Source organism: Methylobacterium sp. D53M (assembly GCF_053345625.1).
The window spans coordinates 438,937-492,145 of record NZ_JBKFAL010000002.1; the positions used below are offsets into that span (position 1 = coordinate 438,937).

59 protein-coding genes (2 of these 59 running past the window's edge) are annotated in these 53,209 nt (G+C 72.0%); 25 read left to right on the forward strand and 34 right to left on the reverse strand.

The window, feature by feature from the left end; all coding sequences use genetic code 11:
* On the reverse strand, window positions 1-311 hold the 5' portion of the coding sequence (locus tag ACLBYG_RS06370) for a hypothetical protein (protein ID WP_447680921.1). It extends 67 nt beyond the left edge of the window; only the first 311 of its 378 coding nucleotides appear in the window; its start codon is at window positions 309-311; the stop codon falls past the left edge of the window.
* Between the two features lie 229 nt (window positions 312-540).
* Between ACLBYG_RS06370 and ACLBYG_RS06375 the strand changes: the two genes are divergently transcribed.
* On the forward strand, window positions 541-1,839 hold the full coding sequence (locus ACLBYG_RS06375; RefSeq protein WP_020090677.1) for a L,D-transpeptidase family protein: 1,299 nt from the start codon (window positions 541-543) through the stop codon (window positions 1,837-1,839).
* 215 nt (window positions 1,840-2,054) lie between these two features.
* Window positions 2,055-3,719, forward strand: coding sequence for a calcineurin-like phosphoesterase C-terminal domain-containing protein (locus tag ACLBYG_RS06380; RefSeq protein ID WP_447680922.1), 1,665 nt, complete (start codon window positions 2,055-2,057; stop codon window positions 3,717-3,719).
* Window positions 3,720-3,752: 33 nt separating this feature from the next.
* Here ACLBYG_RS06380 and ACLBYG_RS06385 read toward each other — a convergent pair whose 3' ends face one another.
* Window positions 3,753-4,331 (reverse strand): type 1 glutamine amidotransferase domain-containing protein, encoded by a 579-nt coding sequence (locus ACLBYG_RS06385; protein WP_447680923.1) that lies wholly within the window; start codon window positions 4,329-4,331, stop codon window positions 3,753-3,755.
* A gap of 166 nt (window positions 4,332-4,497) precedes the next feature.
* Between ACLBYG_RS06385 and ACLBYG_RS06390 the strand changes: the two genes are divergently transcribed.
* Window positions 4,498-4,701 (forward strand): hypothetical protein, encoded by a 204-nt coding sequence (locus ACLBYG_RS06390; protein ID WP_012322267.1) that lies wholly within the window; start codon window positions 4,498-4,500, stop codon window positions 4,699-4,701.
* 30 nt (window positions 4,702-4,731) lie between these two features.
* Here the strand turns inward: ACLBYG_RS06390 and ACLBYG_RS06395 are convergent, their stop codons facing one another.
* Window positions 4,732-5,121, reverse strand: coding sequence for a hypothetical protein (locus tag ACLBYG_RS06395; protein WP_020090673.1), 390 nt, complete (start codon window positions 5,119-5,121; stop codon window positions 4,732-4,734).
* 317 nt (window positions 5,122-5,438) lie between these two features.
* On the opposite strand from ACLBYG_RS06395, the gene ACLBYG_RS06400 reads away from it, so the two are divergent.
* Window positions 5,439-5,648: a cold-shock protein gene (locus ACLBYG_RS06400; protein ID WP_012322269.1), complete on the forward strand. Its 210-nt coding sequence runs from the start codon at window positions 5,439-5,441 to the stop codon at window positions 5,646-5,648.
* Window positions 5,649-5,864: 216 nt separating this feature from the next.
* Window positions 5,865-6,101 (forward strand): AsnC family transcriptional regulator, encoded by a 237-nt coding sequence (locus ACLBYG_RS06405; RefSeq protein WP_091679178.1) that lies wholly within the window; start codon window positions 5,865-5,867, stop codon window positions 6,099-6,101.
* A gap of 33 nt (window positions 6,102-6,134) precedes the next feature.
* On the opposite strand, the gene ACLBYG_RS06410 is transcribed toward ACLBYG_RS06405, so the two are convergent.
* The gene (locus ACLBYG_RS06410) at window positions 6,135-6,950 is read right to left on the reverse strand and encodes an inositol monophosphatase family protein (RefSeq protein WP_447680924.1); all 816 of its coding nucleotides are present in this window, start codon (window positions 6,948-6,950) and stop codon (window positions 6,135-6,137) included.
* Between the two features lie 420 nt (window positions 6,951-7,370).
* Between ACLBYG_RS06410 and ACLBYG_RS06415 the strand changes: the two genes are divergently transcribed.
* The gene (locus ACLBYG_RS06415; protein WP_056531694.1) at window positions 7,371-7,826 is read left to right on the forward strand and encodes a DUF6101 family protein; all 456 of its coding nucleotides are present in this window, start codon (window positions 7,371-7,373) and stop codon (window positions 7,824-7,826) included.
* Between the two features lie 15 nt (window positions 7,827-7,841).
* On the opposite strand, the gene ubiA is transcribed toward ACLBYG_RS06415, so the two are convergent.
* The gene (ubiA, locus tag ACLBYG_RS06420; protein ID WP_020090669.1) at window positions 7,842-8,789 is read right to left on the reverse strand and encodes a 4-hydroxybenzoate octaprenyltransferase; all 948 of its coding nucleotides are present in this window, start codon (window positions 8,787-8,789) and stop codon (window positions 7,842-7,844) included.
* An 88-nt stretch (window positions 8,790-8,877) separates the two neighbouring features.
* Window positions 8,878-9,357 (reverse strand): hypothetical protein, encoded by a 480-nt coding sequence (locus ACLBYG_RS06425; RefSeq protein WP_020090668.1) that lies wholly within the window; start codon window positions 9,355-9,357, stop codon window positions 8,878-8,880.
* 220 nt (window positions 9,358-9,577) lie between these two features.
* Between ACLBYG_RS06425 and ACLBYG_RS06430 the strand changes: the two genes are divergently transcribed.
* The 5 genes from ACLBYG_RS06430 to ACLBYG_RS06450 all read left to right on the forward strand — a co-directional run bounded on the left by ACLBYG_RS06430 (window position 9,578) and on the right by ACLBYG_RS06450 (window position 13,390).
* Complete coding sequence (locus ACLBYG_RS06430; protein ID WP_056531698.1) at window positions 9,578-10,330, forward strand: 16S rRNA (uracil(1498)-N(3))-methyltransferase; 753 nt, start codon at window positions 9,578-9,580, stop codon at window positions 10,328-10,330.
* A gap of 293 nt (window positions 10,331-10,623) precedes the next feature.
* On the forward strand, window positions 10,624-11,991 hold the full coding sequence (locus ACLBYG_RS06435; RefSeq protein ID WP_447680925.1) for a glutamate--cysteine ligase: 1,368 nt from the start codon (window positions 10,624-10,626) through the stop codon (window positions 11,989-11,991).
* 97 nt (window positions 11,992-12,088) lie between these two features.
* On the forward strand, window positions 12,089-12,430 hold the full coding sequence (locus tag ACLBYG_RS06440; protein WP_447680926.1) for a hypothetical protein: 342 nt from the start codon (window positions 12,089-12,091) through the stop codon (window positions 12,428-12,430).
* Window positions 12,431-12,507: 77 nt separating this feature from the next.
* Window positions 12,508-12,777 (forward strand): sulfurtransferase TusA family protein, encoded by a 270-nt coding sequence (locus ACLBYG_RS06445; RefSeq protein ID WP_447680927.1) that lies wholly within the window; start codon window positions 12,508-12,510, stop codon window positions 12,775-12,777.
* 37 nt (window positions 12,778-12,814) lie between these two features.
* Window positions 12,815-13,390, forward strand: coding sequence for an NUDIX domain-containing protein (locus tag ACLBYG_RS06450; RefSeq protein WP_026604542.1), 576 nt, complete (start codon window positions 12,815-12,817; stop codon window positions 13,388-13,390).
* A gap of 2 nt (window positions 13,391-13,392) precedes the next feature.
* Here ACLBYG_RS06450 and ACLBYG_RS06455 read toward each other — a convergent pair whose 3' ends face one another.
* The 6 genes from ACLBYG_RS06455 to ACLBYG_RS06480 form a co-directional block, all read right to left on the reverse strand.
* Window positions 13,393-14,256, reverse strand: coding sequence for a WecB/TagA/CpsF family glycosyltransferase (locus ACLBYG_RS06455; protein WP_447680928.1), 864 nt, complete (start codon window positions 14,254-14,256; stop codon window positions 13,393-13,395).
* Window positions 14,249-15,724, reverse strand: a complete 1,476-nt coding sequence (locus ACLBYG_RS06460; protein ID WP_020090661.1) for a GumC family protein — start codon at window positions 15,722-15,724, stop codon at window positions 14,249-14,251. Before ACLBYG_RS06460 ends, ACLBYG_RS06455 begins: the two co-directional genes overlap by 8 nt.
* A gap of 280 nt (window positions 15,725-16,004) precedes the next feature.
* Window positions 16,005-17,180, reverse strand: a complete 1,176-nt coding sequence (locus tag ACLBYG_RS06465) for a glycosyltransferase (protein ID WP_447680929.1) — start codon at window positions 17,178-17,180, stop codon at window positions 16,005-16,007.
* Window positions 17,177-19,153: a glycosyltransferase gene (locus ACLBYG_RS06470; protein WP_447680930.1), complete on the reverse strand. Its 1,977-nt coding sequence runs from the start codon at window positions 19,151-19,153 to the stop codon at window positions 17,177-17,179. Before ACLBYG_RS06470 ends, ACLBYG_RS06465 begins: the two co-directional genes overlap by 4 nt.
* Before the next feature lie 86 nt (window positions 19,154-19,239).
* Complete coding sequence (gene selD, locus ACLBYG_RS06475) at window positions 19,240-20,286, reverse strand: selenide, water dikinase SelD (protein ID WP_447680931.1); 1,047 nt, start codon at window positions 20,284-20,286, stop codon at window positions 19,240-19,242.
* Between the two features lie 62 nt (window positions 20,287-20,348).
* Window positions 20,349-21,068 carry a cytochrome c biogenesis CcdA family protein gene (locus ACLBYG_RS06480; RefSeq protein ID WP_447680932.1) on the reverse strand — a complete coding sequence of 240 codons (720 nt, stop codon included), beginning with the start codon at window positions 21,066-21,068 and terminating at the stop codon, window positions 20,349-20,351.
* Window positions 21,069-21,276: 208 nt separating this feature from the next.
* On the opposite strand from ACLBYG_RS06480, the gene ACLBYG_RS06485 reads away from it, so the two are divergent.
* From ACLBYG_RS06485 to ACLBYG_RS06495, 3 genes are all read left to right on the forward strand, one after another.
* Complete coding sequence (locus ACLBYG_RS06485; RefSeq protein ID WP_091679162.1) at window positions 21,277-21,786, forward strand: metallophosphoesterase; 510 nt, start codon at window positions 21,277-21,279, stop codon at window positions 21,784-21,786.
* Window positions 21,787-21,915: 129 nt separating this feature from the next.
* On the forward strand, window positions 21,916-22,239 hold the full coding sequence (locus tag ACLBYG_RS06490; RefSeq protein ID WP_012322287.1) for a hypothetical protein: 324 nt from the start codon (window positions 21,916-21,918) through the stop codon (window positions 22,237-22,239).
* An 88-nt stretch (window positions 22,240-22,327) separates the two neighbouring features.
* On the forward strand, window positions 22,328-22,465 hold the full coding sequence (locus ACLBYG_RS06495; RefSeq protein WP_020090654.1) for a hypothetical protein: 138 nt from the start codon (window positions 22,328-22,330) through the stop codon (window positions 22,463-22,465).
* Here the strand turns inward: ACLBYG_RS06495 and ACLBYG_RS06500 are convergent, their stop codons facing one another.
* Window positions 22,466-22,708: a hypothetical protein gene (locus tag ACLBYG_RS06500; RefSeq protein WP_020090653.1), complete on the reverse strand. Its 243-nt coding sequence runs from the start codon at window positions 22,706-22,708 to the stop codon at window positions 22,466-22,468.
* Window positions 22,709-22,876: 168 nt separating this feature from the next.
* Here ACLBYG_RS06500 and flaF point away from each other — a divergent pair, with 168 nt between their 5' ends.
* Window positions 22,877-23,248, forward strand: coding sequence for a flagellar biosynthesis regulator FlaF (gene flaF / locus ACLBYG_RS06505; protein WP_447680933.1), 372 nt, complete (start codon window positions 22,877-22,879; stop codon window positions 23,246-23,248).
* 13 nt (window positions 23,249-23,261) lie between these two features.
* Here the strand turns inward: flaF and ACLBYG_RS06510 are convergent, their stop codons facing one another.
* The gene (locus ACLBYG_RS06510) at window positions 23,262-23,675 is read right to left on the reverse strand and encodes a flagellar biosynthesis repressor FlbT (protein WP_056531717.1); all 414 of its coding nucleotides are present in this window, start codon (window positions 23,673-23,675) and stop codon (window positions 23,262-23,264) included.
* A gap of 150 nt (window positions 23,676-23,825) precedes the next feature.
* Here ACLBYG_RS06510 and ACLBYG_RS06515 point away from each other — a divergent pair, with 150 nt between their 5' ends.
* The gene (locus tag ACLBYG_RS06515; protein WP_447680934.1) at window positions 23,826-24,602 is read left to right on the forward strand and encodes an SDR family NAD(P)-dependent oxidoreductase; all 777 of its coding nucleotides are present in this window, start codon (window positions 23,826-23,828) and stop codon (window positions 24,600-24,602) included.
* Between the two features lie 71 nt (window positions 24,603-24,673).
* Here ACLBYG_RS06515 and ACLBYG_RS06520 read toward each other — a convergent pair whose 3' ends face one another.
* The 5 genes from ACLBYG_RS06520 to ACLBYG_RS06540 all read right to left on the reverse strand — a co-directional run bounded on the left by ACLBYG_RS06520 (window position 24,674) and on the right by ACLBYG_RS06540 (window position 28,957).
* Window positions 24,674-24,904, reverse strand: coding sequence for a hypothetical protein (locus ACLBYG_RS06520; protein WP_020090649.1), 231 nt, complete (start codon window positions 24,902-24,904; stop codon window positions 24,674-24,676).
* 216 nt (window positions 24,905-25,120) lie between these two features.
* On the reverse strand, window positions 25,121-25,372 hold the full coding sequence (gene moaD / locus ACLBYG_RS06525) for a molybdopterin converting factor subunit 1 (RefSeq protein ID WP_029357972.1): 252 nt from the start codon (window positions 25,370-25,372) through the stop codon (window positions 25,121-25,123).
* A gap of 54 nt (window positions 25,373-25,426) precedes the next feature.
* Window positions 25,427-26,026, reverse strand: a complete 600-nt coding sequence (gene pgsA / locus ACLBYG_RS06530) for a CDP-diacylglycerol--glycerol-3-phosphate 3-phosphatidyltransferase (RefSeq protein WP_020090647.1) — start codon at window positions 26,024-26,026, stop codon at window positions 25,427-25,429.
* 73 nt (window positions 26,027-26,099) lie between these two features.
* Window positions 26,100-28,166, reverse strand: a complete 2,067-nt coding sequence (gene uvrC / locus ACLBYG_RS06535; RefSeq protein WP_447680935.1) for an excinuclease ABC subunit UvrC — start codon at window positions 28,164-28,166, stop codon at window positions 26,100-26,102.
* A gap of 74 nt (window positions 28,167-28,240) precedes the next feature.
* A complete protein-coding gene (locus tag ACLBYG_RS06540; RefSeq protein WP_020090645.1) occupies window positions 28,241-28,957 on the reverse strand; it encodes a protein phosphatase CheZ in 717 nt (238 codons plus the stop codon).
* 272 nt (window positions 28,958-29,229) lie between these two features.
* Between ACLBYG_RS06540 and ACLBYG_RS06545 the strand changes: the two genes are divergently transcribed.
* Window positions 29,230-30,030: a L,D-transpeptidase gene (locus tag ACLBYG_RS06545; protein ID WP_026604541.1), complete on the forward strand. Its 801-nt coding sequence runs from the start codon at window positions 29,230-29,232 to the stop codon at window positions 30,028-30,030.
* Window positions 30,031-30,130: 100 nt separating this feature from the next.
* Here the strand turns inward: ACLBYG_RS06545 and ACLBYG_RS06550 are convergent, their stop codons facing one another.
* The 3 genes from ACLBYG_RS06550 to pgeF all read right to left on the reverse strand — a co-directional run bounded on the left by ACLBYG_RS06550 (window position 30,131) and on the right by pgeF (window position 32,964).
* The gene (locus ACLBYG_RS06550; RefSeq protein ID WP_091679149.1) at window positions 30,131-30,892 is read right to left on the reverse strand and encodes a DUF2076 domain-containing protein; all 762 of its coding nucleotides are present in this window, start codon (window positions 30,890-30,892) and stop codon (window positions 30,131-30,133) included.
* Window positions 30,893-31,089: 197 nt separating this feature from the next.
* Window positions 31,090-31,929: an outer membrane protein gene (locus ACLBYG_RS06555; RefSeq protein ID WP_103984927.1), complete on the reverse strand. Its 840-nt coding sequence runs from the start codon at window positions 31,927-31,929 to the stop codon at window positions 31,090-31,092.
* Window positions 31,930-32,196: 267 nt separating this feature from the next.
* Window positions 32,197-32,964 (reverse strand): peptidoglycan editing factor PgeF, encoded by a 768-nt coding sequence (pgeF, locus tag ACLBYG_RS06560; RefSeq protein ID WP_447681035.1) that lies wholly within the window; start codon window positions 32,962-32,964, stop codon window positions 32,197-32,199.
* A 144-nt stretch (window positions 32,965-33,108) separates the two neighbouring features.
* On the opposite strand from pgeF, the gene ACLBYG_RS06565 reads away from it, so the two are divergent.
* Window positions 33,109-33,300, forward strand: coding sequence for a fibronectin-attachment protein (FAP) (locus tag ACLBYG_RS06565; RefSeq protein WP_273561633.1), 192 nt, complete (start codon window positions 33,109-33,111; stop codon window positions 33,298-33,300).
* A 41-nt stretch (window positions 33,301-33,341) separates the two neighbouring features.
* Here the strand turns inward: ACLBYG_RS06565 and ACLBYG_RS06570 are convergent, their stop codons facing one another.
* The 10 genes from ACLBYG_RS06570 to rpsF all read right to left on the reverse strand — a co-directional run bounded on the left by ACLBYG_RS06570 (window position 33,342) and on the right by rpsF (window position 42,202).
* On the reverse strand, window positions 33,342-34,412 hold the full coding sequence (locus tag ACLBYG_RS06570) for a class I SAM-dependent methyltransferase (protein ID WP_447680936.1): 1,071 nt from the start codon (window positions 34,410-34,412) through the stop codon (window positions 33,342-33,344).
* Entirely contained in the window at window positions 34,409-35,311 is a 903-nt protein-coding gene (gene lgt, locus ACLBYG_RS06575; protein WP_056531735.1) for a prolipoprotein diacylglyceryl transferase, read from the reverse strand. The genes ACLBYG_RS06570 and lgt overlap by 4 nt, the downstream gene beginning before the upstream one ends.
* An 82-nt stretch (window positions 35,312-35,393) precedes the next feature.
* Window positions 35,394-36,308: a VOC family protein gene (locus tag ACLBYG_RS06580; protein WP_447680937.1), complete on the reverse strand. Its 915-nt coding sequence runs from the start codon at window positions 36,306-36,308 to the stop codon at window positions 35,394-35,396.
* Window positions 36,305-37,207, reverse strand: a complete 903-nt coding sequence (locus ACLBYG_RS06585; protein WP_447680938.1) for an SMP-30/gluconolactonase/LRE family protein — start codon at window positions 37,205-37,207, stop codon at window positions 36,305-36,307. Before ACLBYG_RS06585 ends, ACLBYG_RS06580 begins: the two co-directional genes overlap by 4 nt.
* A gap of 10 nt (window positions 37,208-37,217) precedes the next feature.
* Entirely contained in the window at window positions 37,218-37,667 is a 450-nt protein-coding gene (locus ACLBYG_RS06590) for a cupin domain-containing protein (protein ID WP_447680939.1), read from the reverse strand.
* Window positions 37,668-37,893: 226 nt separating this feature from the next.
* On the reverse strand, window positions 37,894-39,381 hold the full coding sequence (locus ACLBYG_RS06595; protein ID WP_020090635.1) for a replicative DNA helicase: 1,488 nt from the start codon (window positions 39,379-39,381) through the stop codon (window positions 37,894-37,896).
* Window positions 39,382-39,693: 312 nt separating this feature from the next.
* Complete coding sequence (gene rplI / locus ACLBYG_RS06600) at window positions 39,694-40,266, reverse strand: 50S ribosomal protein L9 (protein ID WP_020090634.1); 573 nt, start codon at window positions 40,264-40,266, stop codon at window positions 39,694-39,696.
* Window positions 40,267-40,307: 41 nt separating this feature from the next.
* Window positions 40,308-41,357, reverse strand: a complete 1,050-nt coding sequence (locus ACLBYG_RS06605; RefSeq protein WP_447680940.1) for a hypothetical protein — start codon at window positions 41,355-41,357, stop codon at window positions 40,308-40,310.
* A gap of 128 nt (window positions 41,358-41,485) precedes the next feature.
* The gene (gene rpsR, locus ACLBYG_RS06610; RefSeq protein WP_007561044.1) at window positions 41,486-41,737 is read right to left on the reverse strand and encodes a 30S ribosomal protein S18; all 252 of its coding nucleotides are present in this window, start codon (window positions 41,735-41,737) and stop codon (window positions 41,486-41,488) included.
* 3 nt (window positions 41,738-41,740) lie between these two features.
* Entirely contained in the window at window positions 41,741-42,202 is a 462-nt protein-coding gene (gene rpsF / locus ACLBYG_RS06615; RefSeq protein ID WP_020090632.1) for a 30S ribosomal protein S6, read from the reverse strand.
* A 507-nt stretch (window positions 42,203-42,709) separates the two neighbouring features.
* Between rpsF and hpnA the strand changes: the two genes are divergently transcribed.
* The 6 genes from hpnA (at window position 42,710) to ACLBYG_RS06645 (ending at window position 49,752) form a co-directional block, all read left to right on the forward strand.
* Complete coding sequence (gene hpnA, locus ACLBYG_RS06620) at window positions 42,710-43,738, forward strand: hopanoid-associated sugar epimerase (protein WP_026604540.1); 1,029 nt, start codon at window positions 42,710-42,712, stop codon at window positions 43,736-43,738.
* The gene (gene hpnC, locus ACLBYG_RS06625; protein WP_056531744.1) at window positions 43,735-44,631 is read left to right on the forward strand and encodes a squalene synthase HpnC; all 897 of its coding nucleotides are present in this window, start codon (window positions 43,735-43,737) and stop codon (window positions 44,629-44,631) included. The genes hpnA and hpnC overlap by 4 nt, the downstream gene beginning before the upstream one ends.
* The gene (hpnD, locus tag ACLBYG_RS06630) at window positions 44,628-45,479 is read left to right on the forward strand and encodes a presqualene diphosphate synthase HpnD (protein WP_447680941.1); all 852 of its coding nucleotides are present in this window, start codon (window positions 44,628-44,630) and stop codon (window positions 45,477-45,479) included. The genes hpnC and hpnD overlap by 4 nt, the downstream gene beginning before the upstream one ends.
* Entirely contained in the window at window positions 45,479-46,780 is a 1,302-nt protein-coding gene (gene hpnE, locus ACLBYG_RS06635; RefSeq protein ID WP_091679133.1) for a hydroxysqualene dehydroxylase HpnE, read from the forward strand. Before hpnD ends, hpnE begins: the two co-directional genes overlap by 1 nt.
* A 42-nt stretch (window positions 46,781-46,822) precedes the next feature.
* Window positions 46,823-48,820, forward strand: coding sequence for a squalene--hopene cyclase (shc, locus tag ACLBYG_RS06640; RefSeq protein ID WP_447680942.1), 1,998 nt, complete (start codon window positions 46,823-46,825; stop codon window positions 48,818-48,820).
* Between the two features lie 233 nt (window positions 48,821-49,053).
* Window positions 49,054-49,752 (forward strand): phosphorylase, encoded by a 699-nt coding sequence (locus ACLBYG_RS06645; RefSeq protein WP_447680943.1) that lies wholly within the window; start codon window positions 49,054-49,056, stop codon window positions 49,750-49,752.
* A gap of 122 nt (window positions 49,753-49,874) precedes the next feature.
* Here the strand turns inward: ACLBYG_RS06645 and ACLBYG_RS06650 are convergent, their stop codons facing one another.
* Complete coding sequence (locus tag ACLBYG_RS06650) at window positions 49,875-51,401, reverse strand: Do family serine endopeptidase (RefSeq protein ID WP_020090625.1); 1,527 nt, start codon at window positions 51,399-51,401, stop codon at window positions 49,875-49,877.
* A gap of 326 nt (window positions 51,402-51,727) precedes the next feature.
* Between ACLBYG_RS06650 and ACLBYG_RS06655 the strand changes: the two genes are divergently transcribed.
* Entirely contained in the window at window positions 51,728-52,006 is a 279-nt protein-coding gene (locus ACLBYG_RS06655; RefSeq protein WP_447680944.1) for a hypothetical protein, read from the forward strand.
* Between the two features lie 157 nt (window positions 52,007-52,163).
* On the opposite strand, the gene ACLBYG_RS06660 is transcribed toward ACLBYG_RS06655, so the two are convergent.
* On the reverse strand, window positions 52,164-53,209 hold the 3' portion of the coding sequence (locus tag ACLBYG_RS06660) for a valine--tRNA ligase (RefSeq protein ID WP_447680945.1). Its footprint extends 1,672 nt past the window's final position; only the last 1,046 of its 2,718 coding nucleotides appear in the window; the start codon falls outside the window, past its right edge; the stop codon is at window positions 52,164-52,166.

Here is a 53,209-nt window from a genome sequence, read left to right on the forward strand (position 1 = left end):
TTGTGGGGCCAGGCCGGCCGCAGGTCCGCGGTCGCGATCCATCGGAAGCCGACGGACGGGGGGCGCGGCGGGAGCGCCGGGCCGGTGGCCTGGGCCGCCGTGCAGCAATCGCCGTGGTCGTGGGGGACGGGCGCGCCCGATGGAGCGGACGCTTCGGCATGCTGCGCGCAGAGGCCGTCGGTCGCCGCCGGCACCGGCATCAGGCCGCCGAGAAAGGCCTGGAGCAGCAGGGCGTAGAGCGCCAGCAGGGCGACGACGGCCCGCAGGGCCGGCCCGACACGTCGATCCGAAAGGGCCTCGCCCGAATCCATGCTGCTCCCGCGCGCCGTCCGAACCGGACCGCTATGGCATCCCTGCCACACCGGCGCGACGATGGCTGTTGCCAGGGTGCCGCAGAGGGACGCCGCGTGCGCTGGCGCACGGCGATGCCACATTCCGGCCCCTTCGATAGGGAGTCTTAACGCCATCCCGACACCGTGGCGCCCGAGACAATCCGCTCCCGTCACGACCTGACGAACCCCGGACCAGAGCCAGCGACCGATGCGCAAGAAGGCACAAAACCGGTTCCCCGCGATCCTCGGCGTCGCCGCCCTCGGCGCGCTCGGCATCGGCGGCGCCCAAGCCCGCGATCAGGGCAACTATGCCCAGGCCGAGTGGGCGCAGGACTACGCCTCACCCGCCGGCATGCAGGTGCAGCGCGAGACGGTGCCGATCCTCTCGCCCCAGACCGTGACGTCCACCGAGCAGATGGTGGAGCGCTACAAGGACATCGTCGCCCGCGGTGGCTGGCGGCAGGTTTCCGGCGCCGACCACCTGCGGATCGGCTCGCGCGGCCCGGCCGTGGCGGCCATCCGCCAGCGCCTGATCGTCACCGGCGACCTCGATCCGGCCGCGGGCGGCTCGGGCGTGTACGATTCGTACGTCGCCGCGGGCGTGAAGCGGTTCCAGGCCCGGCACGGCCTCAGCCAGACCGGCGCGATGACGATGGCGACCCAGCAGGCCATGAACGTGCCCGCCGACGTGCGCCTGCGCCAGCTCGAGATCAACGTCGTGCGCCTGCGCTCCTACTCGGGCGATCTCGGCCGGCGCTTCGTGATCACCAACATCCCGGCCGCGCTCGTCGAGACGGTCGAGAACGGTCAGGTCGTCACGCTCCACGCCGCCGGCGTGGGCAAGATCGACCGCCAGTCGCCGATCATGAACACCAAGGCGACGCAGATCAATTTCAACCCGACCTGGACGGTCCCGGCTTCCATCGTGAAGAAGGACCTGATCCCGAAGATGCAGAAGGATCCGAACTACCTGACGGACAACAAGATCCGGATCCTGTCGAACGGCTCCGAGGTCTCGCCGAAGTCGGTGAACTGGTTCTCGGACGAGGGCACCCGCTACACCTACCGGCAGGATTCGGGCGCCGACTTCAACTCGATGGGAATCGTCCGCATCAACATCCCGAATCCCTACGGCGTGTTCATGCACGACACGAACACCAAGGGCGTGTTCGGCGACGATTTCCGCTTCATCTCTTCGGGCTGCGTGCGCGTGCAGAACGTGCGCGAGTACATCACGTGGCTGCTGAAGGACACGCCCGGCTGGGACCGTCAGAAGGTCGAGGAGGCGATCGAGAGCGGCAAGCGCATCGACGCCAACATCTCCCAGCCGGTGCCGGTCTACTGGACCTACATCACCGCCTGGTCGACCCCGGACGGCATCGTCCAGTTCCGCGACGACATCTACAAGCGTGACGGCGTGAACGTGCCCTCGACCATCGGCGCGCCGACCCCGGTCGCCAGCGCCGAGCCGATGCCGCAGACCTTCGAGCCCGGCGACGAGGAGTAGTCGGATCCGCGGGCGCCGGCCGCTCCCGGCGACGCCCGCCCGTCGAACCCGATCCGAGGCCCGCACCTCTGCCGAGGCGCGGGCCTCGCGCGTTCGGGGCCGCGCCTGTCATCCGGAGGTCAAACGCGTCTGGTTGGCCGCGGAGGCAGCGTCCCGGATGCCGGTTGCCGGCCTCCCGCGGGACGCCGCGCCGCGAAGCCGTGCAGGAGCCATCGATGTCGCGCGACACCCAGCCCGGAGGCCTGACCCGCCGGAGCACCATGGCGGGCGCCGCCGCCCTCGGCCTCGTCGCGGGCCGGGCCGGCGCGCAGGAAGCCGCCGAGGCCACCGAGGCCACCGGGATCGTCGCCGCGCGCGACGCGGCCGGCGGGGAGCCGGTCCCGCTGCCGGGCGTGCTGGTGTCCAACGGCCGCGAGATCGCGCGGACCGACGACCGCGGCCGCTACCGCCTGCCGATGCTGGGCGACGGCGCGGTCTTCGTCATCAAGCCGCCGGGCTACGCCCTGCCGCGCGACGCCGACAACGTGCCGCGCCACTCCTACATCCACCAGCCCGGAGGCACGCCCGCCGAGCTGGGCCTGCGCTACCGCGGCCTCGCGCCCACCGGGCCGCTCCCGGCCTCGATCGACTTCACCCTGACCCGGGCGGACGAGCCGGACGACTTCGACGTCGTGCTGTTCACCGATCCCCAGCCCGAGAGCCGGTTCGAACTCGACCACGTGCGCGACACCGCGGTCGCCCGCGCCATGGCGATCCCGGCCGCCTTCGGCCTGACCACAGGCGACGTGCTGTTCGACGATCTCTCGCTCTACGGCCGGTCCAACCGGATCGTCGGGCGGATCGGCCTGCCCTGGTACAGCCTGCCGGGCAACCACGACCTCAACATGCAGGCGCCGGACGCGCGCTACAGCCGCGAGACCTGGAAGCGGGTGTTCGGCGCGCCGACCTACGCGTTCCGGCACGGCCGGGCGTGGTTCGTGATGCTCGACAACGTCGAGTGGCTCGGGCCGCCGGTGCCGGTGGGCGCCAACACCTACCGGGGCCGGATCGGCGACCGCGGCCTGGCCTTCCTGCGCAACCTCCTGGCCGAGATCCCGCGGGACAACCTGATCGTGCTGGCTATGCACATCCCCCTGCACACCGAGACCGGCCCCGAAGAGCCCCGCACCCACACCACGGACCGCGCCGCGCTCCTCGACCTGCTCGCCGGCCGCAAGGTGCTGAGCCTCGCCGGCCACACCCACACGACCGAGCACCACTACCTCGCCGACGGGCACCACCATCACGTGCTCACCGCTGTCTCGGGCTCGTGGTGGAGCGGTCCCGACACCCGCACGGGCATCCCCTCGGCCGACAGCCGCGACGGCACGCCGAACGGGTTCCACGTCCTGTCGATCCGCGGCACCGACTACACGACGCGCTACGTCGCCGCGCAGGGGCAGCCGGACGAGACCATGCGGATCCTGTTCGAGAGCGAGCTGCGGGCCGGCGCGCCTGAGGTGGTGCGCTGGACCCGGCCGGTGCAGGGGCTCCGGCCGCCGGTGCCGCAGGACGCGCTCGCCGACACGACCCTGGTGGTGAACGTGTTCGACGGCGGCCCGCGCACGCGGCTCGCGTTCCGGATCGGGGACGCACCGCCCCGGCCGATGGCGCGCACCCGCCGCCCCGACCCGTTCGTCACCGAGCTCTACGAGCGCTACCCAGAGACGAAGAAGAGCTGGGTGAGGGCGGTGCCCTCGACCCATATCTGGACGGCGCGGCTCCCGGACGACCTCGCCCCCGGCGCCCACCGGGTCACCGTGGAGGGCGCGGACGAGTACGGCCGCCCGATCCGCGGCTGCACGGTGCTGGAAGTCACCGGCGAGCGCGGCCGCGGCTGAGTACGGGCGCCGGTCGTCCGGCGCCCGCGCGGGTCACGCCGCCAGCTGGCGGGCGCCGTGGCCGCCCTCCTGGATCTCCTCGACGATCTTCGCGCAGAAGGCGTCGAGGTCGCCCGGATTGCGGCTTGTGACGATGCCGTGATCGGTCACGACGTCCTTGTCGTGCCAGCGGCCGCCGGCATTGATCACGTCGGTCCGGATCGAGCTGAACGAGGTCAGGTCGCGGCCCTTGGCCGCGCCGGTCTCGATCAGCAGCCACGGGGCGTGGCAGATCGCGGCCACGACCTTGCCGGAGGTCAGGAAGCTCCTGATCAGGGCAAGGGCCCGGGGCTCGAGCCGGAGCTTGTCCGGGTTGATCTGGCCGCCCGGGAGGACGAGGGCGTCGTAGGATGCCGGGTCGACCTGCTCCAGGTCGGTGTCGACCGCGACCTCCCGGCCCCAGTCGGTCTTGTCCCAGCCGCGGATCGTGCCCTTGCTCTGGCGCGATTGCGGGGCGACGACGGTCACCGCGGCGCCGGCCTCGGCCAGCTTGGCCTGCGGGACGGTCAACTCGCTCTCCTCGAAACCGTCGGTGGCGAGGATCAGGATCTTGGCGTGGCGGATGTCGGGCATGGCGGGTCTCCGGTCAGGGGATCTGCCCGGCTAACGGAGGCTCGTGCCGCCCGTTCCCGCGGCCCTCCGCCGCCCGGCCGCGTCCGGGAGCGGACGCCGGACCGGTGATCGGAACCCCCGCGAAGGCGGCCCGTTGGTCCCCATCCCAGCCATCAGGAGTCGCGTCATGGCCAATCCCGGCCTTCCCGAGCCCACGCCCGGCGACCTGCCGCCGCCCCCACCGACGCCCGAAGAGGAGCCCGATATCGGCCCGACCGGCCCGCGCACGCCCTATCCGGTGAACGATCCGGGGATCGGCGAACCCGGCGGTCCGGGCTCCGAGCCGGACATCTTCCCCGGCACGCCGACGGATCCCGGGACGCGCATGTGACGGCGCCCGCGACGGCGGTGCGCCCGGCCGTCAGTGACCGCCGTGCGAGGTCCGCACGTCGCGCGGGGCATTGAGGATCTCGGAGAGGCTCGTCACGACGTGGCGGGCCTCTTCGTCCGTCAGGCGGAGCTGGAACGGCGGCAGAGCGCCGGCCTGCAGGGCGACCACCGCCTGGCCCTCGTCGTCGGTACCGACCTCGATGGCCGACGACGTCACGTCGAGCATGGCGACCTCCTCGTCGCCCATCTCGTCGGCCATGTCGGGCTCGTCCGTATCGTCGATCGCCGTGAGGAGTTGCCCGACGGCGCGCACCAGCGCCCGGGCGGCGCGGGCATCCATCACCACCGCCGTCGCCTGATCGTCCTTCTGGAAGGAGAGCTGGATGTTCGCACCGTCCAGCGAGACCGAGATGCCTGCCATGTATCGTCCAGAGCCACGCGCCTTAACTGCTTGAGCGCATTCCGTATATGCATCGTGAATGCCCGGAATCACAGGGGGCGGTGCCGCTCGGCCCCCTCCCGATCCCGGCCTGCGACGCAGATGATACGCCGCCCATGCCTTGTTGCGGCCGCAGCCTGCGCCTAAATACGTCCTCGGGGGGCTTATCCACCGAGGCTGACGCTGTTCAAGGTTCAGCGACTCGCGCCCCGCCGCACTGGCCAAATCCAGAAAGACCGTGGTGCATCACGCGGCCCTCGTGCCGCGCGGATGGCCTATGGACGAACGAGGTACACTACGTGAATACCGGCACTGTGAAGTGGTTCAATGAGACCAAGGGCTACGGTTTCATCCAGCCCGACGATGGCGGCAAGGACGTGTTCGTCCACATCTCGGCCGTCGAGCGCGCCGGGATGCGCAACCTGATCGAAGGCCAGCGGATCGCTTACGAGATCCTCACGGACAAGCGCAGCGGCAAGGACGCCGCCGGCAACCTGCAGGCGGCCTGACCGTCGCGGGTTCCGAGGCGCTTCCCGCGCCCTCAGTGCGCCGAAGTGTGCAACTGAGGATTGCGGGTGGCGCATGAAGCGGCCGCCAGACGCGGTTCCCCCTTCCGACGCTGCCTGCCCGGGCGAGACTGCCCGGGTTCCGGTCGCGTCGGAGGCAATATCCCAGAAACGACGCCGGGCGCAGCCAACGTCCGGTCCAGAAAAGAAAAGACAGTGATGTTATTCGAGTACACACGGCGCCGCGGCGTCCGTTCCCCCGTCACCGATGCCCCGACCTTCCGGGTCGGCAAGCTGGCGCGGGCCAAGACCGCGGACCAGACCGGGGCCGATCTCAGCGACCTGATCGACCGGTCCTACAACTACCACTCCCCGCGTGAACTGCACTGGCATCTCGCCGAGCGTCTCGGGCTCGCGCCCGCCGCGGTGAAGATCCGCGAGACCGCGACGGCCTGAGGTCGCTCGCCGCGGACACGCGGGGCCTCGGCCTCAGCGGTCCCAGGCGGCGAGCACCGGGTCGCGCAGACCCGCCGGAGCGGCGAGCAACTCGCCGTGCACCGGGTCAGCGCGATTGTACGGCGTCGCAGACCCGGAGAAATCGCAGACCACGCCGCCCGCCTCGCGCAGAACGAGGTCGGCGGCGGCCAGGTCCCAGTCGCGGGCATTCCCGGAGATCATCCCGATATCGACCGTCCCGTCCGCCACGCGGGCGAGCCTCAGGGCGAGGGACGGGATCCGCGCGATCACCTCGAAATCCGGGTCCGCTCCGGCGCCCCGGGCCAGGCGGTCGAGCATCGGCTTCGGGCCGGTGACGCGGGCGCCGGGCAGGCTCTGCTTGGTATCGACGCGGATCGGTTCGCCGTTCCGCGTCGCGCCGCGCCCGCGCACGGCCTCGTAATCCGCGTCGCCCACTGGCGCGTGGACGAAGCCGATCAGCGGCTCGCCGCCCGACAGGAGCGCCACCGCGATCGACCAGTCCGGATGGCCCGACAGGAACGCCCGCGTCCCGTCGATCGGATCGACGATCCACACGAGGTCGTGGCCGAGGCGCGCCGGGTCGTCGGCGGTCTCCTCCGACAACCATGCCGCCCGCGGCACGAGGGCGCTCAGACGCACCTTCAGGAAGGCATCGACCGCGACGTCCGCCTCGGTCACAGGCGAGCCGCCGGCCTTCGACCAGATGCGGGCCGAAGTCTGCCCGCCGAGCCTGAAGAACGGCCGCGCGATGTCGGCGGCCTCGCGCATCACGGCGCGCAGCTCCGGCATCAGGGCGGATACGGCATCGTCGGTGAGAGGCTCTGGCATCGCGCTCCGCGTGGAATCCGTGCGGCCCGCGAGGGCCCCGCCGGCCCGCCCGTCCGGCGGGCGGACGTCCGGGCCCGCTTGGGCTCACCCGGTCGGGCTGAGAAGACCCGGCGCGGAGGATCGCGCGCCCGGTCGCCCCGTTGTACGGCGGCGCCCGCAGCGCCACAAGGATGCTGGTTGATCGATCGATAACGACCGATCTGCGCAAGGAAACGTTGAGCATTCAAGGAAGCATTGAGCATTCCGCAAATGACAGCGCTGTCCAGATTCGCTTAACGACGGCTCTTAAGCGGTGCGGAGGAGTTCGGGTGCGATTTTGCTTGGCATAACGGACGGCCCGACAGGGGTCGCCACTTGCTCCAGGGACTCGGACCGATGAACACTTCCCCGGCCACGGACAAAAGCCACGCAGGACACCCGATGCACGGTGCCGACACCGCGCCCCGCTTCGTCGCTTCGCCGCTGCCGGTGATCGGCCGCGCCCCCGGCGCGCGCCGGGCCGTCGGGATCGCGCTCGCCTACGCCACCGAGGACGCGGAGATCGTGGGCGCCGACCGGTTCAGCCTGATCCTCGTCGACGCCGAAGGCGACGTGCTGCAGCGCCTCGGCAGCTTCGAGGAGGACGATGTGGTCGCGTTGTGGCGCGACATCGCGGCGCGGGCGGGCCTCGTGCGGATGATCGTCCGGGAGGACGGCCTCCTCGTCCCGGTCTCCCAGCAGATCGGCCGGCTGATTCTCGGTCAGGTCCGCATCCGTCGCCGCCACGCCGGTCTCGGCCGCCGTCGCCCGCGCTTCCTGGCCCGCCGCAAGACCGGCCGGCTGCCCGCGCGCCCGCAGATCTTCCGCGGCGAGAACGAGATCATCGCCCGCACCTGAGGGTGCCGACGGCGCCTAGAACAGGTTGCGCAGCAGCGCGTCGGCGGTGAGGCCGACGAACAGGATCAGGCCCGCATCCCGGTTCGACCGGAACAGCGTGAGAGCCCCGCGCCCGTCGCGCTCGCGCAGCGACAGGACCTGCCAGGCGAGGTGCCCGGCGAAGGCGGCGACCCCCAGATACCCGACGAGCCCCGCTCCGGCCCCGCGCGCGGCCAGCACCACGAAGAGAGCGGCCAGCGCGTAGCAGAGCCCGACGGCGAGCCGCACGTGCCGGCCGAACAGGCGGGCCGAGGAGCGGATCCCCGCGATCTCGTCGTCCTCGATATCCTGCACCGCGTAGATCGTGTCGTAGCCGATCACCCAGCACAGGGCGCCCGCGTAGAGCAGGAGCGCCGGCGGATCGAGGCGGGCGAACACCGCGGCCCAGCCCATCAGAGCCCCCCAGGCGAAGGCCAGTCCCAGGATCGCCTGCGGCAACGGCATGACCCGTTTCATGAACGGGTAGATCGCCACCGGCAGCAGCGAGCAGAGACCGATGATCACCGCCTCCGCGTTGAACTGCAGCAGGACGGCCAGCCCGATCAGGGCCTGGATCACCAAGAACAGGGCGGCGTGGCGCGGCCGCACCTGGCCCGAGGGCAGGGGGCGCAGGCGCGTGCGCTCGACCTGCGCGTCGAGGTCGCGGTCGGCGATGTCGTTGTAGGTCGAGCCCGCCCCGCGCATCGCCACGGCGCCGATCAGGAAGAGCAGGCAGTGCCAGGGGTCGGGAAAGGCCTGGTCCGCGGCGATCGCCGCCAGGGCGGCCGACCACCAGCAGGGCAGGAGGAGGAGCCACCAGCCGATCGGCCGGTCGATCCGGGCCAGGCGCAGGTACGGGCGCCAGGGCCGGGGCGCCCGCCGGTCGACCCAGTGCCCGGAGACCGCGTCGGCCGGCCGCCCGTCGTCAAACACCGTGCCGTTCATCGGTCGGATCTCCGGTCGTCCCGCACGTGAGTCCCCCGCCGCTGCCGAGGGGGGACCCGCGCCGGATCCGCGATCCTCTCAGACGATCTCAGAGAGCGCCCTGCGGCAGCTTGAAGCTTCCGGTCAAGCCCGGGCCGCCGAGCAGCCCGCCGCCGCCGCCACCCGCCTGGGCCTGGGCCTGGGCGCGGGCCTGCGCCTCCATCTTGGTCGCCTGGGCGGCGACGCTGCAGATCTTGGTGCGGATGCCGCTGACCTTCACGTGGTCGGCCTTGAAGCCCTCGGCGAAAGAATCGGGGATCGAGCACCATTCCTTGTTGGCGGCGATCCACTTGATGCCTTCCGCGCCGTTGGACTGAAGCTTCCCGAACAGGGCGCAGGCCTCCTGCGGGGTCATCTTCTTCTTGGACTGCGACGCCGCATTGGCGCGGCCGACCAGAGCCTTGCGCTCGGCCAGGGTCTTCTGGATGGCACCGCATTCCGGTGCCGCGCTCTGCGCGAACGCCGCCGTGCCGAACAGGACGGTGCCGACCAGCACCGCCGCCCCCAGCTTCAGACTCCCCTTCGCCATTCCGCGACTCCCTCGACGCCCCTGCCGAATCCGCGAGCGGCCGGCTCTCTTCCGTTCCGTTGGGTTCGCCATAGGATTGTGGCGTCATTCGAGCGGCAAACCGGCTGCGCCATGCACCGGTGGACTGGCTGCCGAAAACCGGGGCTCGTAACCATTCGGCAACACTTTCGGTCGCGGTCCCCGCGTTGACAGGCCCGCCGGCCCGCGCGACCACGCCGCCATGCCGGCCTATGACTTCACCGCTCCGCGCCTCCACGTCGCGGCCGATCTCGCGGCGGGGGTGATTCTACCCCTCGACCGGGCTCAGGCGAACTACCTGCTCAACGTGCTGCGCCGGGGGCCGGACGATCCGGTCCTGGTCTTCAACGGCCGCCACGGCGAGTGGCGCGCCCATCTGGTCCAGACCGGGCGCAAGGGCGCCGACCTGCACGTCGCCGCGCAGACGCGTCCGCAGCCCGCGGGCGCCGACCTTCACTACCTGTTCGCCCCGCTGAAGAGCGCGCGCCTCGACTATCTCGCGCAGAAGGCGGTGGAGATGGGGGCCGGGACGATCCGACCGGTCATCACCCGGTTCACGCAGGGCGATCGCGTGAACATGGACCGGCTGCGGGCCAACGCGGTCGAGGCCGCCGAGCAGTGCGGGATCCTGGCGATTCCCGATTGTCCGGAGCCCGAGCGCCTGCCGGCGGCGCTCGCGGGCCTCGCGCCCGGGCGGCTCCTCGTGTTCTGCGACGAGGACGCGCCCGTGCGCGACCCGGTGGCGGCCCTGCGGGCGGCCGGCGACCCGCTGGCGCCCCCTCCGCTCGCCGTGCTGGTCGGTCCCGAAGGCGGCTTCTCCGAGGAGGAGCGGGCGCTGATCCGGGCGCGGCCGAACACCGTGGCGCTCTCCCTGGGGCCGCGCATCCTGCGGGCCGACACCGCCGCCGTCGCCGTGCTGACGCTGGTGCAGGCGGTGCTCGGCGACGCGCGCTGACGCGCGCCGCCCCGATCCATGTGTGCCCGCGCACATGGAAGGACCGCGCCGGTCGATTGTTTCCCCGGATCAGACGTGAAGCGGCGCGCCGGTCGAGACCGCCGCGTTGTGGGTTCACGGCGGCTCGATTATGTCCCGGATCGGACGCCGCCTGCGCCGCGTGCTCATCGGGGTCGGGGGCGGGTGTCCGCCCGGATCCCGCTCGCGAGAGCGGGTTTGTACCGGGTGGATCCGCCGGAGCAGTCCGGCGCGCCCGTTCCCAGGCACACGTCAGACGCACGGGCAGGCAGCGCATGGCGCGCGACAGCAACGACACCACGCCGCTCACCACGCGCGCCGAACTGATCGAATGGTTCGCGGCGGGCGAGAAGCCGCGCGCGCGCTTCGCGATCGGCACCGAGCACGAGAAGATCCCGTTCTATCGGGAGACCCGGGCGCCGGTCCCCTACGAGGGGGACCGCGGCATCCGGGCGCTCCTGGACGGACTCGCCCGTGAGACCGGCTGGGAGCCGATCCTCGATCTCGGCAACATCATCGGCCTGTCGGCGGAGGCGGGCGGCGCGATCTCGATCGAGCCCGGCGGCCAGTTCGAGCTGTCCGGCGCGGCGCTCCCCGACGTGCACGCCACGGCGGCGGAACTCGCCACGCACCTCGCCGCCACGAAGCGGGTGGCCGATCCCCTGGGCATCGGCTTCCTGACGCTGGGCATGAGCCCGAAATGGCGCCGGGACGAGACCCCGGTCATGCCCAAGAGCCGCTACCGGATCATGGCCGGCTACATGCCGAAGGTCGGGTCCCTCGGTCTCGACATGATGCTGCGCACCGCCACCGTGCAGGTGAACCTCGACTTCGCCTCCGAGGCCGACATGGTGCGCAAGATGCGCGCGTCCCTGGCGCTGCAGCCGGTCGCGACCGCGCTCTTCGCCAACTCGCCCTTCACCGACGGCCGGCCGAACGGCTTCCTGTCGCGCCGGTCCGAGATCTGGCGCGACACGGATGCCCACCGGACCGGGATGCTGCCCTTCGCTTTCGACGCGGGGTTCGGCTACGAGGCCTACGTCGACTGGCTGCTCGACATGCCGATGTACTTCGTCAAGCGGGGCGACACCTACCACGACGTGTCGGGCGCCTCGTTCCGCGACCTGATGGCCGGCAAGCTCCCGCAGCTGCCGGGCGAGTTCGCCACGGTCTCCGACTGGGCCAACCACGCCTCCACGGCCTTCCCCGAGGTGCGGCTCAAGCGCTTCCTGGAGATGCGCGGCGCCGATGTCGGCGGCCCCGGCATGATCGCCGCCCAGGCCGCCTTCTGGACCGGTCTCCTCTACGACGACTCGGCCCTCGACGCGGCCCTCGACCTCGTGAAGGGGTGGAGCCTCGCCAACCGCGAGGCCGCGCGCGCCACGGCGCCGCGCCTGGGGCTCGCGACCCCGGTGGCCAACACCACGCTCGGGGCCGTCGCCGCCGAGGCCTTGGCGATCGCCCGCGCGGGCCTCCGGGCCCGGGGTCGCCGCGACGCCGAGGGCCGGGACGAGGTGATCTACCTGCAGCCGCTCGAGGCCGTCGTCGCGGCCGGGCGGACGCGGGCCGAGGATCTCCTCGCCGACTACGAGGGGCGCTGGGGCGCCTGCGTGCGTCCGGCCTTCACGGAATGCGTCTTCTAGCACCCGCTGAGCGGCTCACGCCGCCCGCGCGAATCGCCATTGGAACGTGCTAATGGAACGTTCCGACAGGGCGCGACGCCCGGGGAGAGGCCGCATCATGATCCGCATCATCGCCGTCATCCTCGCCGGGATGGCTTCCATGCCGGCGGCCGTGAGCACGGCGCGAGCGGCCGACTTGGCGCGGTTGGAGGGCGCTGGGCCGGCCCCGGGGCGCTGGCATCACGGGGCCGGCGGCCGGATCGCCGGCACCGTGGCCGCGCGGGGGCGGCCGCAGTACAGCTACTACGGCGAGTACGGCTATCCCGCGCCGTTCGGCTACGGTTACGCCTACGCGCCGGTCCCGAGCCGCAGCTTCGAGTACGGCTACAACGGCCCCCGTTACATCTGGACGGCGCCGGACAGCTATTCCGGACCCGCCTTCGGCTATCACGTGTGGTGAGGACGCCGCTGGCGCCGGGCCGCCGCGGTGCCTAAGACCGCCGGGCCGGCATCCGCGCCGGTTCGGGAGCTTCCGGCGTGCGGGACGAGGATCCGGACTGCGTCGACCTCGACCTGAGCGGCCTGAAATGCCCGCTCCCGGTCCTGCGCACCCGGAAGGCGCTGCGCGGCCTCGCCGCCGGCCGGACGCTGGTGGTGACCTGCACCGACCCCCTGGCCGCCCTCGACATCCCCAACCTCGTGCGCGAGGAGGGCGCCCGCCTCGACGCCGCCGAGCGCCTGGAGGGGCCGCCCGCGGGGCGCCTGCGCTTCCGCATCACCCTGTCCGCAAGGCCGCCGCATTCCTGAACGATCCGTCGGGCTCCAGGAGCAGGGCGACATCGGAATGGCACCACGGATCGGGGGCGTGCGCCTCGTACATGACGGCTGGGCGCGCTACCTCGTCGCCGAGGTGATGCAGGAGGACGGGAGCCGCATCACCCGGGAGATGGAGGATCACGGCCGGGCGGTCGCGGTGCTCCCCTACGATCCGGAGCGGCGGGTCGCCACGCTCGTCTCGCAATTCCGGGCGCCGGTCCTCTACTCGGGCGGGCCGCCGAGCCACATCGAGGTGCCGGCCGGGCTCCTCGACGAGGGCGCCTCCGAGGACGAGGCGCGGCGCGAGGCGATGGAGGAGACGGGCCTGCGCCTCAGCGCCCTCGACTTCGTCGCCAGCGCCTGGTCGATGCCGGGGATCTCCACGGAGCGGATGGACCTGTTCCTCGCCGCCTACGGCGAGGCCGACCGGACCGGCACCGGCGGCGGTCTCGCCGCCGAGGGCGAGGCCGTGGCGGTCCACGAGATCCCGCTGCCGGAACTGGCCGCCATGGGCCGCCGCGGCGCGATCACCGACATGAAGTCGCTGACGCTGCTCTTCGCGCTCCAATTGCGGCGGCCGGACCTGTTCGCGGAGCGGCGCTGAGGTCAGCCGGCGCGCCGCCGGAACTGGTCGCGCGCGGCGAGGCCGATGAAGCGCCACGACTTGATGAAGTAGCGCCGGAACAGCCGGCGCGGCGCCTGCAGGAACCGGTAGATCCACTCGAGGCCGAGGCGCTGCATCAGCCGCGGGGCGCGCGGCAGGAACCCGGCGGCGACGTTGAGGGCGTCGCCGACGCAGAAGACCACCGGCTCGCCGAGCGTCTGGCCGTAGCGATCCACCCAGATCTCGGATTTGGGCGCGCCAACGCCCATCACCAGCAGCGTCGTCCCGTGGGCGCGGATCCGCTCCGCCAGGGCGCGGCTGTAGGCCGCGTCGTGCTCGAAGCCGAAGGGCGGCACGGCGCTCGCCACGGCGCCGGGCGGAAGGCCCGCCGCCTGCAGCCGGGTCGCCAGCGCGTCCGCCGCGTCCTGTCGGGCGGAGACGAAGAAGACCCGCCGCGCGAAGGCCGGCGGGTCGGCCAGGACGCAGCCCAGGAGGTCGTGGCCGGTGATCCGGTGAACGGGCTGGCCGCACGCCTTCCGGGCCAGCCAGACCAGCGGCATCCCGTCGAGGGTCCGGGCCGCGGCGCGCGCGTAGGCCTCGCGGAACGGCGCGTTCTCACTGAGCTGGACGATGTGATCGACGTTCGCCGTCACGATCATGCGCGGGCGGCCGTCACGCCGGGCCGCGACGTCGGCCACGAGGGTCGCGGCGGGACCGGTGTGAAACCGGTAGCCGAAGAGTTCGACGGTCGCGCCCGTCTGCGGCGATCCGGACGCCGCGGGGGCCGGGGCGCTCACCGTGTGTGCCTCCCCGAGGACCGGATCCATAGCGCCCAGGTAGAGGCTGATCTCGCCGATGTCACGCATCGGCGGCCCGGAAGCTCGCGGCCGGCCGGGTGGCGGCGCGCAGGCTGCGGCGACGGTCGCTGTCGGCGCCGAGCAGCAGGGCGATGCCGCCGCCGAGCAGCAGGCCGAGGACGAGCGCCACCGGCAGGACGATCTTGGGGGAGGGCGGGAAGGTCCGCTGGCGCGCCGGGACCGCGGCCGAGATGATCCGGACGTTGGTGGTGTTGAGCCGCTCCTGCTCGCTCGCCTCGCGGGCGCGCTTCAGATAGGCCTCGTAGATGCCGCGGCGGGCGTCGAGGGTCCGCTCCAGCTCGCGCAGGCCGACATAGGCCCGGTCGCTGGACGCGGTCTCGTTCTTCACCCGGTCGAGATTGGCCCGGATCGCGGCCTCGCTCGCGGCGGCGCGGTCGTAATCCTTCTGGGTCGTCTCGATGATCCGCTCCTTCTCGCGCTGGATCAGGCGCTGCAGGTCGCGCTGCTGGGCGTACTGCTCGGCCATGGCCGGGTGGCGCTCGCCGAGGCGGGTGGCGAGCTCCGCGGTGTTGCGGGACAGCGTGGCGTATTGCTGCCGCAGGGCCTGCATCTCCAGGCTCTGCAGCATTTCGGGAAGGGCGGTGCTGGGATCCGACGAGCGCATCCGGCGCGCCTGATCGAGGCGCGACTTGGCCTCCGCGGTCTTGATGGAGGCGGTGACGAGCTGCTGGTTCAGGTCGCCGAGCTGCTGGTCGGTGAGCAGGCGGCCGCTGGCGGCCACGAGCTTGTGATCCTCGCGGTAGCGCACCACGGCGCTCTCGGCCTGCTCGACGTCGCGCTTGAGGCTGTTGAGCCGCCCCGCCAGGGCGTCGGAGGCGCGCCGCGCGGTCTCGGTCCGGGCCGCGGCCTCCTCGGCGAAGTAGGCGTCGCCGACGGCGTTGGCGATGCGGGCGGCCTTCTCGGGATCGCGCGACTGAACGGAGACGTCGATCACGAAGGTCCGCTCGGCCCGCCGGACAGTGAGCCGGTTCTGCAGCGTGTCGAGGGCCGTGAAGACCGGGTCGCGGCTCGCCGGCGGGGGCAGCATGCCCAGCGCGCCCTTGATCCAGGTGAGGGTCGGGTTGTTGCCGTCCGGCAGCACGAACTCGTCGTCCTGGTCGAGGTGGAGCTTGGCGATCACCCGGCGCAGGACGCTGTCGGACTGGATCACCCGCACCTGGCTCTCGGCGATCGACACGCCGCTGTCGGCCTGGGGCTGGCGCGCGTTCACGTCGTTCTCGACGACGCGCAGGTCGCTCGGATCCACCAGGATCTGGATGCTCGACGTGTAGCGGGGCGGGATCAGGCCGAGGAGCGCCACCGCGACGGCGACCATGAACAGGCCGCCCAGCACGATGAAGCCGCTGCCGCGCCACAGCCGCCGCAGGATCACGCGGCCGTCCGTCGGCGGCGCGACCTGCGGCAGCACCATCCGCACGGGCCGTTCGCCGCTCATCCGCGTCGAGAAGTCGAACATACGCCTCGCTCCCTGACCTGCCTCGGCGGAGACCGCCGCCCGTCACCCGCCCCGTCGCCCGTTCCCTTTCTGACCAGCTCCGTGCCGATCTGGAACAGGTGCCCGCCCGAGGCGCTGCCTTCTTCGGGAGCCCAGCAATCAACATACCGGACCAGTAGTGTCGCCCCGATCCGGCACTTGCTTCAGGAAGCTGGCAGATATCGCTTACAGATGCAGTCCTGACTGTCACGACAATCGGGCGTGAAAAGTTCCCGATTTGTTGGGGACTACGCAGGCCGCCTCAGGCGGTGCCCGCGTGTGCGACAATTGACTCCAGCGCATCGTAAGCCGCGGGATCGCCGGCCAGGAAGCGCCGGAAGCGCGCGCCGTCCTCGGCCGCGATCGCGTTCCAGCGCGCCACGTTGGCCCGACTCATTCGGGCGGCGCGGGCCAGGGCGCCGTCGCGGATCCAGCCTGCGAGGGCGCCCGCGGCCGCGTCGGGCTCCTCCGGCCGGATCAGCAGGGCCGACGCCCCCAGGACCTCCCGGAACACCGGGTCGTCCGGCGCCACCACCGGAAGGCCGCCGTGCTGGACCTCAAGCAGCGGCAGGCCGAGCCCCTCCGCCTTGGAGGTGGAGACCAGCAGGTGGCACGACCCCGCGAGGGCGCGCAGCTCGGCGTCGGCGAGGTACCCGTGGCGGTGCAGGAACGGCGGCGGTGCGTCCAGGAAGGCGTGCTGCCCCCAGCCGACCCGGCCGACGAGGTGGAGCTCCGCCGGGATACCGGCGCGGATGAGCGCCGCCGTCAGCGCGAGGGTCGCCGGATAGTTCTTGCGCGGCTCGATGGTGCCGATGGCCAGGATCCGCAGCGGCCGGCCCGGCGCGTAGGCCGCCGGTCCCGGCAGGTGCGCGAGCCCGAAGGCGTCGCGGACGGGAGGGCGCAGCAGGGCGACGCGGGCGCGTCGGGTGCAGAGCGCGCGCACGTCCGCCCCGGTGGTGCGGCTGTTGACGAACAGGTTCGGGCACCAGCGCAGGGCCAGGGCGAAGCTGGGGCTCATGTAGAGCCGGCTGCGCAGGCTCAGATCCTCCGTCCGCGTGAGCAGGAAGGTGTCGTGGACGTAGAGCAGGCAGCGCGACGCCGCGACGGCGCAGAGCGGCCCGGGCGGGAAGCCCGGGAACAGGAACAGGGCGTCCCGATCCATCAGCGCCCGCGCCGGCAGGCCGAGCTGCTGCGCGGCGACCATGCCGGGCAGGGAGCCCGCGGTCACCGGCCGCACCGCGTGCGGGGCGAGCCGGTCCGGGGCGAACAGGTCGAGGGTGACTCGCTCGATCCCCGTCACGTGGGCGCGCAGATGGGTCTGATCGAGGTAGATCCGCCGCCGAGTCGGCGCCGCCCGCGCGCCGCCCGCATTGTCGCCGGCCACGTCGCCGGCCACGCCGCCCACCGTATCGCCGGCCCTGTCGCCGTGGGCCGTCACGTGTGGCTCCGGCGCAGCGCGCCGGCGAGGTAGAGGCACCGGCGCACGAGGAGCGGCATCCGACGCCCGAAGACCATCTGCTTGGCCCGCCGCAGCCGACGCACGAGCGGGCGCGAGACCGCCGGGACGGTGCCGGCCGCGCCCGCCCGCAGGTTTGCCGCGAAGGGGAAGTGCCCGAGCATCCCGGGGGCGAAGCGCGGGCCCGTCGGGGCGCTCGGCAGACCGTGACGCCGGAAGACCGCGTCCAGCGACAGCGCGGAGGCGGCCGGGCTGTAGCGGCTCTCCAGGGCGATGCGCGCGAAGGCGCCGAGCCGCGCGCGCGCCTCGCTGTCGCCGACCAGCGCCGCCAGCGCCTCGGCGAGGGCGCCCGGCCGCACCGGCACGAGGCGGCCCGACACGCCGTCGATCACGGCCGAGGTCAGGCCGGAGGTGCGGTAGGCGAGCGTCGGCACCCCGCACAGGCCGGCCTCGATCGGCGTCTGCCCGAGGGTCTCGTGACGGCTGGCGGTGACGTGGAGGTCGCAGGCCCCGTACCACGCGGCCAGGAGCGCCTCGTCGGCGATGAGGCCGGGCGCGTACAGGTTCGCGACGCCGAGCCGGGCCGGGTCGTCGAGCCGGCCGACCGCCACCACGCCGACGCCCGGGCCCGCCACGGCCTGGAGCGCGGCCCTGAGGTCGGCGAAGCCCTTGTCGGGCCCGTCGACGATGACCGAGGAGACGAGGATCAGGACGTCGTCGGCCGGCAGGCCGAGCGTGCCGCGCAGCGCCGCGCGATCGCCGGGCCGGAACACGGCGGTCGGGAAGGCCAGCCGCACGGGCTCGATCACGCTGCCGGGCGGGGCGAGTTCGCGCGCCCGCGCCAGCGTCCAGTCGGAATTGGCCAGCAGCCAGGGCGCGGAGGGTCGCGTCGGGGATCCGGGCGCGGCGCCGGCGAGCACCGCGCGCTTGCGCTCGTGCATCCCGGCGATCCGGCCGGGCGCCAGCTCCGGGTACTCGTCCGGGCCGGGGCAGGCGGCGTCGCAGCCGGACGCGGCGCGCCCGCAGTCGCGGGGGTGGGCGCACCGGCCTGTCAGGGGGAAGAGGTCGTGCAGCACGAGGCCGACCGGACCGCGCCGCGCCAGGCGGCCGACGACGTCGAGGCTGCGGGTGGCGCCGTGCAGGTTGCCGGCGAGGACGAGATCGGGGGTGGCCGCCGCGATCGCGGCCTCCGCCCGCGGGAAGTCGTCGCGCCACTCGGCGGCCTCCGGGCGTCCGCTCAGCGTCACCTCCGCGACCCGGTGGCCCGCCAGCGTCAGCGCCTCGGCGAGGCGGCGCTGGGCCACGCCCGCGCCCCCGCGGGTGCCGGTCCCGGTGAGCGACACGATCGACAGGCCCGTGGCGGGCGGGGGCAGCGGCGCGTCGAGCCTGTGGAGCAGGATCGGGCGGCCGATCAGGCGCCGGCAATTCTCGGGGATCGCCGACCAGGCGGTGGCGGCGTCGAGTGTTCCGTGGGTGTCGAGGATCGCGTGCGCGAGAGCGTCCCGCCGCCAGAGGATCCCGCCGTCCGCGGCCCCGGGGCCGTCGAGGCCGCGGACGGCGTCGTCGAACAGGACGCGCAGCCCCGCCACCGCGTCGGCGCCGGTGAGCGCGGCCTCCAGCGCCAGGGCGGTCAGCGCACCGGGCGCGAGCAGGTCGCCGGCGCGGAGCCAGAACAGGTGCTCCGGATCGGGAACCGACAGGATGCGCGCCGCCGCGGAGCGGCCGGCCGCCGGGTCGAGCAGGTCGTGCCGCAGTTCCGGGTAGCCCTGGCGCAGGACCGACGCGACGGTCTCGGCGAGCGCGGCACCCGCGCTGGCCACCGTGACGACGCGGATGCGCGGCCACGGGCGCCCGTCGGGGAGCGACGAGGGACGGGCCGGCGCGCCGGCGCTGCGCCCGAACGGCCAGCCGGCGACGCCGTGGGCGGGCGGTGACATGTCTGCGGCGTCGGTCACGGCGGCTCTGGCGGCGGCTCGGGTCTCGTGCGGGGCGGCAGAGTGGACGGGAAGGTTGAAGATTGCCTCTCGGGGCGGGCGGCCCGTCAGGCCGCCACCCGGATCCGCGCCGGGCCGGCCTCGATCCGGCCGATCCGGGCCGCCGCCGGGTAGCCGGCCGCCCGGATGCGCGCCAGGATCGCGTCGGCCCGGTTGGCCGAGCAGGTCACCAGCAGCCCGCCCGAGGTCTGTGGATCGGTCAGGAGGTGGCGGCGCCACTCGGGGAAGTCGGCCGGCAGGTCCACGGCCTCGCCGAACGCCGCCCAGTTGCGGTGCGAGGCGCCGGTGACCGCGCCCGCGCGCGCCAGCGCCTCCGCCTGCGGCAGCAGGGGAAGGGCGTCGGCCTCGAGGGTGAGCGTGAGGCCGGCGCCGCGGGCGATCTCCAGGCCGTGCCCCAGGATGCCGAATCCGGTCACGTCGGTCAGGGCGTGCACGGCGGGCTCGGCGGCGAGATCGGTCCCGATCCGGTTGAGCAGCGTCGTGGTCGCGATGAAGTCGCGGTAGCCGGCCTCGTCGAGGGTCGCCCGCTTGATCGCCGCCGAGTAGACCCCGACCCCGAGGGCCTTGGTGAGCAGGACGGCGTCCCCGGCCACCGCGTCGGCGTTGCGCCGCACCGCCTCGCGGCGGCAGGTCCCGATCACCGCCAGGCCGTAGATCGGCTCCGGCGCGTCGATCGAGTGGCCGCCCGCCACCGGGATGCCGGCCGCGGCGCATTGCTCCGCGCCGCCGCGCAGGATCCGCGCGACCACCTCGGGGTCGATCTTGCCGAGCGGCATCCCGAGGATCGCCAGCGCGAACAGCGGCCGGCCGCCCATGGCGTAGACGTCCGAGATGGCGTTCGTCGCGGCGATCCGGCCGAAATCGACGGGGTCGTCCACCATCGGGGTGAAGAAGTCCGTGGTGGCGATGAGGCAGGTGCCGTCCTCCAGCTCCCACACCGCCGCGTCGTCCGCGGTCTCGTTGCCGACGAGGAGCCGCTCGAACGGGCCCGCCGCCGGCTGCTGGGCGAGGAGCTGGCGCAGGGTAGCCGGGTCGAGCTTGCAGCCGCAGCCGCCGCCGTGGGCGAGACTGGTCAGGCGGGGGGCATCGCTCATGGCCGAACTCCGTTCCGGATAACCTGGGGTCTTCGCGGGGTCTTCGCCGGGTCTTCGCGGAGTCAGTAGCGCGTCGTCACCGCGTTGAGCCAGTCCGGCGAGGCCGCGACGGCCGCGGCCTCGACCCGCTTGTCGAGGCCCGTCAGCACCAGCAGGCCGAGCACGACCATCACGGCGCCGAGCGCGGCCTTCGCGGCCCGGCCGGCCGCGGCGAGGCCGCCGCGCCAGCGCAGCAGCGCCTCGCGGGAGACGAGGCCCAGGAGCATCAGCGGGGCCGCGGCGCCGATCCCGAAGGCCAGCATGGTCAAGGCGACGCCCCCGAGATGCTCGCCCCGCGCCGCCATGAGCGAGGCCGCCCCCAGGGTCGGTCCCACGCAGGGGCTCCAGGCCGCGCCGAGCAGCAGGCCCACGGCGAACTGGCCGGGCAATCCCCCGGAGCCGACGCCGCCGAAGCGATCCTCCGCCCAGGCGCCGACCGGGCCGGCCGCCGTCGCGACCCGGGCCTGGAGCCGCGGCAGCATCAGCACGACGCCCAGGAGCACCAGGAGCACGGCGCCGGCGCGCCGGAACACGTCGCCGTCGAGCCCGACGGTGAAGCCGATCGTCGCGACGAACAGCCCGATGGCCGTGAAGGCGATGGCGAGGCCGGCCGCCAGAGCCACCGGACCCAGGCGATGCTCGGCCGCCGCCGTGCCGAGCACGATGGGGATCAGCGGCAGCACGCAGGGCGAGAGCACCGAGAGCAGGCCGGCCAGGAAGGCGAACCCCACCGTTCCCAGCATGCCCTGTGCCCCTCCGCTCGCGCCTCGCCCGACGAGGCTTCGACCCTGGCGCGCGGGCCGTCAACGCGCCAGGCGGACGCGGGCCGGCGGGAACAACGCGGCCGCGCGCCGCTTTCGGCGGCAGTCCGGCGGCGTTGCCGGGCGAGGCGCCGAGGAAGGCGTCGAGGAAGGCGTCCAGGAAGGCGCTGAGGCGAGGCGGAGCGGACCGGTGACCATCTTCTTCACGGGCGACACGCATTTCGGCGATCCGCGGGCGCTGCGCTTCGACCACCGGCCCTACCCGGATCTCGAGGCCCACGATGCCGGCCTGATCGCGGCCTGGAACACGACGGTCGCGCCCGGCGACACGGTCTGGCACCTCGGCGATTTCGCCCTCGGCCCGAGCGGTGACCGGATCCGCGCGATCCTCGCCGGACTGAACGGCGAGAAGCACCTGATCGCCGGCAACAACGACGGGCCGGACACGCTCACGGCGCCCGGCTGGGCGTCGGTCCGGCACTACGCGGAACTCGCCGTCGAGGGGCGGATGGTGGTGCTCTGCCACTACGCGTTCCGTACCTGGAACGGCATGAGCCGGGGCGCGCTGAACCTCCACGGCCACAGCCACGGCAAGCTCAAGCCGATGCCGAAGCAGTACGATGTCGGCGTCGATCCGATGGGTGCGGCCCCCGTGCCACTCTCCGCAATCCTGACCTCCCGACTGCGCCGGAAGCGGTGATTCGGGGCGGAACTTTCACGTCAGCTTCACTGTTTCAGCGGACAGAGAAGGAGTGGACCTGAGCCGCTCCGAGAAGCCCGGCAGGACCGCCCGCGGATCTGCCATCACAAACCGTGTGTGAGTGTTCCCGTGAGTGCCAAGTCGGTCACTCTGACCCGCTGCCTCGCCAGCCTCCTGGCAGGCCTCGCCCTGACTTCCGCCGCGTCGGCCCTGCCGTCCTGCATCGAAGCCCAGCGCAAGGTCGACGAGGCGAACGCCCTGCGCTTCCAGGCGCGTCAGGAAGCCCGCCTGGGCAACCATGACCGCGTCTGCGACACGCTCGACGAGGTGGGCGACCGCTACGACGATGCCCGCGACGCGTTCGAGCGATGCGGCGAGGGCGTCGTGGCCATCGACCTCCGCAGCGAGCTGCGGGGTCTGCGGATCGCCAAGAAAATCAACCGCTGCGACTGACCGGGTGCGCGATCGCACCTCGGCCGTCCCGTTCCTGAAGCATCACCCCGATACGCGCGACGCTGGTCGCCGAGAAGGTTCTGCGCCGATGACCCCCGCCACGCTCTCGAATGACATCGAGCCCACCGTCACCCGCACCGGTCCGTCCTTCGCGGCCGCCCTGTGCGGTTTCGTCAGCACCACCGTCGCCACGACGATGCTGCTCATGCTGATCGGCACGTTCTGATTAGGGGGCGACCGACCAGAATCTCTGGCGGTTGAACAGCATCTCCTGGGAGCCGATCTTCGGGGTCGGCTCCGTCCTCCGTCCGCAATCGGGTTCGGCCGGTTTCGTGACCGCCGCCAGGGTCGCTGGCGCCACCGGCACGAGGCCCAGTCGGGACTGCACTTCGGGTTGCCGTGCCGCCGCGATGGTCAGCACGCAGGCGATCAGGCCGCCGGCAACAGTTCCGAGAACGAAATTCAACATCGGGGTTGGGGTCCGGGGGCCGGTTCCTTTCGGCCGCACAGCGTCGTCGATAACCAACCCGGCGGCATCATGGCGGATGCGGCGCTCACGCGCTTTTAACTCCTGATCTGCGACAGCTACGCGCTAGCTTGCCTCAGTGGCAGGCCCGACGACGGGGCTGGACCGCCGATGAACTACGCCGCCAACGCCTACGCCAAGACCTCCCACAGCGCGCTGTCACCCCGCGAAGCCGAATCCGCCGTGCTGCTCAAGGCAGCGCAGAAGCTGATCGGCGCCAGCCAGGGGCTCGCCAGCGGCGACGCCGGGCGCATCAACGAGGCCCTGTCGTTCAATCAGCGGGTCTGGACGCTGCTGACCTCCGAGGCGACGTCCTCGGAGAACCCGCTCCCCGCCGACGTGAAGCAGGGCGTCGGACGCCTGGGCGTGTTCGTGCTCCAGAGCTGCATCGACACGATGATCGCTCCCACGCCGGAGAAGATCGCCACGCTGGTGTCGATCAACAATCACATCGCCGCCGGCCTGCAGGGCAATCCCGGCTGAGGCCGCGTACCGGTCAGCGAGCCGCCGCGGCGTCCGGCACCTCGGCCGGCGATTCGGCGCCGGCCGCCTCCCACTCGACGAGCTTGCGGCTCAGCTTGAGCGACCGGTAATACTCGCCGGCCTCGACGGCCTGGGCGATCGCGGCGATCTGCCCGGCCGCGGCCGGCGCGAGTCCCAGCAGATCCGTGGCCTGCCGGAAGAACAGGTCGATGCCCTGCGTCGGGTCGTCGGCGAGGTAGATGACCGTCAGCGTCAGGTGAAGACGCTTGCAGGCCGTGTCGGCCTCGCTCTCCGTGATGATCTCGCTCTCGCGCAGGAACTTGCACTGCGTCTCGATCAGGAAGGTCGAGCGACGGTCGCCGTTGCGGAGCAGCGCGCCGTTGATGATCAGCCGCTCGAACGGCTTGAGTTCCAGGCGCAGGGGCATCGGGTGTTCCTTTCTAGAAGACCCGGCGATCTCATTCGCGAACCGTTAACGTTTCGCGAATGGGGGACGGGCGCGTTGCCGTTGCCGCGGGTGGCCACCGTGATAAACTCGGACAAATTCCGGCCGGGCGAGCCACGTCCAGGAGGGTCGATGACGGCGACGGGCGATCAGCGCGCGCGGTATCCCAGCCTCGCCGGCAAGCGCGTCCTCGTGACCGGCGGTGCCTCGGGCATCGGCGAGGGGCTGGTCGAGGCCTTCGTCGGGCAGGGCGCCCGCGTCCTGTTCTGCGATATCGCGGACGATGCGGCCCGCGCCGTGGTGGCGCGCCTCGCGCCCGGCGCCGCGCACGCCCCGCTCTACCGGCGCTGCGACCTGACCGATATCGAGGCGGTCCGCGCGCTGGTGGCCGAGGCCGACACGGCCCTCGGCGGGCTCGACGTCCTGATCAACAATGCCGGCAACGACGACCGCCACGCTCTCGCGGACGTGACGCCCGCCTACTGGGACGACCGGATGGCGGTGAACCTGCGCCACCTGTTCTTCGCGGCCCAGGCGGCAGTCCCACCCATGCGCCGCGCCAGCGGTGGCGTGATCCTCAATTTCGGATCGATCAGCTGGCATCTCGGGCTAACGGAGATGCCGCTCTACCAGACCGCCAAGGCGGCGATCGAGGGCATGACCCGGGCGCTCGCCCGCGACCTCGGCCGCGACAACATCCGGGTGGCGGCGATCGTGCCGGGCAACGTTCAGACGCCCCGCCAGGAGCGATGGTACTCGCCGGAGGGCGAGGCGGAGATCGTCGCCGCGCAGTGCCTGGACGGTCGGATCCAGCCGGCCGACGTCGCCGCGCTGGCCCTGTTCCTGGCCTCGGACGATGCCCGGATGTGTACGGCCCACGCGTACTTCATCGACGCGGGCTGGCGGTAGGACCGGCGCCGGGCAAAGGATCGGCCGGGCGGAGGCGTCGACGGCGCTCCGGCCCGGCCCGCTTCCCTGCCTCAGTCGCAGGTCTCCTTCTTGACGGTCTTCGAGTCGCCCATGTCGTTCTCCTTGCGCACCGTCTTGGTGACGCAGCCATCGCCGTGGTCGTGGACGGTCACGGACTTCGACTCGGAGGCCGGGCGGTCGACGACGACGGCCGGGCGGTCGCGCTCGATCACCGTGGTCTGGGCCTGCGCGGCGGCGCCGAGGCTCAACAGGGCGGCGGTCGCGAGCAAGGTCATGCGCATGCTGAAACTCCAATACCGATTTCGGTAGCGGATAACGGCAATGCCAGCTTGGGCGTTCCGCGGCGTGTCGCGTCCTGAGGCGGGCCGAACCCGTAGAGAACTTGGCTCGGCCCGCGCGCCGTTCGGCATGAGGTGCAGCCGGAGCGACGGCGCCAATGACCGCGGAAGCCGACCCGAAGCAACCCCGGCGAACTACGTGCGCGGCGCGGCCGGGTCTCAGCCGCCGGTCATCGGCGGGAAGAAGGCGATCTCGCGGGCTCCCGCGATCGGCGCGTCCGGCTTGGCGTGGGCCCGGTCGATCGCGGCGCGGACGACGCCGGGATCCTCGAAGGCGTAGGCGTATTCCTCGCCCCGGCCCCGGAGCCAACCGACGAGATCGGCGACGGTGGCGACCTCCGGCGGCGGCGCCAGCTCCTCCTCGGAGCGGCCGATCCGCTCGCGGACCCAGGCGAAATAGACGAGCTTCATCGCATCACCGTACCGGAGACAGGGCAGGGACCGCGCGTCCCGGAGACGGATCCCTCAGCGCGGATCGTCGATGACGTGCTTGATCCCGGCCCGCATGTAGTCCCACCCGGTCCAGAGCGTGAGCGCGGCGGCGAGCCACAGGAGCGTCAGGCCGATCGGCTCGGTTCCCGGGAGCACCGTCTCGCCCGCCGGACCGGCCACCAGGAAGCCGAGGGCCAGGAGCTGCACGGTGGTCTTCCACTTCGCGATCCGGCTGACCGGCACGCCGACCTTCAGCTCCGCCAGATACTCGCGCAGGCCGGAGACCAGCACCTCGCGGCACAGGATCACGATGGCCGCCCAGATATTCGAGCCGACGATGGTGTGGTCCGCCGCCAGCATCAGCAGGCACGCCGAGACCAGGAGCTTGTCGGCGATCGGATCGAGCATCCGGCCGAGCGCCGAGCTCTGGTGGTAGGTGCGGGCGACGTACCCGTCGAGGTAGTCGGTGATCGCGGCCGCGACGAACACCCCCAGCGCCGTCCACCGCGCCGTGTGGGATTCGGGCCAGAACAGCAGCGCGACCATCACCGGCACGGCAACGAGGCGCCCGTAGGTCAGGCAATTCGCGAGCGTCCAGGCCGGCGACCGTCGTCGGGGAAGGACGGCGTTCATCGGAGGGGTGAAATCAGAGCGGGGCCCGGGCGTCAACGCCTCAGATTCCGCCGCGGCCATCGCGGCCGGGTTCTCAGGCGCCGGCATGAAAGAAGTCGTAGACCGCCCGCGCGGTGGCGGCGTTCACGCCCGGGGTCTTGGCCAGATCCTCGAAGGCGGCGCGCTCGATCGCCTTCACGGTCCCGAAGTGGTGCAGCAGCGCGCGCTTGCGGCTCGGACCGATCCCGGCGATCTCGTCCAACGGATTCTTCACCATCTCACGCTTCCGCTTGGCCCGATGGCTGCCGATGGCGAAGCGGTGCGCCTCGTCGCGGAGCCGCTGCACGAAGTAGAGCGTCGGGTCGCGCGGCGGAAGCTTGAAGGGTGGCCGGCCGGGCACGAAAAACGTCTCCCGGCCCGCATCCCGGTCGCGGCCCTTGGCGACGCCGACGAGCGGCACGCCCGCCACGCCGATCTCATCCAGCGCCGCCCGCGCGGCGTCGAGCTGGCCCTTGCCGCCGTCGATCAGCACGAGGTCCGGCCAGGCCGGGAACGCCTCGCTCTCCTCCGCCGGGGCCGGCACCGGCTCCGGCACGCCGCCCTCGGCGGCGGCCACGGCCGCCTCGCGCTCCGTGCGCGGCGCCTCCTTCACGAGCCGCTTGAAGCGCCGCTGCAGCACCTCGCGCATCATGCCGTAATCGTCCCCGGGGGTCAGATCCTCGGACTTGATGTTGAACGTGCGGTAATGCGCCTTCATGAAGCCCGTCGGGCCGGCGACGATCATGCCGCCGACCGCGTTCGTGCCCATGATGTGCGAGTTGTCGTAGACCTCGATCCGACGGGGCGCCCCGTCGAGCCCGAAGGCTTGGCCGAGGGCGGCGAGGAGCTTGCCCTGCGAGGCCGTGTCGGCGAGGCGCCGCGCCAGCGCCTCCTTGGCGTTGCGCTGGGCGTAGTCGACGAGGTTCTTCCGCTCGCCGCGGCTCGGCCGGTGGATCTCGACGCGGTACTCCACCCGGCTCGACAGGGCCGCCGCGACCAGTTCCGCGTCCTCGATCGCGTGGCTCGTCAGCACCGTCCGGGGGGCGGGCTTGTCGTCGTAGAACTGGCCGATGAACGAGCCCAGCACCTCGTCGGGCGTCATCGTCCGGTCGGCCTTCGGAAAATAGGCGCGGTTGCCCCAGTTCTGGAAGTTCCGGAAGAAGAACACCTCGATGCAGAACTGGCCGGCCTGCTCGTCGAGGGCGAACACGTCCGCCTCCTCGACGCCCTGGGTGTTGACCCCCTGCACGCCCTGGATCGCCGACAGGGCGGCGATGCGGTCGCGGAACCGGGCGGCGCGCTCGAACTCCATCGCCTCGGACGCCGCCTGCATCTCGGCGCGCATCCGGTCCTTCACGGCGTTCGACTTGCCGGCGAGGAACGCCCGGGCGGAATCCGCCATGGCCGCGTAGTCGTCCGCGGCGATCTCACCCGTGCAGGGGCCGGAGCAGCGCTTGATCTGGTAGAGCAGGCAGGGCCGGGTGCGGTTCTCGTAGTAGCTGTCGGTGCAGGTGCGCAGCAGGAAGGCGCGCTGCAGGGCGTTCACCGTCCGGTTCACCGCCCACACGCTGGCGAACGGGCCGTAATAATTGCCCTTCCGGCGCCGGGCGCCCCGGTGCTTGACGATCTGCGGGGCGGGGCCGTCGTCGGTGACCAGGATGTAGGGGAACGACTTGTCGTCCCGCATCAGCACGTTGAAGCGCGGCTTCAGCTGCTTGATCAGGTTGGCCTCGAGGAGGAGCGCCTCGGTCTCGGTCGCCGTGGTGACGAACTCCATCGCCGCCGTCTGCGAGATCATCCGGGCGATGCGGTTCGAGTGCGCCTGGCCCCGCGCGTAGGAGCCGACCCGCGCCTTCAGGTTCTTGGCCTTGCCGACGTAGAGGACGTCGCCGCGATGGTCGAACATCCGGTAGACGCCGGGCGAGGACGGCAGGGTCGACCAGAACCTGCGGATCACCTCGGTTCCGGCCTGGACGGCGCCCGGCTCGAAGTCGAAATCGATCTCCGGCGCCTCCGTGTCGGGGAGGCCGGCTTCCGGCTCGTCGGCGGCCTCGTCCCGCTCGGCGTCGCGGCCGTCGTCGAAGGTGTCGGGGGGCAGGTCTGAGAGGGCTCTGCGGCTCATACCGCAGATCTAAGCGTTCCGGACCGCCAGGGGGACCGGGGCGGCGACAAAAATCGCGCGCCCGGTCGGCTCGATCAGTCGAACAGCGAGTCGATGTCGCTCTGGTCGACGTGGCCGATGTCGTGGTCGAGCTTGGGCCCGTTGAGCAGCGAGCTCTCGTCGTCCAGGGAGGTCGGCACCGGCATGACGGTGATGAGCTCCTTGAAGCTGTCGAGTTCCGACCACGTGGCGATGAGCCGGTCGAGATGCTCCTCGATGAACTTCATCACGCTGACGATCTTGGTGATCCGCTGGCCGGTCAGGTCCTGGAAGTTGCAGGCCTCGTAGGCGGTGATCACGCGCTCGAGGATCACGTCGACGTGCTGCTTCGTGCCGGGCGGCAGCGTCGCGGCGTTGAGCATGCCGGCGTGGCTCTCGATCTCCTCGATCGCGCCGAGGAGCTGCGTGGTGGCGCGCTCCGTCGAGTCGACCACCGCGTCGAGCTCGTCGGCCGCCCGGCGCATGCCCTTGCCGGTGTTCTCGGTCCGGTGCAGCGTCGCCAGCTCCGACTTGGTGCGGGTGATCGCCTCCTTCATCACGTCGAGCTCGGTGCGCATCGCCAGCGCCTCGTGCAGCTCGCGGCGGCACGACTCGATGGTCTCGCTCGCGCTCATCTGCGTGACGCGGCGCAAGTCCTGGATGGCGTTGAAGATCTCCTCCAGGCGCTCGCTCGAGGCGGACGCCCCGGGTCCGGGAGGGGGAGCCGCGGGAAGCCCGAGACTGTCTTCGATGCGATAGCGCTTCTGGGTCATCGTCCGGGCGTGAGCGTTCGGGTTCCGTCGCCGCGACTGTCTACCATAACGGTTAGCGGACTGTGACTGCCGAGCTTCTTGCCGCCGGCCCCCTGCGCCCGGGGGCCCAGGGCCCCGGCGGGGCTTAACCGCCGATTCACGCTGGTCGCGACGGGCCGGGGACGGGCCGGGCCGCCCCGGTGATTCACCACGTTCGTTCACCGGATTCGGTAAAATTCGACGGGATCGTTCGCGGGCCGGGAGCACGGGCACCGGCTCGGGAGCATGCGACGATGCGGCGTTCAGTCCGTCTGGGAATGGGGGTGGCCGCGGCCGCGTTCGTGCTGTGCGGCCCCGCCCGGGCGCAGCAGGCGCGCTACGCCGAGGGCGGCTACGGCGGCGGGCTGATCGAGTATCTCGTCACCGGCAGCGCCGGCGGCGCGCCCGGGCGCGGCTGGCCGCAGCGCGCGGCGCCGCAGCAGCGCGTCGCGGCCTATTCCGGCGAGCTGGTGCCGGTCGAGCCGGAGCCGGCGCAAGGTTACGGGCAGGCGTACGGGCAGGCTTACGGCCAGCCCTATGGCCAGGCCTCCGGCGCCCCTCAGCCCTACGGTGCGCCCCAGGGAGATCCGGGACGGATCGGCCGCGCGGTCTCGCCGGAATACCAGCGCCAGGAAGTGGCCTTCACGGGGCGGCAGAAGCCCGGAACGATCGTGATCGACACCGCCGGAAAGCATCTCTACCTGGTGCAGGCCGGGCAGCGCGCCCTGCGCTACGGGATCGGCGTCGGCCGCCCCGGTTTCGCCTGGAGCGGGCTGAAGACGGTCAGCCGCAAGGCGGAGTGGCCGGACTGGACGCCGCCCGCCGAGATGCTGGCCCGCCGTCCCGACCTGCCGCGCCACATGGCCGGCGGACCGGAGAACCCGCTGGGCGCCCGCGCCCTCTACCTGGGTTCGTCGCTCTACCGGATCCACGGGACGAACGAGCCCAACACGATCGGGCAGTCGGTCTCGTCGGGGTGCATCCGCATGATGAACGACGACGTCATCGATCTCTACGAGCGCGTGCCGGTGGGGACGCGGGTCGAGGTCCTCTGAGCGGCCGACGCGGCCCCGGTCGCGGATCGGACCTTCCGGATACGAGAAAGGCCCGGCCGCGCCTGACGCGACCGGGCCTTCCGCTGCGTCTCAGGGACGATCAGGTCCAGTCGCTGTCGTCGCCGCCGCCGAGGTCGCCGCCGAAATCACCGCCCGGATCGCTGTAGCCGGCGTCCTGGAAGCTGCCCATGTCGCCGCCGCTGTTGTCGAGGGCCGAGCCGAGATCCTGGTTGCCGCCGCCATCACCGTAGTAGTTGTTGACGACGGTCTCGCCCCCGCCGCCGAGACCGGCGGCCGCGGCGCTGCCGAGGCTCGAATGGCCGCCCGCGAAGGCGTTCGACAGGGCGCTGCCGAGGAGCATGCCGCCCGCCGCGCCGGCCGCCATGGGCAGGGCCGTCGCCATGAAGCCGCCGCCGCGCGCCGGGGCCTGGGGCTGGCCGCCCCACGGGCCGCCCTGCTGCTGCGGGTAGCCGCCCTGCTGCGGGTAGCCCTGCTGCGGGTAACCCTGCGGCGGGCCGCCCTGGTTGCCCCAGGGCTGGCCGCCCGGACGCGGCTGCCCGTAGCCGGGCTGGGGCTCCTGGCGCTGCTGGCTGCCGCCGCCGAAGATGCTCGACAGGAAGCCGCCGCCCCCGGAGGACTGGGCCGGCGCCGCCTGGCTGCGGGCCTGCTCCAGCTGCTGGTTGAGGCTCTTGATCGCCTCTTCCTGCACGTAGATCAGCTGCGCCATCGCGTAGGGCGCGTAGGGCTGCGCGCGGAGCTTGTCGGCGATGAACCGCTCCGCCTCAGCGTCGCGGGGCTGGGTCTGCGCCTGCTCCAGCCGCTGGAAGATTCCCGAAATGACGTCGCGTTCTTCGCTGTTCATGGAGTCGTCCTCCTCGAATCTCACCCGCGGGCCCGAACGCGCCGCATGGCAGCTAGGACATGGGTGCGCGGCGACGCTTTGTCAGGGGGATTGCGAAAACTTCATCCGCCTATCCGGAAACGCGAGAAGCCCGACCTGCCGGCCGGGCTTCCTGCATGCCGAGTGGGGGGCGCGGCCGCGGCCGCGCCGACGCGATCCTAGAACGTGCCGAACTTGTAGTTCAGGCCGGCGCGGACGACGGCGAACTGGTCGTCGCGGCGCCCGACGCCGCTGTAGACGACCGGGAAGTTGTTGGCGGCGTTGATGACGAACGCGCCCTGGTTGCGGGTGCCGCGGTCGAGGTTGACGTACAGGCCTTCGACCTTGAGCGTCACGGCCGAGGAGCGGAAGAAGTTCAGGAACGAGTCGGTGGGCAGGGCGTACTCGATGCCGCCGCCGGCGGCCCAGCCGGTGCGGAAGCTGTCGTTGCCGGCGAAGCCGCCGAAGGAGCGGTCGGCGCTGCCCGAGCCGTAGGCGAAGCCGCCGGTGCCGTACACGAGGGTCCGGTCGAAGGCGTAGCCGAGGCGGCCGCGGACGGTGCCGAAGAAGTCGAGGCTGGAGAGGCCGCGCGGGTCGGTGACGTAGTAGCCGGGGGCCAGCGCGCCGGAGATGAAGGCGTTGTTCCGGCTGCGGCCGAAGTCGAGGTACTGGGCGTCGGCCTCGAAGCCGATCACGACACCGGAGCCCGGGGTGAACTGGTAGTTGTAGCCGATCTGGCCACCGCCGGAGAAGCCGTCCTGGCTGCGGTTGCGGAAGGAGGCGACGGTGCCGGGGGCAGCGTAGGGGAAGGGGACGGCGAAGGTGTTGCCGGTGTTGCGGTCGCTGGCGTCGAAGGCGTAGCCGGCGTTGATACCGAAGTAGGCGCCGGTCCAGGTGAAGACCGGGACGGGGGTGAACACCGGCGGCGGGGCGGCGCGGCGCGGCAGGTCGGCGGCGAAGGCCGAACCCGCGAAGGCAACGCCCGCGAGGGCCGTGGTCACACGGAGCATGGATTTCATGATCTGGTCCTCACTGGTGGTCCGCGCCGTCCTAAGCGGGGACGGTTGCGGAACCGGATCTGGCTGCGTTCCAGCGGTTCCAGGGTTGCTTTGCGCTCCGCGGTGTCGCCGACCGCTCTCGCGGCCCCTTGTGGCAACCCGCCGTTTTCCCCGGCACCTTGACCCCTAAACGCGGTCGAATGGCCAAGGTTCATTTACGGCTACGCTTTTTTTCGGGCCGGGAATCGACAAAGTGTCGCAGCCCCTGTCCGAGGCCGCACTGGCTCGTCAGGGCACCAGCGTGATCGCGGAGATCAGGCGGCCGTAATCCGCCTCGCCGCGATGCGTGGTCCGCCGGTAGCTGTAGAACCGCTCCGGATCGGCGTAGGTGCAGAGATTGAGTGCGGTGGCCTCGCCGATCTCGGCCTCGCCGAGCCGGGCCAGGATGAAGCCCGGAAGATCGAACTGGGCGTGCCCCGGCCGCGTGCCGGGGCCGAGGAAGCGCTCCATGCCGGGAGCATCGCTCCCGAAGCGCGCGACGAAGTCCGGACCGACCTCGTAGGAGGCCTGACCGATCGTCGGTCCCAGGACGGCGACGATGCGGCTGCGCCGCGCCCCGAGCGCCTCCATCGCCGACACGGTCGCGCCGATCACGCCGGTGAGCGCACCCTTCCAGCCGGCATGGGCGGCGCCGACGACGCCGTTCTCGGGATCCGCGAACAGGATCGGCCCGCAATCCGCGGTGGCGATGCCGAGCGCCAGGCCCGGACTCCGCGTCACCATGGCGTCCGCCTTCGGCCGCTCCGCCGCGAAGGGGGCCTCGACGGTGACCACATCGGCCGAGTGGACCTGATACAGGCTCACGAGCCGGTCCTGCGGCAGGCCGAGCTGCGCGCACATCCGCGCCCGGTTCTCGGCGACGCGCTCCGGCGCGTCCTGGGAGCCGAGGCCGCCGTTGAGCGACGCGTACAGGCCCTCGGAGACCCCGCCGACGCGGGTGAAGAAGGCGTGGCGCACGCCCGCATGGGCGGAGAGTTCCGGCGCCTCGATGAACATGCCTGCGGTCACGGTCGGCCTCGCGCTTGCCCCTGTCGCGCTCCGATAGCGCAAGGGCGGACCCTTGACGATGTCGTTCAACCGTCAGATTCTTGCTGCATTGCAGTACGGAGCCGATCCGGCCCCGCCTTGAGAAGGATCGCGATGTCACGAGGGATCGAGACCGACGCCCTGCCCGAGACGCCCGAGGCCGAAGAGCCCCGGATTCCGAGCGCGCCTGCCCACCCCGTCACGGGAGAGCCCGCCGCCTTCGACCCGACCGACCCCAACCCGCCCGCGCCGCCGACTCCGCGGCCCGCCAGCCAGACCGATTCCGGCTTCGGCTCCTTCGGCTGAGAGTAGCCGGCCCGTACGGGGCCGCGCAGCGTCCCGGCGGCTCAGAGCCCCGGAAATCCCGGGAGCGGCCCGACGGACGGGCCGCTCACCGCCAGCACCTTGAACAGGCTTCCCATCCCGCCCCGGGCCGGATCGGTCAGGCGCGCGGCCGCAGCGTCGATCGCTGTGGCCTGCGCGGGGCTCGCCCGTGCCTTCAGACGCTCGGCACGGGCCCCGAGTCCGAGGGCGGCCAGGAAGTCGCCCTGATTGACGGGGCCGTGGATCGCGGCGCCCTCGGCCCGCGCCGCCTGGGCGAGGGCGGCGAAATCGACGTGATGCGTCAGGTCCGCCTCGCCGGGCTCCGCCAGCGGGTCGGCGAAGCGATGTCCCGCCAGCGCCTGGAGGGTGTCGCCGAAGCCCGGACGCACATGGCCGTAATCGATGGCCAGCAGGGCGCCGCCTTCGGAACACAGCCGCCGCGCCAGCGCGCGGATCAGCGCGAGCCCGGCCGCCGGCACGCTCATCAGCGCGCCGTCCGGGCCGTCCGCCGCGAGGCCCGGGACCGGCTCCGGCGACATGCCGAAAGCGAGGCCGCCCGCCGGATCGAGACCGATCTGCCGCTCGTGCCAGCCCGACGGCCGGCGCTCGAACTGGCGCACCGGCAGGCAGTCGAAGAACTCGTTGGCCAGGATGATCGCCGGCCCCTCGGGCAGCGTCTCGACGCTGTCGTGCCACGCGGCACCGGTCCCGGCGAGGGCGCGCGCCTGCGCGGCCCGCAGCACCGGGCTCGTCTCGACGAGGTGCGGTGCCACGCGCACCCTCGGGAGCGCTGCCCGCAACGCGCGCAGTGCGTCCGCCATCAGCGTGCCGCGGCCGGGCCCCAGCTCCACCAGGAGGAGCGGATCCGGTGACCCGATCGGGCCGCGGACGTAGGCTGTCCAGGCACCGAGCAGTTCGCCGAACATCTGGCTGATCTCGGGCGCGGTGGTGAAGTCGCCCTGGGCGCCCAGGGGATCGCGGGTGCGGTAGTAGCCGTGGACCGGGTGGCCGAGGCAGAGGGCCATGTAGCGGTCGACGCCGATCGGCCCGTTCTGCCGGATCAGCCCCGCGATCTCGGTTCCGAGGGGGGTCACGCCTCGACGGCCGCCTTGCGGGCGGCCTCGGCGGCCGGCGCTTCCACCGGATGGCGGGGCCGTGTCCGGCCGGTCGCGGCCAGCACGATGTAGGTCAGGCCGACGATCATCATCGGCACGCACAGCAGCATGCCCATGGTCACGCCGCCGCCCATCGGACCGAGATGGTCGCCGAACAGGAAGCCGAGCTGGCGATCCGGCTCGCGGAAGAACTCGCAGACGGTCCGGGCCAGCGCGTAGCCGAGGACGAAGATGCCGCCGAGGAGCCCGGGCTTGCGGAAGCCGAACCGGCGGACGCTGACCGCCATCACGATGAACAGCAGCAGGCCCTCGGTGGCGGCCTCGTAGAGCTGGCTCGGGTGGCGCGGCAGCGGGCCGCCGCTCGGGAACACGATCGCGTAGGGGAAGTCCGGCGCCACGCGGCCCCAGAGCTCGCCGTTCACGAAATTGGCGATCCGGCCGAAGAACAGGCCGATCGGCACCACCACGGCGCCGATATCGAGGAGCGTGTAGGCGTTCAGACCCTTGCCGCGGGCGAACAGCACGAAGGCCAGGATGGCCCCGATGAAGCCGCCGTGGAACGACATGCCGCCGTTGCGGATCGCCAGGATCTCCCACGGATCGGCGATGTACATCGGCAGATTGTAGAACAGCACGTAGCCGATCCGCCCGCCGAGCACGACGCCGAGCGCCACCCAGACGACGAGATCGTCGATGTCGACGACCTGCGGGCGCTTAACCACGCCCCAGAGGCTGTCGGCCATGACGAGGCGGCGCGCGTAATACCAGCCGCCGATCAGGCCGGCGATGTAGGCGAGCGCGTACCATTTGATCGTGATCGGCCCGATCGCGATCGCCACCGGATCGATGGCCGGAAAGGGCAGGGCGAGGAGCGGCATCTAACTCACCTCCGGGGCGGCCGGATTGGACGCCGGAGGGGCGACGCGTCAAGCCCGGGCGCACGCTCCCGGAACGGAGGCCTCAGCCGCGCACGAACAAGAAGCCGTGTCCGTCCGGGCCGGCGCAGTAGGCCGCCGTGCCGTCGGCGGAGGTCCGCGGCGTTCGCCCGCTCTCGCGCAGGCGCCGCGACAGGGCCCGCGGATCCGCTGCGGTGAACACGTAGCGGGTGGCGGCCCGGTCGGCGGGCTCGACGACGAGCCGCCGCTCGGTCGCGGGCGTGCGGTAATGCAGGAGCTCCACGTGCGGCGCGGGGTCCGGCGGCGCCAGGGCGATCACGTCGACCTGCGGATCGTCGACGCCGTCGAGGCGCGCCTGCTCCGGCCCGCGGTTCAGGCCGCGCTCCGTCACCGCCAGCCCGAGGGGTCCGGTCAGGAAGGCCAGGGTGGCGTCGAGGTCGGTGACGGTGATCGCCGAGTGATCGATCCCCAGGAACAGGCCCGGCGCGTCGCGCCAGCGGGCGGCCGCGGGGCCGTCGGGGAAGAAGATCAGCTCCAGGGGATGCCCGTCCGGGTCGCGGAACTTGTAGGCGGTCACGCCCCCCGTGGAGGCCGGCAGGCGCTGCGGCCCGCCGCGGCTGATCGGCGTCGGGGCGAGCCGTGCCAGCCGCGCGGCCGCGGCTTCCATGTCGCGGACCGGGATCGCGAGGTGCTGGAAGAACGGGTCGGTCGCCGCGGGATCGGTTGGGTAGGGCGCGCCGGGCGGATCGACCGCCAGGAAGGTCACGGTCTGCCCGCCGAGGCGCATGCGCAGCTGGGTGGCGCGCCGGTCCGCGAGCCCCATCGCCTCCGCCTGCGCGGCGGGAACCGGCTCCGGCGGGGCGGCCCGCGCGAAGCCGAGCCCGTCCCGGTAGAAGGCCTCCGTGACGGCGAGGTCCGCGACCGTGCGGCCGAACCCCGCGAGGGCCCGCACGCCGCCCTCGGGAGCGGTGCCGCTCACAGGAGCGGTGCTCCCCGCACGTTCACGTAGATCGCGTAGAGCGCCTGCGAGGCGCACAGGAACAGGCGGCTGTCGTTGCGTCCGCCGAAGGTGAGGTTGGCGACCGTCGCGGGCACGAAAATCTTGCCGACCAGCTCGCCGCCGGGGTCGATGCAGTGGACCCCGTCCCCAGCGCTCGACCAGATGTTGCCGTGCTCGTCGCACCGGATGCCGTCGGCGTTGCCGGGCGCGATCTTGAAGAGGACCGCGCCGCCCGACAGGCCGCCGTCCTCGGCCACGTCGAAGACGCGCACGTGCTGGAGCGGATCGGTGTCGAACTGCAGCCCTGTCTCGACGATGTAGAGCCTGCGCTCGTCGGGCGAGAAGCAGAGCCCGTTCGGCCCCTGGAAGTCGTCGGCCACCACCCGCAGCGAGCCGTCGCGCGGATCGAAGCGGTAGACGGCGGCGGGCAGCTCGGATTCCTGCTTGCCGCCCTCGTAGTCGGTCTGGATGCCGTAGGGCGGGTCCGAGAACCAGATCGTCCCGTCCGACTTGCAGACGATGTCGTTGGGCGAGTTCAGGCGTCGCCCCCGGTAATGCTCGACCAGGCCCGTGACCCGCCCGTCGAGCTCGGTCCGATGGATGCGCCGGCCGCGGTGCGAGCAGGACAGCATCCGCCCCTGGCGGTCGCGGGCGTGGCCGTTCTCGAAATCGCTGGCCTCGCGGTAGACGCTCAGGCCGGCGGATTCCGACCAGCGCATCACCCGGTTGTTGGGGAGATCCGAGAACAGGAGCTCGTCGCGGTCGCCGAACCAGACCGGGCCCTCGGTCCAGCGGAACCCGTCCGCGAGCTTCTGCAGCGGCGCGTTCGGCAGGATGTAGGCCTTGAAGCGCGGCTGCGTGAGTTCGAAGCCGTCCATGGAGCCGCCCCTACTTGAAGCGGCCGGGCTGATTGACGGTCGGCTCGACCTGCAGCCCGGTCACGATCATCGTGCAGGGCTCGTCACCCACCGTCCCGGACAGGTGGCCCTTCCGGCCGTCGCGCGCCTTCGTGTTCTGGTCCTCGCCCATCATCAGCTCGCCCGGGCCCATCTCGACCCGGTGGCCGTCCATCGTCTCGACGAACCAGCGGCCCGACAGGACGGCGATCCATTGCGGCCGCGGATTCTCGTGCCATTCGCCGACCCACCCGACCGGCAGGACCGTGAAGGTCACGACCGACGGCGCCGGGTCCATCTTGTCGTTCCACTGCGGCGCGGTCTCGGGGTTGATCCCCTCGAACTTGAACCGCTCGAGGTGGAACAGCTCCTGGCGGCTCACACCCTCCGCATCGGTGTAGACGTGCCAGTACGGCATCTTCGGAGAGGTCGGCTCGCTCATCGTCGCTCCTGCCGCGGCGGGACACACCCTCCCACAACGGCCGGGCTTGGCGATGGTTCGCGGCTCCCGACGAAGGCCAGAACGGCCGGGACATCGCTACAAGTCCTGGTCAGCAAAGCTCCTCACCGTCCTTGCGAGCGCGGCGAAGCAACCCGGCCGGCGCCACACTCGGCGATCGCGCGCCGGCCCGGCTCGCCTCGCCGCGCTCGCGATGACGACGCGACGCTCACATCTGCTCGGGGATCCGGTCCGTCTGCGCGAGGTTCGAGAACCGGGTGATGTTCGCGTCGAACTGCAGCTCCACGGTGCCGGTGGGGCCGTGACGCTGCTTGCCGAGGATCACCTCGGCCTTGCCGTGGACGCGCTGCATCTCGGCTTCCCAGGCGAAGAACTCCTCGGTCCCTTCGCGGGGCTTCTTGTTCCCGACGTAGTACTCCTCGCGGAACACGAACATGACGACGTCGGCGTCCTGCTCGATCGAGCCCGATTCGCGCAGGTCGGCGAGCTGCGGGCGCTTGTCGTCGCGGTTCTCCACCTGACGGGAGAGCTGCGACAGGCCGATGATCGGCACCGCCAGCTCCTTGGCGAGCGCCTTCATGCCCGTCGTGATCTCGGTCATCTCCTGCACGCGGTTGTCGCTGCGCTTGCCCGAGCCCGAGAGGAGCTGGAGGTAGTCGACGATCAGCAGGTCGAGGCCCTTCTGGCGCTTCAGGCGCCGGGCTCGGGCGGCGAGCTGGGCGATCGAGATGCCGCCGCTCTGGTCGATGTAGAACGGGATCGTCTGCATGTCCCGGGCGGCGTCGGTGATCTTGTAGAAATCTTCCGGACGGATGTCGCCGCGGCGGATCTTGTAGGAGGGCACGCCCGACTGCTCGGCGATGATGCGGGTCGCGAGCTGCTCGGCCGACATTTCCAGCGAGAAGAAGCCCACGATGCCGCCGTTCACGGTCCGGGTCGTGCCGTCCGGCTGCTTCTCGCCGCGGTAGGCCTTGGCGATGTTGAAGGCGATGTTGGTCACCAGCGAGGTCTTGCCCATGGCCGGGCGGCCCGCGAGGATGATCAGATCGGAGGGCTGCAGGCCGCCCATCTTGGCGTCGAGGTCGGACAGTCCCGTCGCGATGCCCGAGAGCTTGCCGTCGCGCTGGTAGGCCTTGGCCGCCATGTCGACCGCGGCGGTCAGCGCGTCCGAGAATTTCTGGAAGCCGCCGTCGTAGCGTCCGGCCTCGGCCAGCTCGTAGAGCCGGCGCTCGGTCTCCTCGATCTGGTCCCGGGGCGCCTGCTCCACCGGCGCCTCGTAGGCGCCGTTCACCAGATCCTCGCCGATGGTGATCAGCCGGCGGCGGATGGCGAGGTCGTAGATCGTGCGGCCGTACTCGCCGGCGTTGATCACCGTCGTCGCGTCGGCGGCGAGGCGCGCGAGGTACTGCATCACCGTCTGGCCGCCGAAATCGGCGTCGCCCAGATAGGTCTTCATGGTGATGGGCGTGGCGAGCTTGCCGGCCTTGATCAGGGAGGCCGCCACCGTGAAGATCTGCTGGTGGGCATCCTCCATGAAGTGCTCGGCCAGCAGGAAGTCCGACACCCGGTAATAGGCGTCGTTGTTCACCAGGATCGCGCCCAGCAGCGCCTGCTCCGCGTCGATGTTGTGCGGGGCGACGCGGTACTCGGCCTGGACCGCTTCGAGCTTGGCCGTGAGCGCATTGGGCAAGGCCATCGGCGGACGACTCCGTATCAGGCGCCGCGGCGGGCGCGCCAGGATCACACCGCACGACCTTGGCGCCGGTATGGTTACCGAAGCCTAGCCGACGGCCGGTTCTCCCGGGCCGGGGCGCGGAAAAGCGGACGCCCGCCGACTCTCGCGAGGGGCGGGCGTCCATGCTGGAACAAAACTGGAACGTGTCAAGTCTCGGGGACCATCATCCCCAGTGTTCACCGGTATACACGGCGGGGTCGGCCTCGCGGCCCGGCCACGCCGCCGCAGGCTTGACCGGCCGGTTGGCCGGCCGGTCAAGCCTGCAAACGGGAATCAGCCGCGGTCGTCGGCGCCCTCGCCGGCATCGGCCAGCGCCTGACCGACCTCGAGGCCGAGGTCGTCGAGGTTGAACGCCTCGCGCTCGGTCACCGACTCGCCGCGGGCCTGACGCTCGGCCTCCTCGGGGCTGCGGGCGACGTTGACGGTGATCTCCACCTCGACCTCGGGGTGCAGCACCACCGGGACCGTGTGCAGGCCCAGCGTCTTGATCGGCTGGTTCAGGGTGAACTGACCGCGATCGACCGTGAAGCCCTCCTTCGCGACGACCTCGGCGAGGTCGCGGGTCGAGACCGAGCCGTAGAGCACGCCGGTCTCGCCGGACTGACGGATGAGGACGAAGCTCTGGCCGTTCAGCTTCTCGGCGACGACCTCGGCGTCCTTCTTGCGGTCGAGGTTGCGGGCCTCGAGCTGGGCGCGCTGGGCCTCGAAGTGCTTCTTGTTGGCTTCCGTCGCGCGCAGGGCCTTGCCGCGGGCGAGCAGGAAGTTGCGGGCGAAGCCCGGACGGACATTCACGGTCTCGCCCATCTGGCCCAGCTTGGCCACGCGCTCGAGCAGGATCACTTCCATGGTCTTTCTCCTTCAGGTGTTCGGCCACGCGGGCCGGGGTCTCACGGCGCCGGATCGCCCTTGGGGCGTCGGCGGTCGAGGGCTGTGTCGGCGAGGCCGAACAGGGTCAGGGCGACCAGGGCGATGCCCTGGGTCACGAACAGGATCAGGTACATGCCGAACAGCATGAGCCCGCGCCCCGGCCGGCCGCGGGAGCGGTCGTGGAAGGCGGCGAGTCCCTGGAGGGCGAAGGCGGCGCTGAACGCGCCGAGCAGCGCGACCCCGAACACGCCGACATAGCCGGGCGCGAAGCACATCGCGACGGCCGCCGCGACCGCCACGAGCGTGCTGCGCGGCATGGCGGTGGCGGGGATGTCGGGCCAGGGCCGCGGCAGGCGGCCGGAGATCTTCACGATCCGGGCCGACGCCCAGAGGTAGAAGGCCAGCAGCAGGGCGAGGCCGTTCGCCGCGAAGGCGGGCACGACGCGGGCGAGGGCGTCCGCCACCTCGGCCCGCGTGACGTCCGCCGGGTCGGCCTCGGCCTGCGGGGCCGGACCGGGTGTCGCCGCCCCGTCCTTGCCGGCCGCCTCGCCGCCGGTCGAGGGCGCGTCGGCGCGCGGGGCGTCTGCGCGCGGGGTCTCGGGGGACGGGCGGGCGGAGGGCAGCCGCGTCTGGACCAGGGTCTGGGCGAGCCCGCGCAGCTGCGCGTCGAAGGCGGCGTGGTTCGGCGACGACAGGACCGCGATGGCGATGAAGGCGAGGGCGGCCGTGGCGGCGATCCAGCCGAGCAGGCGGCCGGTCGGGTACCATTCGAGGCCGGCGGGCGTCTCGCGCCCGAGGAGCGCGAGGTAGGCGAGCCACCAGGCGGGCAGGGCGATGTAGGCCGCGAAGGCCAGTCCCAGGAAGGGCGCGATCACCAGGACCAGCGCGAGGCTGCCGGCGGCGGCCGCGGCGAGCGCGGCCTTGTGGCTCCAGCCCAGGCCGACGATCAGGATCGGCAGCGGCGCCACGAGGTAGAGCAGGATCGCGAGCGGCGTCGCCTTCAGCAGCACCCCGAACAGGAGTGCGGAGACGAGGCCCGCGCCGATACCGATGCCGATGTGCTGTGCCATGAATTCCGCTGTCCCGCTGCCGGTACGGCAGGGTTAGAGGCGGCTACGCGCCCCAACGATCGGGCGGCGCGAGCCGCCCTCTGGGAGGGCCGGCCCGGGCAGATGCCGGGCCGGCGGGTTCTGATGGCCTACTTGATCACGTAGGGCAGCAGGCCGAGGAAGCGGGCGCGCTTGATCGCCTGGGCGAGCTCGCGCTGCTTCTTGGCCGAGACCGCGGTGATCCGCGACGGCACGATCTTGCCGCGCTCGGACACGTAGCGGGACAGGAGCTTGACGTCCTTGTAGTCGATCTTCGGCGCGTTCGCGCCGGAGAACGGGCAGGTCTTGCGACGACGGAAGAAGGGACGGCGTCCGCCGCCCGCACCAGCACCGAATGCCATGGGTTAGCCCTCCCCGCCGAAGCTGCGCTCGCCGCGGTCACCGCGATCGCCGCGGTCACCACGGTCGCCGCCGAAGCCGCCACCGCCGAAGCCCTCGTCATCGCGACGACGGCCGCGCTCGCGATCCTTGCGGTCGTCGCGGTCGCGCTTCTGCATCATGGCGGACGGCTCGGAATCGAGCTCCTCGACCCGGATGGTCATGAAGCGCAGCACGTCCTCGGAGATCTGCATCTGGCGCTCCATCTCGGCGATGGCGGCCGGCGGGGCGTCGATGTTGAGGAGGGCGAAGTGCGCCTTGCGGTTCTTCTTGATCCGGTAGGCGAGGGACTTCACGCCCCACATCTCGATCTTCTCGAGACGGCCACCGTTCTGCTCGATCACACCCTTGTAGGTGTCGATCATCGTCTCGACCTGCTGGGACGTCACGTCCTGGCGGGCCAAGAGCACATGCTCGTAGAGAGGCATTGTCGGGCCTTTCATCGTCAAAAGGAGCCCGGCCGCCGGAAGGCGGCTGATTCGGGCCGGTTCATCTCGCGCTACGCTCGGCGCCAAGCCCTTCGAGCCGATTTTCAGGCCCGAGCGGTTGATCGAAGGCGGAGACACCGGACGACGGGATCTGGGAGAGCCCTGTGCCGCGAGCGGCACCGTCCGTTCAGCCCCCGGCCGGAGCGAACGCGAGGGGCGGCGCATAGTCGGTTTTTCGCGACCTGGCAAGGTCGCGGCGTGGGTCGCGGCGTGGGTCGCGGGCCCGAACTCCCCGCGGCCGCGGGGATCGGGCCGCGCGTCCCGTACCGGGCCCTGCCGGGACGGCCCCGCCTGTTGTGCGTAACACGCCCACGGGCGCGTGCCGCGCCGCGGCGCGACCCTGTCCGGCACCGCTCAAGCTTGCCGCTCGGGCGGTTCGATGACACAAGCGCGGCGCGGCTGGGGATCCCCGGCCGCACTGGTTTTCGGTAATCCTCCAGATCCGCGATGGCAGAGGCCCCAGCTTCCGGCCCGTCCGAGGTCGGTCCCGTGCTGATCACCGGCGCGAGCGGCTTCCTCGGCTCAGCCCTGGTCGACGTGTTCCGCCGGGCCGGCTTCCCGGTGCGCATCCTCGTGCGCGCGTCGAGCCCCCGCCGCAACCTCACCTGGACCGACGTGGAGATCGCCGAGGGCGACATGCGCGACCCGGCCGCCGTGGCGGCGGCGATGCGCGGCCAGCGCTACCTGATCCACGCCGCGGCCGACTACCGGCTCTGGGCGCCGGACATGGAGGAGATCGTCCGCACCAACCGCGACGGCACGCGCCTGATGATGCGCGCGGCGCTCGAGGCCGGCGTGGAGCGTGTCGTCTACACGTCGAGCGTCGCGACGATCAAACCGCCGGCCGACGGCGTCACGCCCTCCGACGAGACCATGCCGCTGACGCCCGAGACCGCGATCGGCGCCTACAAGCGCAGCAAGGTCGTGGCCGAGCGGGTGGTCGAGGAGATGGTCGCCCGGGACGGCCTGCGAGCGGTGATCGTCAACCCGTCGACGCCGATCGGTCCCCGCGACGTCAAGCCGACGCCGACCGGCCGGATCATCCAGGAGGCGGCGCTCGGCAAGATGCCGGCCTTCGTCGATACCGGGCTCAACCTCGCCCACGTGGACGACGTGGCCCAGGGGCACCTCCTGGCGCTGCGCAAGGGCCGCATCGGCGAGCGCTACATCCTCGGCGGCGAGGACGTGTTCCTCTCGCAGATGCTCGCCGACATCGCCGGCATGGTCGGGCGCAAGCCGCCGACCGTGAATCTGCCCCGGGCCGCCGTCTACCCGGTGGCGTTCTTCGCGCAGCTCGCCGCGCGGGTCACCGGCAGGCAGCCCTTCGCGACGATCGACGGGATCCGCATGTCGCGCTACCGGATGTTCTTCTCGGACAGGAAGGCGCGCGCCGAACTCGGCTACACGGCCCGGCCGTACCGCGAGGGCCTGTCGGACGCGATCACGTGGTTCCGGGAGGCGGGCTACCTCGCATGAGCACCCTCGATTCCGCCACCGCGACGCGCTCCGGCAAGGGGCACCGCGACGAGAACTTCCCCGTCGCCTCGCACCTGATCCATCCCCGCCACCGGGGCGCGATCCTGGCGTTCTACAACTTCGTCCGCGCCGGCGACGACGTGGCCGATCACGCCGCCCTGTCGCCCGAGCGCAAGATCGAGCTGCTCGATCGCCTCGCCGATGCGCTCACCGGCGCCGGGCCGTCCGATCCCGAGGCCGAGCCGCTGAAGCGCGAGCTCGCGGCCCGCGGCCTGCCGCCCCGGCACGCCCTGGAACTCCTCGACGCGTTCCGCATGGACGCGCGCAAGAACCGCTACGCGGACTGGGACGAGCTGATCCACTACTGCCGCTACTCGGCAATGCCGGTGGGCCGCTACGTCCTCGACGTGCACGGCGAAGACCCGGCCCGGGTCTACCGGGCGTCCGACGCCATCTGCGCGGCGCTCCAGGTGATCAACCACCTCCAGGATTGCGGCAAGGACTTCGCGGCGCTCGACCGGGTCTACCTCCCGCAGGATTGCCTCGACCGCCACGGTGCCACCGTGGCGATGCTCGGCGAGGCCGAGGCGCCGCCGCAGCTCCGGGCCGCGATCCGCGAGCTGGCGCAGCGCTGCCTCGACCTCCTCGACGAGGGCGCGGTCCTGCCGGACCTGATCGACGACCTGCGCCTGTCGCTGGAGATCGCCGCCATCCACCGGCTCGCCGTCGTGCTGAGCCGGGGCCTGCTGGAGCGTGACCCGCTCTCGGAGAAAGTCCATCACGGCAAGGCCGCCTTCGCGCTGACGGCGCTGGGCGGCGTCGCCGCCACCCTGGCGCGCCGGCCCTTCCGCGGCCGGACCGTCCGGGCCGCGGCTCAGGGAATCCGCTCGTGACCGCCACCGCCACGCCCGTCCAGGACCACGCGAGCGCCGCCCCGGCGCTGCCCGCCGCCGGCTCCTCCTTCTACACGGCGATGCGCCTGCTGCCGAAGGAGCGGCGGGAGGCGATGTACGCCGTCTACGCCTTCTGCCGCGCCGTCGACGACGTCGCCGACGACGGTGGCACCCGGGCCGTCCGGCAGGTCGAGCTCGACCGCTGGCGGGCCGATATCGACGCGCTCTACGCCGGCCGCCCGGCCCCGCGGGTGCGCGACCTCGTGGAGCCCGTGCGCCGATTCGGCCTGAAGCGCGAGGATTTCCAGGCGGTCATCGACGGCATGGCGATGGACGCCGTCGAGGACATCGTCGCCCCCGACGCCGAAACCCTCGACCTCTACTGCGACCGGGTCGCCAGCGCGGTCGGCCGGCTGTCGGTGCGGATCTTCGGCATGCCGGAGGCGGACGGCATCCGGCTGGCGTGGCACCAGGGCCGCGCGCTCCAGCTCACCAACATCCTGCGCGACATCGACGAGGATGCCGAGCGCGGCCGCCTCTACCTGCCGCGCGAGAAGCTCCGGGCGATCGGCCTCACCGACCCGACGCCGGCCGAGGCGATCGGCCATCCCCGCATCGGCGAGGTCTGCATCTCCCTCGCCCGCGAGGCCGAGGACCATTACCAGGCGACCTGGGAGATCATCCGGCGCAGCCCCCGCAAGGCGACCAAGGCCGCCCGGCTGATGGCCGCCGCCTATCACCTCTACCTCAAGGCGGTCCTCGCGCGCGGCTGGGCGATGCCCCGCGCCCGGGTGAAGCCCGGCAAGCTCGCGCTGCTGGGCGTCGTCGTCCGGCACGGCCTGATCTGATGGGCACCGTCCACGTCGTCGGCGCCGGCCTCGCCGGCCTCGCCGCTTCCGTCGCGCTCGCCGAATCCGGAGCCCGGGTGGTCCTGCACGAGGCCGCCAAGCAGGCCGGCGGCCGCTGCCGCTCGTACTACGACCCGGCCCTCGGCCTGACCATCGACAACGGCAACCACCTGCTCCTGTCCGGCAACGCCGATTCCCTCGGGTTCCTCCGGACGATCGGCGCGCCGGCCGACGCCCTGGTGGGGCCGGACGTGGCGGAGTTCGACTTCGCCGACCTGAAGACCGGCGAGCGCTGGCGGCTGCGGCCCAACGCCGGGCGGCTGCCCTGGTGGGTCATGAGCCCGGCCCGCCGCGTCCCCGGCACCCGGGCGCGGGACTACCTCGCGCCCCTCGGGATCCTGCGCGCGGCCTCCGGCAAGGCGGAGGGCGCGGGCGGCACGATCGGCGCCCACATGGCCTGCGAGGGCACGCTCTACCGGCGCCTCTGGCACCCGGTGCTGCTCGCGGCCCTCAACACCGAGCCCCGCGACAGCGACGTCGGGCTGGCGGCGCGGATCCTGCGCGAGACCCTGGGGGCGGGCGGCAAGGCCTGCCGCCCGCTCGTGGCCGTCGAAGGGCTGTCCTACGCCTTCGTGGATCCGGCGATCCGCTACCTCACGAGCCGCGGCTGCGAGATCCGCCTCGGCCGGCGCCTGCGCGGCCTCGACCTCGCGGACGGCCGCGTCGGGCAGCTCGTGTTCTCGGACGGTGCCGAGACCCTCGGTCCGGAGGACGGCGTCGTGCTGGCGCTGCCGCCGTGGGTCGCCCGGGAGGTGTTGCCCGGTCTCCTCGCACCGGTGGAATTCCGCTCCATCGTGAACGCGCATTTCGCGCTGGTGCCGAAGCCCGGCAGCCCGCTCGTCCTCGGCGTGGTCAACAGCCTCACGGAGTGGCTTTTCGCCTATCCCGACCGGTATTCGGTCACGATCAGCGGTGCCGACCGGCTCCTCGACGTGCCCCGCGAAGACCTCGCGCGGCAGATCTGGGCCGAGATCGCACAGTTGTGCAACCTTGCACCCGACCTGCCCAGCTGGCAGATCGTAAAGGAGAAGCGTGCGACCTTCGCGGCGACGCCGGCGGAAGCCGCGCGGCGCCCGAAGGCCGAAACCGCCTACGACAATCTCGTCCTGGCAGGCGATTGGACCGCCACCGGCCTGCCGTCGACGATCGAGGGAGCGATCCGCTCTGGTCAGACGGCCGCACGTTCCTTGCGTGCGGGATCTGCCGCGCGTGCTGGAACCCAGGTGCGCGGCGCAGCTTGAGGCATGGCGTCCGCCGCGAGGCGGTCGTTCGAGGCGAGGACTATGAGAGAGGCCGTTAGCAAAGTCGAGGCGCTGCAGCGCTCGAAGACTCAAGGGATCTCGCTCGAGGACGTCGAGCGCGGCGTGGCGCAGGCGACGCGCGCGCTGACCGCCCTGGCGCACGACGACGGGCACATCTGCTTCGAGCTCGAGGCGGATGCCACGATCCCGTCCGAGTACATCCTGTTCCACCATTTCCGCGGCACGCGGGTCCCCGGGGACCTCGAGGCCAAGATCGGCAACTACCTCCGCCGCACCCAGGGGCGGCACGGCGGATGGGCCCTCGTCCACGAGGGGCCGTTCGACATGAGCTGCACGGTCAAGGCGTATTTCGCCCTCAAGATGATCGGCGACGACATCGAGGCGCCGCACATGCGCCGGGCGCGCGAGGGCATCCTGTCCCGCGGCGGCGCGGCCAACGCCAACGTGTTCACCCGCTTCATGCTGGCCCTCTACGGCGAGGTGCCGTGGCGCGCCGTGCCGGTGATGCCCGTCGAGGTGATGTTCCTGCCGAAGTGGTTCCCGTTCCACCTCGACAAGATCAGCTACTGGGCCCGCACCACCGTGGTGCCGCTGTTCGTGCTCCAGGCGACCAAGCCCCGGGCGCGCAATCCCCGCGGCATCAGCGTGCAGGAGCTGTTCGTCACCCCGCCGGAGAGCGTCCGCTCCTGGCCGGGCTCGCCCCACGCCACGTGGCCCTGGACGCCGATCTTCGGCTTCATCGACCGGGTGCTGCAGCGGGTCGAGAACCACCTGCCGCGCAAGAGCCGGCAGCGCGCCATGGAGATGGCGCGCGCCTGGGTGAGCGAGCGCCTCAACGGCGAGGACGGCCTGGGCGCCATCTTCCCCGCCATGGTCAACTCGGTGCTGATGTACGAGGTGATGGGCTACCGGCCCGATCACCCGCAGGTCCGCGTCGCCTGCGACGCCATCGAGAAGCTCGTCGTCGAGAAGGCCGACGAGGCCTACGTCCAGCCCTGCGTCTCGCCGGTCTGGGACACGGCGCTCGCGAGCCACGCGCTGCTCGAGGCCGGCGGCCCCGAAGCCGAGGCCCAGGCCCGCGCCGGTCTGGACTGGCTGAAGCCTCGGCAGGTGCTCGACATCGTCGGCGACTGGGCGGCGCGCAAGCCGAAGGTCCGGCCGGGCGGCTGGGCGTTCCAGTACGCCAACGCGCACTATCCCGACCTCGACGACACCGCCGTGGTGGTGATGGCGATGGACCGGGCCATGCACCAGCACGGCCTCGTCGCCGGCATGCCGGACTACAAGGCCTCGATCGCCCGCGCCCGGGAATGGGTCGAGGGGCTGCAATCCGAGGACGGTGGCTGGGCGGCGTTCGACGCCGATAACAACCACATGTACCTCAACCACATCCCGTTCTCGGATCACGGCGCGCTGCTCGACCCGCCGACCGCGGACGTGACCGCGCGCGTGGTCGGGATGCTGTCCCAGCTCGGCGAGACCCGGGAGACCTCCCGCGCCCTCGACCGCGGCGTGAACTACCTCCTGAATGATCAGGAGGAGGACGGCTCGTGGTACGGCCGCTGGGGCATGAACTTCATCTACGGCACGTGGTCGGTGCTCTGCGCCCTCAACGCCGCCGGGGTCGACTCCGCCGATCCGCGCATCCAGAAGGCCGTGTCCTGGCTGATCCGGATCCAGAACCCGGATGGCGGCTGGGGCGAGGACGCCTCCTCGTACAAAATCGACCCGGCCTTCGAGCCCGGCTCGTCCACCGCCTCGCAGACCGCCTGGGCGCTCCTCGCCCTGATGGCGGCCGGCGCGGTCGACGACCCGGCCGTGACCCGGGGCATCAACTTCCTGACCCGCACGCAGGGCGCGGACGGGTTCTGGAGAGAGGAGCGCTACACCGCCACGGGCTTCCCGCGGGTCTTCTACCTGCGGTACCATGGTTACCCGAAGTTCTTCCCGCTCTGGGCGATGGCGCGCTTCCGCAACCTCAAGCGTGGCAACAGCCGGCGCGTCCAGTTCGGCATGTGACGTCCGCCGACGTCCTGGGGCCGGCCCGGCGGGCCGGCCCCGCTCCGCCGGATCGCGGCGCGCTCGACCGTCCCGACAGCCGATCCGCGAGCCCCGGTACGAGACACGTGGCCTCCTCAGACAGCGATCCCGCGGGACCGGACGAACCGCCCCCCGCGCCGGATCCGGCCCGGACCCCGCCTCGGCGCTCGCGCCTTCTTGCGGACCTCGCCGGACTCGTCCACGAGCGCGCCATGATCGATCCCGCCGCACCCGTCCTGGCCGTCACCGGCCTCGCCCGCGAGCGCCGCATGGCGGCGGGGGAGGGGGTCGAGGCCGTGGGAGCCGGCGGCAACCCTCACCGTCTCCGCCAGCTCCTGGAGGCCCGCGGCCAGCCCGGCTGCCGCGCTGTGATCAGCTTCGGCATCGCGGGCGGCCTTGATCCCTCGCTCCGGCCCGGAGACGTCGTGGTGGGCACCGGCGTGGTGAGCGAGGAGGGGCGGCGCGCCGCCGATCTCGACCTGTCGGCCACGCTGCTCAACCTCCTGTCCGGCGTCGGGCCGCGGGTGATCCCGGCGGATCTGGCTGGCGTCGACACGGCGGTGCTCGCGGTCGACGGCAAGACGGACCTGCGGACCACCACCGGCGCCGCGGCCGTCGACATGGAATCGCACGTGGCCGCGTCCTTCGCGGGCCGGCACGGCCTGCCCTTCGCGGCCGTGCGGGTGGTCTGCGACCCGGCCGACCAGGCCCTGCCGGCCTTCGCGGCCTCGGCCCTCACGCCGGACGGCGAGCCCGACATCGCCGCGGTGTTCTTCGCCTTCGCGCGCGGCCGGGCACGCCTGGGAGACCTGATGCGCCTCGCCCGGGACTCGAACGCCGCCTTCGCGGCGCTGGGACGGTGCCGGACGCGGCTCGGGCCTGGACTGGGCATACCGGTCCCAGGGCGCTGAGGCGCCCAGACGCTCAGTCGCGGTGAAGGGGCCACGAAAAAGCGCCGGCCTGTTCGGCCAGCGCGAGTCGGAGGTCACCACGAGACGGCGCGGGGCGGACCCCGCGCCGGGAGAAACCGGCCTCAGCCGGCCTTCTTGTTGAGCGAGACCGCCACGAACCGGGTCTGGCCCTTGCCGCTCTTCACCCGCATCAGCACGGCCTTGCGTCCGCTCGACTCGGCCGCCCGGATCTGCGTCGCCACGTCCGACGGACGGGCCACGCTCTGGCCGCCGACGTCGAGGATCACGTCGCCCGCCTCGATACCCTTGGCGGCCGCCGGGCCGTCGGGATCGACCTGGACCACCGCGACGCCCTGATCCGACAGGCCGACATCGCCGGCCGGGGCGAGCTGCAGGCCGAGCCGCGGCTGGCCGTTGCCCGAGTCGTCGTCACGGCTCGCCATCTTGGTGCCGTCGGTCGGCATCGTGCCCAGCGTCACCGTGGCGGTGTCGGTCTTGCCGCCGCGCAGGTAGCTCAATTCGACCTTGGCGCCCGGCTTCAGGCCGGCGATCTTGCGCGACAGTTCGCGGGCGCTGTCCACCGTGTCGCCGTTGACCTTCTCGATCACGTCGCCCGCCTTCAGGCCGGCCTTGGCCGCCGGGGTACCGTTCTCGGCGTGGTCGACCAGGGCGCCCTTGGCCTTGTCGAGGCCCAGGCCCTCGGCGATGTCCTGCGTCACGGGCTGGATCTGGACGCCCAGGTAGCCGCGGGCGACCTTGCCGTCGGTCCGGAGCTGGTCGACCACCGCCTGAACGGTCTCGGCGGGGATCGCGAAGGCGAGGCCGACGCTGCCGCCCGACGGGGACGCGATGGCGGTGTTCATGCCGACCACCTCGCCGTTGACGTTGAAGGTCGGGCCGCCCGAGTTGCCCTTGTTGATGGGCGCGTCGATCTGCAGGAAGTCGTCGTAGGGGCCGGCGCCGATGTCGCGGCCGCGGGCCGAGACAATGCCGGCGGTCACGGTTCCGCCGAGGCCGAACGGGTTACCGATCGCCACCACCCAGTCGCCGACCTGCGGCGCGGCCTTGCCGAACTGGACGTACGGGAAGTTCGAGCCCTCGGTGATCTTCAGCAGGGCGACGTCCGTCTTGGAATCCTTGCCGATGACCTTGGCGTCGAGAGTGCGCCCGTCGTCCAGCGTCACCTGCACGGTCTTGGCGTGGTCGACCACGTGGTTGTTGGTGACCACGTAGCCGTCGGCCGAGATGATGAAGCCGGATCCCACCGCGCCGCGCGGGCCCTGATGCTGGGGCTGCATCCCGCCGGGACCGTTCTGGCCGAAGCGCTTGAAGAACTCGCGCAACTGCGGCGGCACGTTCTGGAGGTTGCGCCCCTGGCTCGGGCCATCGTCGTCGTCGCTGCTCGCCGAGTCGTCGAGCTTCACCTTCACCGAGACCACGCCCGGCTTCACCTTGTTGACGATGCCGGCGAACGAGCCCGGCGGGTGCTCGGGCGCCTCGATCGGCGACTTGGGCAGAGCCTGCGCGTAGGCCGGGGTCGCGGCCGGCAGATAGCCGCTGCCGATGGCACCGCCGGCAATCAGCGCTGCGGCCGCTACGGAGGCGAGGGCGCGGCGCGAGGTGCGGCCAGTGGGACGGGTCTCGGTCATGGGGGGTCTCAACCTCTCGGGACTGATCGGGACGACGCCGGCGGTCGCGGCCGTCGATGGGATCTGTCTAAGGCGCGGCGCCTGACCCGGGCGTGGCGATCAAATTACCGTTTGGACAGGTAGCCGAGCGCTCGCGGAGCCCCAGCGCGATCGCGGCGCGTGACCGAGACCGGAGGTCCGACGACCCGGCGCGGGTTGGGCCGGATCCAGGCTCGTGCTGTCCGGCACCGCCGTTTCCGGAAGTCGATCTTAAATACCGCTCAGTTCGGCGGGCCGGCGCAATCTCGGTGCCGCCAGATTTGAATGTGTAGGCAGAGGAATTGACAATGAAGGTGCTGTTGGCGGTCGCCATGTTATTCGGGTCGACTGTCGGCGCGCTGGCGGTCGAGTCGTACGCGGATTACCGTGATTACTTCGACGCGAAGACCGTCATCGCAAGTCGCGCGCCGCGCAGCGTTTCCGAGAGAACGTACAGCGTCGATACGCGCCGCCCCGGAGATGAGCGCGTTGCGAAATCGGCGGCCAACTTCCGGCCCGGCTACTGGAACCAGTCGGGCGGCTACGTTCCACCGGACTATTCCCTGCATCTGCGGGGCGCGTCGTAGGACGGCTTCTGGACCCCGAACGACGCGTTCGCCGCCAGTTGGGGCGGGCCGCGGGCGTTCACCGGAACCCTCGGCACCCGACGCTGACGGGCGAGCCTCCGGGACCGGGTCACCCCCGGGGCGGGCCTGACACGTCGGAGCGCTCCCGGACGGGCGCTCAGTCCCCGCTGAGCCGGACCAGAGCTTCCTCGATCTTCGCCAGCCGCGCCGACTCGCTCTCGCGGCGCTCCCGATTCTCCTCGATGATCTCCTCGGGCGCCCGGGCCACGAAGTCGGCGTTGCCGAGCTTGGCGTCGATCTTCTTGATCTCTCCCTGCGCCTTGCCCTGCTCCTTCTTCAGACGCGCGACCTCGGCCGCGAGGTCGACCACGCCTTCAAGGGGCAGCGCGGCGACGCTGCCGCGCACCAGGAGCTGGACCGAGTTCCTCGGCGGCGTCTCCGCGAAGGTGATCTCCGACAGTCGGGCGAGGCGCAGGAGCGTGTCGCGCCACGCCTCAACCCGCGCTCTCACCTCCGGGGCGGCGCCGACCATCACCAGCGGGATCTGCGCGCCGGCCGGGACATTGGTCTCGGACCGCGCCGAGCGGATCTGGCTGACGAGATCGACCACGAACCCGACCTCGGCCTCCGCGGCCGCGTCGGCGAGGCCGCCGAGGTCCGGCCAGGCGGCCAGGGTCAGCAGGCCGCGCTCCGGCAGGTCGGCGCCCTTGATCGCCCACAGCTCCTCCGTGAGGAACGGCATGAAGGGGTGCAGCAGCTTGGCGACCTGATCGATCAGGAACGCCACGCTCGCCTGCGTCTCGGCCCGGACCGCCGGATCGACACCCTCGCCCTGGAGCACCGGCTTGGCGAGCTCGAGATACCAGTCGCAGAAGATGTTCCAGACGAAGCGATAGGCCACCGCCGCCGCGTCGTTGAAGCGGAAGGCCTCGAGGGCGCCCGCGACCTCGTCGACCGCGCGGGCCGCCTCAGTGAGCGCCCAGCGGTTGATCGCGCCGGTGGCGGAGCGCGGGTCGAAGGCCGGGTCGAGGCGGCAGCCGTTCAGCTCCGCGAAGCGGGCGGCGTTCCAGAGCTTGGTCGCGAAGTTGCGGTAGCCCTGGACCCGGTCGGTGGACAGCTTGATGTCGCGGCCCTGGACGGCCAGGGCGCAGAGGGTGAAGCGCAGGACGTCGGCGCCGACCTGATCGATCAGTTCCAGGGGAT

What these genes read in the sequence shown, in the direction of transcription:
- selD (WP_447680931.1), bottom strand. Translation starts at nt 20,286, where the DNA reads ATGAGCGATGCCCCCCGCCTGACCAGTCTCGCCCACGGCGGCGGCTGC.
- ACLBYG_RS06495 (WP_020090654.1), top strand. Translation starts at nt 22,328, where the DNA reads ATGACCCCCGCCACGCTCTCGAATGACATCGAGCCCACCGTCACCCGC.
- ACLBYG_RS06605 (WP_447680940.1), bottom strand. Translation starts at nt 41,357, where the DNA reads ATGGCACAGCACATCGGCATCGGTATCGGCGCGGGCCTCGTCTCCGCA.
- ACLBYG_RS06595 (WP_020090635.1), bottom strand. Translation starts at nt 39,381, where the DNA reads ATGGCCTTGCCCAATGCGCTCACGGCCAAGCTCGAAGCGGTCCAGGCC.
- ACLBYG_RS06540 (WP_020090645.1), bottom strand. Translation starts at nt 28,957, where the DNA reads ATGACCCAGAAGCGCTATCGCATCGAAGACAGTCTCGGGCTTCCCGCG.
- lgt (WP_056531735.1), bottom strand. Translation starts at nt 35,311, where the DNA reads ATGCCGCTCCTCGCCCTGCCCTTTCCGGCCATCGATCCGGTGGCGATC.
- moaD (WP_029357972.1), bottom strand. Translation starts at nt 25,372, where the DNA reads ATGAAGCTCGTCTATTTCGCCTGGGTCCGCGAGCGGATCGGCCGCTCC.
- ACLBYG_RS06415 (WP_056531694.1), top strand. Translation starts at nt 7,371, where the DNA reads ATGCACGGTGCCGACACCGCGCCCCGCTTCGTCGCTTCGCCGCTGCCG.
- ACLBYG_RS06430 (WP_056531698.1), top strand. Translation starts at nt 9,578, where the DNA reads ATGCCGGCCTATGACTTCACCGCTCCGCGCCTCCACGTCGCGGCCGAT.
- ACLBYG_RS06515 (WP_447680934.1), top strand. Translation starts at nt 23,826, where the DNA reads ATGACGGCGACGGGCGATCAGCGCGCGCGGTATCCCAGCCTCGCCGGC.
- ACLBYG_RS06440 (WP_447680926.1), top strand. Translation starts at nt 12,089, where the DNA reads ATGATCCGCATCATCGCCGTCATCCTCGCCGGGATGGCTTCCATGCCG.
- hpnE (WP_091679133.1), top strand. Translation starts at nt 45,479, where the DNA reads ATGGGCACCGTCCACGTCGTCGGCGCCGGCCTCGCCGGCCTCGCCGCT.
- rplI (WP_020090634.1), bottom strand. Translation starts at nt 40,266, where the DNA reads ATGGAAGTGATCCTGCTCGAGCGCGTGGCCAAGCTGGGCCAGATGGGC.
- ACLBYG_RS06655 (WP_447680944.1), top strand. Translation starts at nt 51,728, where the DNA reads ATGAAGGTGCTGTTGGCGGTCGCCATGTTATTCGGGTCGACTGTCGGC.
- ACLBYG_RS06375 (WP_020090677.1), top strand. Translation starts at nt 541, where the DNA reads ATGCGCAAGAAGGCACAAAACCGGTTCCCCGCGATCCTCGGCGTCGCC.
- ACLBYG_RS06565 (WP_273561633.1), top strand. Translation starts at nt 33,109, where the DNA reads ATGTCACGAGGGATCGAGACCGACGCCCTGCCCGAGACGCCCGAGGCC.
- ACLBYG_RS06550 (WP_091679149.1), bottom strand. Translation starts at nt 30,892, where the DNA reads ATGAACAGCGAAGAACGCGACGTCATTTCGGGAATCTTCCAGCGGCTG.
- rpsR (WP_007561044.1), bottom strand. Translation starts at nt 41,737, where the DNA reads ATGGCATTCGGTGCTGGTGCGGGCGGCGGACGCCGTCCCTTCTTCCGT.
- ACLBYG_RS06480 (WP_447680932.1), bottom strand. Translation starts at nt 21,068, where the DNA reads ATGCTGGGAACGGTGGGGTTCGCCTTCCTGGCCGGCCTGCTCTCGGTG.
- ACLBYG_RS06405 (WP_091679178.1), top strand. Translation starts at nt 5,865, where the DNA reads ATGTTATTCGAGTACACACGGCGCCGCGGCGTCCGTTCCCCCGTCACC.
- uvrC (WP_447680935.1), bottom strand. Translation starts at nt 28,166, where the DNA reads ATGAGCCGCAGAGCCCTCTCAGACCTGCCCCCCGACACCTTCGACGAC.
- pgeF (WP_447681035.1), bottom strand. Translation starts at nt 32,964, where the DNA reads ATGTTCATCGAGGCGCCGGAACTCTCCGCCCATGCGGGCGTGCGCCAC.
- shc (WP_447680942.1), top strand. Translation starts at nt 46,823, where the DNA reads ATGAGAGAGGCCGTTAGCAAAGTCGAGGCGCTGCAGCGCTCGAAGACT.
- ACLBYG_RS06645 (WP_447680943.1), top strand. Translation starts at nt 49,054, where the DNA reads ATGATCGATCCCGCCGCACCCGTCCTGGCCGTCACCGGCCTCGCCCGC.
- ACLBYG_RS06390 (WP_012322267.1), top strand. Translation starts at nt 4,498, where the DNA reads ATGGCCAATCCCGGCCTTCCCGAGCCCACGCCCGGCGACCTGCCGCCG.
- hpnC (WP_056531744.1), top strand. Translation starts at nt 43,735, where the DNA reads ATGAGCACCCTCGATTCCGCCACCGCGACGCGCTCCGGCAAGGGGCAC.
- ACLBYG_RS06410 (WP_447680924.1), bottom strand. Translation starts at nt 6,950, where the DNA reads ATGCCAGAGCCTCTCACCGACGATGCCGTATCCGCCCTGATGCCGGAG.
- ACLBYG_RS06385 (WP_447680923.1), bottom strand. Translation starts at nt 4,331, where the DNA reads ATGCCCGACATCCGCCACGCCAAGATCCTGATCCTCGCCACCGACGGT.
- ACLBYG_RS06520 (WP_020090649.1), bottom strand. Translation starts at nt 24,904, where the DNA reads ATGCGCATGACCTTGCTCGCGACCGCCGCCCTGTTGAGCCTCGGCGCC.
- ACLBYG_RS06395 (WP_020090673.1), bottom strand. Translation starts at nt 5,121, where the DNA reads ATGGCAGGCATCTCGGTCTCGCTGGACGGTGCGAACATCCAGCTCTCC.
- ACLBYG_RS06460 (WP_020090661.1), bottom strand. Translation starts at nt 15,724, where the DNA reads ATGTTCGACTTCTCGACGCGGATGAGCGGCGAACGGCCCGTGCGGATG.
- flaF (WP_447680933.1), top strand. Translation starts at nt 22,877, where the DNA reads ATGAACTACGCCGCCAACGCCTACGCCAAGACCTCCCACAGCGCGCTG.
- pgsA (WP_020090647.1), bottom strand. Translation starts at nt 26,026, where the DNA reads ATGAACGCCGTCCTTCCCCGACGACGGTCGCCGGCCTGGACGCTCGCG.
- ACLBYG_RS06380 (WP_447680922.1), top strand. Translation starts at nt 2,055, where the DNA reads ATGTCGCGCGACACCCAGCCCGGAGGCCTGACCCGCCGGAGCACCATG.
- ACLBYG_RS06425 (WP_020090668.1), bottom strand. Translation starts at nt 9,357, where the DNA reads ATGGCGAAGGGGAGTCTGAAGCTGGGGGCGGCGGTGCTGGTCGGCACC.
- ACLBYG_RS06650 (WP_020090625.1), bottom strand. Translation starts at nt 51,401, where the DNA reads ATGACCGAGACCCGTCCCACTGGCCGCACCTCGCGCCGCGCCCTCGCC.
- ACLBYG_RS06585 (WP_447680938.1), bottom strand. Translation starts at nt 37,207, where the DNA reads ATGGACGGCTTCGAACTCACGCAGCCGCGCTTCAAGGCCTACATCCTG.
- ACLBYG_RS06555 (WP_103984927.1), bottom strand. Translation starts at nt 31,929, where the DNA reads ATGAAATCCATGCTCCGTGTGACCACGGCCCTCGCGGGCGTTGCCTTC.
- rpsF (WP_020090632.1), bottom strand. Translation starts at nt 42,202, where the DNA reads ATGCCTCTCTACGAGCATGTGCTCTTGGCCCGCCAGGACGTGACGTCC.
- ACLBYG_RS06455 (WP_447680928.1), bottom strand. Translation starts at nt 14,256, where the DNA reads ATGCGTGACATCGGCGAGATCAGCCTCTACCTGGGCGCTATGGATCCG.
- ACLBYG_RS06500 (WP_020090653.1), bottom strand. Translation starts at nt 22,708, where the DNA reads ATGTTGAATTTCGTTCTCGGAACTGTTGCCGGCGGCCTGATCGCCTGC.
- ACLBYG_RS06450 (WP_026604542.1), top strand. Translation starts at nt 12,815, where the DNA reads ATGGCACCACGGATCGGGGGCGTGCGCCTCGTACATGACGGCTGGGCG.
- ubiA (WP_020090669.1), bottom strand. Translation starts at nt 8,789, where the DNA reads ATGAACGGCACGGTGTTTGACGACGGGCGGCCGGCCGACGCGGTCTCC.
- ACLBYG_RS06545 (WP_026604541.1), top strand. Translation starts at nt 29,230, where the DNA reads ATGCGGCGTTCAGTCCGTCTGGGAATGGGGGTGGCCGCGGCCGCGTTC.
- hpnA (WP_026604540.1), top strand. Translation starts at nt 42,710, where the DNA reads ATGGCAGAGGCCCCAGCTTCCGGCCCGTCCGAGGTCGGTCCCGTGCTG.
- ACLBYG_RS06590 (WP_447680939.1), bottom strand. Translation starts at nt 37,667, where the DNA reads ATGAGCGAGCCGACCTCTCCGAAGATGCCGTACTGGCACGTCTACACC.
- ACLBYG_RS06435 (WP_447680925.1), top strand. Translation starts at nt 10,624, where the DNA reads ATGGCGCGCGACAGCAACGACACCACGCCGCTCACCACGCGCGCCGAA.
- ACLBYG_RS06510 (WP_056531717.1), bottom strand. Translation starts at nt 23,675, where the DNA reads ATGCCCCTGCGCCTGGAACTCAAGCCGTTCGAGCGGCTGATCATCAAC.